We start from the raw sequence: 57671 nt of genomic DNA, 5'->3' as shown, positions 1-57671 counted from the left end.
TGAAAAAGTCTGTCCAAATGGTTTGGAAACAGAAATAACCACAGAACACGCGCCCTGCAATGTTGGTGATGAAAAATAGCAAGAATGCAAAAATCATCAGTACGCCGGCAAGCCACATGATGTTTTGAATGTCCACATCTAACCCTAAAACATAAAATCGTCTTTGGGCAATGTCAAACAAAACGGCTTGATTTGGTACGCCCGCAGCACGTGGCCAAGGCAACCATGGTAATAAATAAAACACCGCTAAACCGAAGTATAAAACCGCGGATTTAAAACGGCGAAAAGTCCCCTTAACATCTCGTGTAAATATTGGAATGCGCTTTTGATAAAGCGAATCTGGTTGTTGATCTGACACAACGCCCTCCCTCTTACAAATCTAACGAATTACTCTCTATACTCCCACCCGCCATTGTACTACTCTTTCGGGGTGAATAAAAATAAAGGACTCAACATTTCGAAGAGTCCTTTACATTAATCAATTTTTTTTGACACGCCAAAAAAGTTATTGACCGCCGCCTAATTCATGAACATAGATCGCAAGCGCTCTGATTTGTTCTTTCGTTAAACGTTCTTTCCAAGTTGGCATCACGCGATCATCTTGTGGTGTCACACCAATGGTGATGCGGTGCGCCATCATGGCCACTTTTTCTTCATCATTTTTTGCTTCAAATACAGGCACCAATTCCCAGATTTGATCGGTTAAGTTTGCAGAACCCATGGTTGGCAAACCTTTACCATCTGCACCGTGACACGTAAAGCAAGTACCTTTACCTTCAAAGATTGCTTTACCGCGCTCAGTGGCTTCATCTGCAGTGTAGTTACCTGACAATGTCAATGCGTATTTTGCAACATCATTGATTTCATCTTCAGATAAACCTGTCAATTTAGCTGGCGTCATGTTACCTGTACGACCTAAAGTGATGGTTTGCTCGATTTGAGAGTAATGACCGCCCCACAACCACGCATCGTCCGTTAAGTTTGGATAAATACCAAATTTACCTTCACCGCCCGCACCGTGACAGGTTGCACAGTTATCACCGAACAATACCGCACCTGTTTGCAATGCGAACTCTTTTAAACCTTCATTCTCAGTCGCTTCGATGTCATCAATTTTACCAAGCGCTGCCAATTTACCGTAGTAATCTGCACGGTTTTTAGCTTCAGTTGAAGATTGTAATTGTTCTGCTAACAATGTACGGGTGTTCCAATGTAACTTCTCTTCTTTACCATCAACCTTAACTTCTACAGTTTTAATCCCTTTTGTCCAGCTGTTTGGTAACGGCCAAGTAGGATATAACACCCAGTAAATCAAGGCAAAAATGACTGTGCCATAAAAGGCTAATAACCACCATCTTGGCAATGGGTTGTTGAACTCTTGAAGGTTCTCATCCCATACGTGCCCCGTGGTTTCTACTTCTTGTTTTTTATTGATATTTTCACTCATAAATCAATCCTCAAAATAAAGTAATCATCAAGCTTTATGATCATTACTTACATGATTTTGTCCGCTATGAGACGCATCAGTTTGCGCCCTTTTCTCCTCAGCACGGGCTGAATTGACTTGGCCTAAATCCTCATCATCTAATAGAGGAATCATACGATAGCCATCATAGCGAGCCTTGCGGTCTTTATTAGTGAAGACATAAATAATTATTCCAACAAATACGGTGAAAAAGATCACCGCCGCAACGGTTTTACTGTTGCTCATATCCGTGAACCATGAAAAAAACTCAATCATTTATTTATGTCTCCAACGCTTAATAATTAACGGAATTTACTGTATTCGATACCATCATCATCTTTAAACTGATACATCGTACCTAATACTTGTAAATATGCGACCAAGGCATCCATTTCTGAGATATAGTCACTAGATGTGTCGAACATGCCTGTTTTCGCTTGGTCTTCCAAGTTTGCAGTTGCATTCTCAATCACAAGAAGTTTCGCAACGCTTTCACCAAAACGCTCTACGTTCGCATTGTACTCTTCCTCTGTTTTAGAGTAAGGCACACCTGTGATGCGTAAGGCTTTCATGTGAGCTTCAACATCTTTATAGTAAAGTTTGTTTTTGCTCAACCAAGGATAGCTTGGCATGATGGATTTTGGCTCAACGCTTCTTGGATCTGTCAAGTGTTCTACATGCCAACGGTTACTGAATTTACCACCGACACGCGCTAAGTCTGGACCTGTACGTTTAGAACCCCATTGGAATGGATGGTCAAACTGAGATTCAGCTGCTAATGAGTAGTAACCGTAACGCAAGTATTCATCTTGCATTGGACGGATCTGTTGTGAGTGACACGTATAACAACCTTCTCTCACATAGATATTGCGACCTAACATTTCAAGCGGCGTGTATGGACGAATGGCATCCACTTCACGCTTCACACGTACGCGCTTACCTGTATTTGGATCGACCGTGCGCTCTGTCACTTCTTTTTTCACAACTTCAATGGTGTCATTGATGAAGAACAAAGGCACAATTTCAATCAAACCACCGATGCTGATGATGACGAGTGTCAACACCAACAATAAACCGGAGTTCTTTTCAATTTGTTCATGTCTAATCATAATTTATCTCTCCCTCTATTAAGCATGAGCAACAGCCGCAGGAATCGCTGCGTGTTTATCTGCTTGCGCTCTAGTGCCTTGTTTGATTGTCATATAGAAGTTATAGATCATGATGACAGCACCTAATAAGAACATAGAACCACCTAATGCACGCAAGATGTAAGGTACATGCATGAATTGAACAGTTTCGATAAATTTGTATGTCAATGTACCGTAGTTAGGATCGAAACCACGTAACATCATACCTTGGCCGATACCTGCAACCCATAAAGCTGCCACGTACAATACGATACCGATGGTTGCTAACCAGAAGTGCGCAAACACCAATTTTTCGCTGTACAATCTGCCACCAAATACGCGTGGAATCATGTGGTATAAAGAACCAAACGTGATCATTGCAACCCAACCTAACGCACCTGAGTGAACGTGACCCACAGTCCAGTCAGTGTAGTGAGACAATGCATTCACAGACTTCAAGCTCATCAATGGACCTTCAAACGTACTCATACCGTAGAAAGATAATGCAACGATGAAGAAACGTACGATTGGGTTTGTACGAACCTGATCCCAAGCACCAGACAATGTCATGATACCGTTGATCATACCGCCCCAAGAAGGTAACAATAAGATGATGGAGAATGTTGCTGCCAATGAAGACACCCAGTCAGGTAATGACGTCCAGTGTAAATGGTGCGCACCCGCCCACATATAAAGGAATGACAATGCCCAGAAGTGGATGATGGATAAACGATAAGAGTAAACTGGACGGTTCACTTCTTTTGGTACGAAGTAGTACATCATACCTAAGAACGCAACTGTTAAGAAGAAACCAACCGCGTTATGACCATACCACCATTGAACCATAGCATCTTGAACACCGGCGAATACGTTATATGATTTAATGGTGAAACCATCAAATACTGGAATGGCGATGTTATTGAAGATGTGCAATAAAGCAGTGGCTAAAATGAACGCTAAGTAGAACCAGTTCGCAACATAGATGTGCTCTTGTTTACGGCGCAATAAAGTATTGAAGAATACCCAGAAATAACACACCCAAACAATAGCAACAGCCCAGTCAATTGGCCATTCGAATTCAGCATACTCTTTACCTTGTGTAAAGCCTAATGGGTAGCTGATCATGATTAAAAATACGCCGACAGTCCAACCCCAGAATACGAATTCTGCAAGTTTACCGTATGCTAAACGCACCTGACATGTACGTTGTACAACATAGAAAGAGGTACCAATCAAAGCGGAACCACCCATACCAAAAATCACCATGTTGGTATGCACAGGACGCAAACGACCAAAACTCAACCATGCTTGGTCAAAGTTCAACACAGGCCAAGCCAACTCTAAAGCGGCCCAAACGCCCGCGAGCATGCCGATTGCCCCCCAGACTAATGTCATGATCGCAAATTTACGAATCACACCATAGTTGTATTGGGTATCCCTAATATCTACGGTTTCTCCCATACTTCCCCCGAAAATAAAATAAAAAGTCACGTATTAACTAACTATACACACTGCAAAGATATAGCAATGCGCCATATTTTACGTCATACAGCGTTAATAACATTGACAAAAATCAATAGACTACTGCTGTAGACCGCCCTATTCTACCTGAATTATTTTTTTTTAGGTAGTTAAATGCACCCCTGTAATCATTTGATAAACGTGGACTGCATAACGATCAGTCATTCCTGAAATGAAATCGGTGATTTTTAAAATCCGTAAATATGGATCCGCATCGAGCTTGCGATTTGCCCCTAAAAACTGATCGGGCAAGAAACTCATCAACATACGAGATTTTGAAGTGGAACGCGCATAATATTCTTGATTGACTGCGCCGACAAAAGCTTTTAATAAACCTTCTATGATTTCATGGCCGGCGATGCCCACTTCTAAGACAGGTTGGGAGACATAAATATGATCATACGCATAGGTCTTAATGTTTGCCAATACATTTGCCGATGGAATGAGGCTCAATAAATCCACCGTCAATTGTCCATTGAGCATCTCTGTTTCATGCTCAATGAAGGCTTTGACCACTTCATCAATCAGCAATCCCATGGCAAAAGCACGAAGGTATTCGATTTTATCTTTATCGCGCGTGATGCGTTTAACCTTATTTGGAAAACCGCCATATGGCGCAATGATCGATTCATAAAAACCGATCACTTCCTCGCTGCTCATGAGGGATAAACGATACGCATCTTCAATGTCCACAAGCGAATAACACAGATCATCCGCCGCTTCTAATAAATAGACCAACGGATGGCGCGCCCACGCAATCGCTTCCCCACTCTTATTATATAAGAGTGGCAGCATCTCTAAACGGGACATGATACTGCTGAACAGATCCTTTTCCGCTTGAAAGTAATTGAATTTTTTGAGTGCAATGTGATCAATAGTTTTGCGCTCTAAGCTGCCACACGGATACTTAATGAAGCTTGCCAACGTCGCCAATGAGAGCTGCATGCCGCCATCATTGTCCACATTTTGTAATTTTGTCAGTAGGCGAAAGGCTTGCGCATTGCCCTCAAAATAGAGGAGATCATTTTGCTCGGCTTTCGTCATCTCTGCTAAGGCGCGCATGCCAATCTCTGAATCTGCAAAGAACTGCCCAATCCCATCTTCTCCCGCATGCCCAAACGGCGGATTGCCGATGTCATGGGCAAGTGCTGCCGCAGATAATATGGTGCCCACATCGCTTGCCGACAGATCACCTAAGCGATCATTGTCCGCCAAATGCTGCCCCACTAATGTACCAATACTGCGCGCAACGCTGCTCACCTCTAAACTGTGGGTTAAACGCGTGCGCACATAATCGGTTTGCGCCAGCGGAAAAACTTGTGTCTTATCCTGCAAGCGACGAAACGCCGCGGAGAAAATCAAGCGGTCATAATCTTTTTGAAACGCCGAGCGATACCACTGCGCGGCTTCCTGTGAACGGGCAACGCCTAAACGATCTTTCGTGAGTAGATGTTGCCAATTCATGCTAGGCATCGTGTTGCTCCACCTTTTGCGATAAATCAGAGAGTGGCCAACGGGCTTTGAGTTTGACCTCATAATTGACGGCGCCTTGATTGCGCACCAAGCGCTCATGGCCAACGTATGCCACCATGGCACCATTATCCGTACAAAAGAGTGGACGCGGATAAAAAACACGCACGCCCAGCGGATCCATTACGCGCGCCAACTCTTGACGCAACAATTGATTCGCAGCCACGCCGCCGGCAATCACAATGGATTTAACGCCGGTTTGCAACACAGCTTTTTTCGCTTTTGCCGTCAATGTATCAATGACCGCACGCTGAAAGCTTGCGGCAATGTTTGGGTAATCAGCTTCTGTGGCATCTTTAATGGTCATCGCCACTTTGGTTTTTAAACCACTGAAACTGAAACGCAAATCGCCGCTGTCTAACATTGGGCGTGGGAATGCGTACGCTTTTTCATCCCCCGCTTCTGCCAATTTAGCCAATTTAGCGCCACCAGGATACGGTAAATCCATGAGTTTTGCTGTTTTATCAAATGCTTCACCCACGGCATCATCTAACGTATCACCCAAAATTTGATACTCGCCGAATGCCTCCACTAAAACCAATTGCGAATGACCGCCCGATACCAATAGCGTTAAAAATGGATACTCCGGCTTATCCTCTTCTAAATGCACCGCTTGCAAATGAGCTTCCATGTGATTGACACCCACGAGCGGCTTATTCAACGCATATCCTAAACCTTGGGCATACAACGCGCCCACCATCAATGCACCAATGAGCCCCGGGCCTTCTGTAAAGGCAATGCCATCGATGTCTTTATAATCTTTGCCAGCCTCTTCAAGGGCAGCATTCACCAATAAAGGCAACTTACGGATGTGATCACGCGATGCCAATTCTGGCACCACGCCACCATAGAGCGCATGCAACGCAATTTGTGAATAAATTTGATGTGCCACCAAACCGTTTTCGCTGTCATACAGCGCAACGCCCGTTTCATCGCACGAACTTTCAATTCCAAGTACTAACACTTTTACCTTCTATTTCTGATTCAATTAGCGAAATACCAATACTGCAACCCATGTCACAGCCATCAAGATCATGGCCACCATCACAATGGCTGATCCTATATCCTTCGCCTGTCCAGAGAGCGGATGATGCTCAGGACCAATGCGATCCACCACAGCTTCAAGGGCAGAATTGACAAGCTCTGCCACTAAAATTAAGCCAAAACTCCCAAAGAGGAGCGCAAACTCAATGCCTGTGTTTGCAAGCCAAATCGCCAAACCGAGCACAATGGGCAATGCATATACTTCTTGTCGAAAGGCCGCTTCACTTAAAAAAGCTGCCCGTAAACCCTTAACGGAGTAACCGCACGCATGACGAATGCGCGTGAGCCCAGTTGCTCCCGGTTTATTCATCATGGCATCGGGATCTCAATGGATTCATTTTCAAATAAACCAGCACCATAATCATCCATCATCACCCAACCAATGAAGACAACGATGATGACGATGTACAACCATCCAAATGATCTCTTTTGTTTCTCTTCGCGACGACGCATATGATCTTTTATCCTATGACTTGAAAGATTAGAGCCAACATTGTAGCTTATTATTTAGTTTTCATTAAGTACATGAAAGTGTATTATCTCCACATTTTTAGTAAAACTTCGTAAAGCTTTATGACAAAATTCTAAATAACTACTAAGCTTTAACCTTTTAACATATTCAGACAACTGTAGGAAATTTTAACATTCATGAGTAAAACTCTTGTTATTGTGGAATCCCCCGCAAAGGCCAAAACGATCAATAAATACTTAGGCAAAGACTATAAAGTGCTTGCCTCTTTTGGGCACATCCGTGATTTGGTGCCTAAAACTGGTGCGGTTGATCCCGATCATGATTTCGCCATGAAGTATGAAATTGTCGAGCGCAATCAAAAGCACATCAATGAAATTGTCAAAGCCTTAAAAGATGCTGATGCGTTATTGTTAGCGACGGATCCGGATCGCGAAGGTGAAGCCATCTCTTGGCACATTAAAGAGTATTTAGATGAGAAAAATCTCCTCAAAGATAAATCGGTGGCGCGCGTGGTGTTTCATGAAATCACCAAATCCGCGATTGAAGAAGCCATCACCCATCCGCGAGACATCTCGATGGACATGGTCAATGCGCAGCAAGCCCGCCGCGCCCTTGACTATTTAGTGGGCTTTAATTTATCGCCGCTCCTTTGGAAAAAAATCAGCCCGGGATTGTCTGCAGGGCGCGTACAAACGCCTGCCCTTCGCATGATTTGTGAGCGCGAAGATGCCATCGAAGCCTTTAAACCTGAAGAGTATTGGACCATTGAGTCACAATTAAAGCACAATGATGTGGCTTTTAAAGGTCGCTTAACTGAATTTGATGGACAAAAAGTGGAGCAATTTTCCTTCACCGATGAACCAACCGCAATGGCAGCAAAAAACACCTTGATCCAGACTTTTGGTCAAATGTTGCCTGTTTATAACATCGAGAAGAAGCAGCGCCGCAGAAATCCCACCGCGCCTTTTACCACATCAACCATGCAACAGGAAGCGGCGCGTAAGCTTGGCTTTGCCACAACACGCACGATGCGCACCGCCCAATCATTGTATGAAGGGATCAACATTGGCACAGAAACCATCGGTTTGATCACGTATATGCGTACAGACTCCGTTTCCCTTGCCAAAGAAGCCGTCGAAGAGATCGCAGCCCTCGTTAAAAAACGCTATGGCGATGATTATCTACCTGAAACGCCGCGCGTTTATAAAACCAAATCCAAAAATGCACAAGAGGCGCATGAAGCCATTCGCCCAACCTCTGCATTCCGTCATCCTGATGACATGAAGCAATACTTAACCTCAGATCAATTCCGTTTATATGAATTGATCTGGAAGCGCACGGTGGCTTCCCAAATGTCCTCTGCCATTTTAGACACGGTGGCTGTGGATCTAGGGCAAGCAAAATTACACACATTTCGCGCCAATGGTTCCACCATCTTATTTCCCGGCTTCATCATCGTTTACACTGAAAGCTTTGATGATAAAAAAGAGGAAGATGATGAGAAATTATTGCCTGCGTTAAGTGTGGGCGATGCCGTTCACATTGATGAAGTGATCGCCACCCAACATTTTACTGAGCCGCCACCACGCTTCTCTGAAGCCTCACTCGTTAAAGCATTAGAAGAGCATGACATTGGCCGCCCATCCACCTATTCTGCCATCATTTCCACATTGCAAAATCGTGAATATGTCACCGTGGATCAGCGCCGTTTTTTCCCAACGGATGTTGGGCGCATTGTCTCGCGCTTTTTAACAGAGCATTTCACACAATATGTGGATTATGACTTCACGGCCAAAATGGAAGGCGAACTGGATGAGATCGCCAATGGACAATTGGCATGGATTCCTGTGATGAAAGAGTTCTGGACGCCGTTTCATGAATTATGTGTCACCAAAGATGAATCTGTATCACGCGCGGATGTGGCTCAAGCCCGCGAACTTGGCATTGATCCTAAATCTGGTAAACCTGTCTCTGTGCGCATCGGGCGCTTTGGTCCCTTTGCCCAAATTGGCGATAAAGATGATGAAGAGAAACCAAAGTTTGCCTCGCTTCGTAAAGAGCAGCGCATCAACACCATCACATTAGAGGAAGCCCTTGCCCTTTTCACCTTGCCAAGAAGCCTTGGCACGACAGAAGAAGGCGAAGCGGTGCGTGCTAACATTGGTCGCTTTGGCCCCTACATTCAATATGGTCAAAAGTTTGTCTCGTTAAAAGAAGATGATCCTTACACCATTGAATTGCCCCGCGCATTAGAACTTGTGGCAGCACATAAAGCAGCAGAAGCGGCAAAATTCATCAAAGCCTTTGAAGCGCATGACATTCAAATCTTAAATGGCCGCTGGGGACCTTATGTGACAGATGGTGAGAAAAATGCCCGCATTCCAAAAGATTGCGAAAATCCTGCCGCTTTAACGTTAGAAGAGTGCCAAGAGTTGCTCGCAAAAGCCCCCGCTAAACGCACAAAGAAAAAGGCAGTCAAAAAGGCCGCCCCGAAAAAAGCAACGACTAAAAAAGCTCCTGCGAAAAAGTCTACGAAAAAAGCAGATGACGCAGACGGCAAAGAGAAACCTAAAAAAGCGACCGCAAAAAAGGCACCGGCCAAAAAAGCCGCGCCTAAAAAAACGGCAGCGAAAAAAGTGACAAAAAAAGAGAGTGAATAATCATGAGCGATCTTAAAGATACACAAATTTTAGTGGTCGATGATGAAGAAGACATCAACGACCTCATTAAAGATATTTTGGAAGATGAAGGATTTTCCGTGCGCACGGCGTGTAATGGCCAAGAAGCGCGCGATGCCATCGATCAAAGCAAGCCTGATTTGGTACTCCTAGACATTTGGATGCCTGACATTGATGGCATTTCCCTTCTCAATGAGTGGAAACAAAGTTATCAAACCTTGCCATTTTCTGTCGTAATGATGAGCGGACATGGCACCCTTGAGCATGCCATTGAAGCCACAAAGCTTGGCGCATTTGATTTTCTTGAAAAGCCCTTAACATTGGCAAAATTGGTGGCGGTGGTCAAACGCGCTTTAAAGGAGCAAACCACGCAGCCATCGGCAAAGCCACAAAACTTTAACCCGCAGCCTGTGTTTGAACCTGTGGGCAAAAGCTCAATCATGACGGCGCTGCGCAATCAAGCGAAACAGATTGCTGAATCTGGCAATCGCACGGTGCTCCTAGAAGGCGACATTGGCGCAGGCAAGCATCTGTTTGCCCATTACATTCATTCGTTGTCAGACAGAGCGCAGCAGCCTTTAATCACCGTCAATTTAGGGCAATTGTCTGAAGAGAATATCGAAGAAACCTTGCTTGGCAAAGAAATGGGCAGCCATGTCACACAAGGCATTTTAGAGCAAGCCAGCGGCGGCTCTGTCATTTTAGACAATGTCACTCAGCTCAGTTTAGAGGCACAAAAGAAACTTGCGGACATTTTATCAAACACCGATTACTTTCGTGTCAATGGTAAAAACTTGCTGCCTAAGAATGTGCGTTTCATTGCCATTTCTCGTGATGATTTGTCCGTTTTAGTGGATGAAAAAGAGTTCAATGAGGCGCTGTACTATAAGCTCAATGTCTTACCGTTAGAGATTCCTGCCCTCTCTGCTCATCCTGAAGATGTGCCCGATTTAATTGCCTTTTACATTCATCATTTTGTGGATGAAGAGCATTTGCAATATCGTCATTTCCCGATCGCGGTGCAAAATCGCCTTCGCAATCACACTTGGCACGGCAATGTGCAAGAGCTTAAATCTGTGGTGCAGCAATTATTGGTGCTTGGTAAAAATGAGGAGGTTTCCCTAGATGAGGTCAATCAAATCCTCACGAAAAAAAGCCAAACCCATGTGATCCCTGAAGATTTATTGCCGCTTGATTTACCACTGCGTGAAGCCCGTGAGCAGTTTGAAAAAGCTTATTTACTCGCGCAATTTAAATCATGCGAAGGCAATATTGCCAAACTTGCTGAAAAAGTTGGCATGGAGCGCACAAACCTCTATCGTAAGCTTAAATCCTTAGACATTGACCCGAAAAAAATCGGATAGTGACATGACCTTAGCCAATCATTTAAATACCATTACGGAGCGCATTGAGGCGGCTTGCCAAGCAGCACAGCGTGATCCTAAAGAGATCAAACTGCTCCTTGCCACCAAAACGCAGCCCGTTGAAACCATTCAAGCCGCCATTGATTTAGGTTATGGCTTAATTGGGGAAAATCGCGCCCAAGAAGTGACAGATAAATTCCCATTGATTCACCCGGCGCCGATTGCCATCATGCCGTATGAGCAGCACTTCATTGGCCATTTGCAAACCAATAAAGTCAAAGCCATTTTCCCGTATGTGCAGTGCATTCAGTCGGTGGATCGCCCATCTTTGGCAGAAAAGCTGCATGATGAATGCATCAAACATGCCACAACCCGCGAGATTTTCATTCAAGTGAATGTCTCAAACGAAGAGAGCAAACAAGGAATTGATCCGCATCATCTTTTTGAATTTTTAGAAACTTTCACAAATTTGCCATCTTTGAAAATTCGTGGCTTAATGACCATAGGCCTCAATGCTGATGATGAAATGGCAGTGCGCGACGGTTATCGCTTATTGCGATCTCTACGTGATGAGGCCATTTTGAAAGGTTTATTGCCACCATCTGCAACAGAATTATCAATGGGCATGAGCCATGATTTAGAGTGGGCCATATTAGAAGGGGCAACGTTGATTCGCGTCGGCAGCGCGGTGTTTGGCGCCCGTCCGCCGCTGTAATTGAACAGATTTAAATAATTTTTATATTTTCTCTTGAAATCCCAAAAGTGCGCCCCATCTTTATAGCCGTTAGAGATTAAAACTGAATTTAAGCAATCTTTTTTAGGAGCAAATCATTATGAGTAAAATTATTGGTATTGACTTAGGGACCACCAACTCTTGTGTCGCTGTAATGGATGGCGATAAAGTGCGCGTGATTGAGAATGCTGAAGGCGATCGCACCACGCCTTCCATCATCGCTTATACTGAAAGCGGTGAAATCTTAGTGGGTCAGCCTGCAAAACGCCAATCTGTGACGAATCCAAAAAATACATTATTCGCCATCAAGCGTTTAATTGGTCGTCAATTCAGTGACCCTGAAGTTCAAAAAGACATCGGTTTAGTGCCTTACTCCATCATCAAAGCTGACAATGGCGATGCATGGGTGAGCGTATTAGATGGCAAAAAATTAGCGCCACCTGAAGTGTCTGCTCGTGTATTGATGAAAATGAAACAAACGGCAGAAGATTTCTTAGGCGAAAAAGTGACAGAAGCTGTGATCACAGTGCCTGCATACTTCAATGACTCACAACGTCAAGCCACAATCGACGCAGGTCGCATTGCAGGTTTAGATGTTAAGCGCATCATCAACGAACCAACAGCTGCTGCCCTTGCTTACGGCATGGACAAAGGCTCTAAAAAAGATGCTAAAGTGGCTGTATACGATTTAGGTGGTGGTACATTTGACTTATCCATCATTGAAATTGCAGATGTTGATGGCGAAAAACAATTTGAAGTGCTTGCCACAAATGGTGACACATTCTTAGGTGGTGAAGACTTTGACGCAGCTGTGATCGATTACTTAGTCAAAGAATTCGAAAAAGAGAGCGGCATTGATTTACGCAACGATCCTTTAGCGTTACAACGCTTAAAAGAAGCGGGCGAGAAAGCAAAAATCGAATTGTCTTCAGCGCAACAAACGGAAGTGAACTTGCCATACATCACGGCAGACAGCACAGGTCCTAAACACTTGAACATCAAGTTGACGCGTGCAAAATTAGAATCTTTAGTAGAAGATTTGATTGATCGCACTTTAGAACCTTGTAAAGTTGCATTGAAAGATGCAGGCTTAACAGTTTCTCAAATCGACGAAGTGATTTTGGTGGGCGGTCAAACGCGCATGCCTAAAGTGCAAGAGAAAGTGAAAGAATTCTTTGGCAAAGATCCTCGTAAAGATGTGAACCCTGATGAAGCTGTGGCTTCGGGTGCAGCTGTTCAAGGCGGCGTATTAGGTGGTCATGTTAAAGATGTGTTGTTATTAGACGTGACACCATTATCTTTAGGGATTGAAACCATGGGCGGCGTGATGACTAAACTCATCGAGAAAAATACGACGATCCCAACAAAAGCAAGCCAAGTGTTCTCAACTGCAACGGATAATCAACCTGCTGTTACGATTCATGTATTGCAAGGTGAACGCCCTCAAGCGTCTCAAAACAAAACATTGGGTCAATTTGAGTTGTCAGACATTCCACCTGCACCACGTGGCGTGCCACAAATCGAAGTGACATTTGACATCGATGCGAACGGCGTGATCAACGTATCTGCGAAAGATAAAGCGACGAATAAAGAGCAATCCATCGTGATTAAATCTGATTCTGGCTTATCTCAAGATGACATTGATAAAATGATCAAAGATGCAGAAATGCACGCAGAAGAAGATAAGAAGTTCCAAGAATTGGTGGCAGCACGCAACACAGCGGAACAAATGATCCACATGTCTGAAAAATCTTTGAAAGATTTAGGCGAACAAGTGGAATCAAGCGAACGCGCTGCGGTTGAATCAGCGATTAAAGAACTTCAAGAAGCGGTGAAAGGTGACAACCTTGAAGCCATCGAGAAGAAAACTGAAGCGTTGACAGAAGCTGCGGGCAAAATTGCTGAAAAAGCATACGCTCAGCAACAAGCAGCCGGTGAAGCTGGCGCAGCTGGGGCTCAAGATGCAGGCGCACAACCAAAAGATGATGTGGTTGATGCTGAATTCGAAGAAGTCAAAGACGACAAAAAATAATTGATGTAACATCAAACTCAAGCAATATCCCTTCGGGGATATTGCGCTATTTAAACCACTGAAACCCCTGATTTTTCCGTAATGATTGATTATTGAAAAATGATGAGTTTCTGAGCACAAGGAAGTTAAAACATTATGGCACAACGCGATTATTATGAAGTGTTAGGCGTCGCAAAAACGGCCTCTCAAGATGAGATCAAAAAAGCCTATCGTCGCATGGCGAGCAAGTATCATCCTGACAAAAACATCGGGAAGGAAGAAGAAGCGGAAAAGCAATTTAAAGAAGTGCAAGCCGCTTATGAAATTTTATCGAATGAAGAAAAACGCCGCATGTATGATCAATATGGTCATGATGCTGTCAATGGCCAAGGTGGCGCCGGTGGTTTTGGTGGCGGCTTTGGAGGGTTTGGCGGTCAAGGTGGCAATGCTGACTTTAGCGACATCTTTGGTGATATGTTTGGCGACATCTTTGGTAGCAGCGGTGGCGGCCGTAGAAGTTCAGGTCCGCGCGCGTATCGTGGCGAGGATGTGGCGTATCAATTAGACATCTCTTTAGAAGAAGCTGTCTTTGGTACCAATGCCCGCATCAAAACCAACATTCGCAGCACCTGTGATCATTGTGATGGCACAGGCGCAGAACCTGGCACGAGCGTCACAACTTGTGACACCTGTCATGGTGCAGGTCAAGTGCGCATGTCACAAGGATTTTTCTCCGTTCAGCAGCCCTGCCCAACGTGTCATGGCCGCGGTAAAATCATTAAAAATCCATGTAAAAAATGTAACGGCTCTGGCAGTGAATACAAAACGCAAACTTTGGAAGTTAAAATTCCAGCGGGCGTTGATACCGGCAACAACATTCGCTTAGAAGGTAAAGGCGAAGCAGGCGTTAATGGCGGGCCAAATGGGGATTTATACGTACAAATCAATGTGCGTCCACACCCAATCTTTAAGCGCGAAGGTCAAAACCTTCACTGCACAGTGCCGATCAGCTTTGTGACGGCATCTTTAGGCGGCGAGATTGAAGTGCCAACGCTTGATGGCCGCGTGAATCTTAAGATTCCGGCAGAAACACAAACCGGCCGTGTGTTCCGTTTACGCGGTAAAGGTGTGCGTTCTATCCGCGGTGAATATCAAGGCGATTTGCTCTGCACTGTGAACATTGAAACACCTGTGAAATTAACCACAGAACAAAAAGAGATTCTCAAACAATTTGGCGAAACCCTTGGGGAAAAACACAATCCACAAGAAAAAGGCTTCATTGACCGCGTCAAAGATTTTTTAGACAATCTTAAAAAAAAATAGTGAACCTTTTTAAAAGATGACGATAAATCCCGACTTGATCGGGATTTATTTTGTCTGTTTTATAAAAACATTGAACAAAATCTCATTAAAATTAATTCTCATCTTATGAGTGGCTCGGCAATGCACTGCCCCACCCTGTGGTGCTCTTTGCCATTCTCATTACCATGCTTTTAGTGGCATCAGCCATTGGTGATTACTTTGGGCTGAGCGTTGCGGATCCGCGCCCTGAAGGTGCAAAAGGCCGCGCGCCTGATGGCATCATTCGTGCCGTGAACTTACTCGATGCCGATGGCATCCGTAAGATTCTCTCAAATGTCGTCACAAACTTCACAAGCTTTGCGCCTCTTGGCACTGTATTGGTTGCAATGCTGGGTGTCGGGATTGCCGATCGCGCCGGTTTATTCTCCTCTGCCATGCGTTTAATCGTCTTAAAAGCGCCACCTAAATTCACAACCGCTGCCGTCGTGTTTGCAGGTGTGATGTCAAATACTGCAGGTGAATTGGGTTACGTTGTTTTAATTCCCTTAGCCGCTGTTATTTTCCATTCGCTTGGCCGCAATCCATTGGCAGGTTTAGCTGCTGCATTTGCTGGCGTATCGGGCGGTTATTCTGCCAATTTATTACTTGGCACCGTCGATCCTTTGCTCTCAGGCATCACGCAAGAAGCGGCGCGCATCATTGATCCTACCTACATTGTGGGCGCTGAAGCGAACTGGTATTTCATGGCATTCAGTACCTTTGTGGTGACTTTTTTAGGCTGGTTTGTGACAGAAAAAATCGTTGAACCACAATTAGGTCCTTACAATCACGCAGACATGAGCGATGAAGAGAACATGATTGCCTCATCGGCTGAAGTGACGCCCATTGAGAAAAAAGGGCTCTTTTGGGCAGGGATTACCTTTATGATTTTAGCCATCATCGTAGCATTCATGGTGGTGCCTGCAGATGGTATTTTACGTAATCAAACCACTGGCGCGATCGCAAACTCACCGTTTTTTCAATCCATTGTGATCTTCATTTTCTTCTTCTTTGCCATCCCCGGCATTGTGTATGGCTTTATTGTGAAAAGCTTTAAGAATGATCGTGACATCGTCAATGCCATGAGTGGCTCGATGAGCACTCTTGGGCTCTATTTGGTGATCGTATTTTTTGCCGCACAATTCATCGCCTTCTTTAACTGGACGAATCTTGGGCAAATCATCGTGGTGCATGGTGCAAACTTCATCACAAGCATTGAAATCAATAGTATGGTGCTATTCATCTGCTTTATTTTGATCTGTGGTTTCATCAATTTAATGATGAGCTCTGCCTCCGCACAATGGGCAGTGACAGCACCAATCTTTGTGCCAATGTTGATGCTGGCAGGTTATGCCCCTGAAACCATTCAAGCGGCCTATCGCATTGGGGATTCTGCCACGAACATCATCACGCCGATGATGAGCTACTTTGGTTTAATTGTTGCGCTCGCGATTAAATATAAGAAAGATGCCGGCATTGGCACAATCTTAGCCATGATGGTGCCATATTCTGTGGTGTTTTTAACTGCATGGATCGTTGTGTTCTGTATTTGGGTGTTTGTGTTTGGTATTCCTGTGGGCCCTGGTTCTGCCATTTACTTCTCCCCATCGGCAGGCTAACGAAATCAACCAATAAAAAAGCCATCAATAGGATGGCTTTTTTAATGCGTCAATGGTTACAACAGATCCGTATCATAATCAAAGGCAAAAAATGACTCACTGCCTTGAGGATCTAACATGCTGCGAAGTTCTGTCCCAACTTTCACATGCTCAGGGTGCACTAAATATTCATCACGTTCTTGAGCATTGTTAAACGTCATATAAAACGCATAATCAAAACCTTTATAACGTGCCTCTGCCCCATTATATAAACCATAATCAAATGATTGCATGGTGGGCAATACAGACTCTAAGGCACGGATTTTCTCAAAAATGGCACGAATCGCCGCTTGAGATGTCTCTTTTTTAAAACGAACCAACACAATGTGCTTAACCATGATCTCTCCTTATTGATTGAGCCTTGATTATGGCACAAACTGAGGCCATAAAAAAACCCCGGTTGCCCGAGGTTATGCATCAGCTTAAGAATTTCAAACCGCAGACACCTGCGATGATGAAAGCTAAACTGATGATGCGTTTAATGTCTTTAGATTCATTAAAAAACATGATGTTGATCACAACAGCTGCTGCCGTCCCGATCCCTGTCAATACCGTGTAAGCAATGCTCACCGGCAAATAATGAAACGAGTAATAGAGCGCCACAAATGATGCCGCTAAACCCCCAAAATACAATAAACGATTGATGAGATTTTTTTTGCGAGTGTATAAGCTTAAGCCAAAAATACCCACCATCTCTGCAGCCACGGCTAAAGTCACCAAACCCCAGCCGATCCAAGTGCCGTAATTAGCCATGATTTTCCTCCTCTTCATCTACTGAAGGATCAGATAAATTCAAGCCAAGCACGCCGAGCAAAATGAGACCCATGCACACCATCATAGCGGTGGAGATGGTTTGTTCTAATAAGAAGGTGTCCATTAAAATGGTACCGATGGTGCCGACTGCAGCAAATACAGCATACACGGTTCCGGCGGCTAAATATTGACACGCTTTGGCTAAAAAGTTTAAGTCCATAAAGATGAACAGCACAACCAGTGCCCATTCCCACGGAGCATCCGCGCGATTAAATCCATAAAGCCAAATCAGCTCAAAAACGCTTGTGAGCCCGACATAAAACCAAGCTTTATTGTTCATAAGAATTCCTCTATCTAAAATGTGTAATTAAAAAATTGACAACGCTGAGTAGATAGAGACGCTAATAAAGTAGCAGTAAAAAATGAGATGTTAAGAAATGTGAGGTGTTATCTATATGATATATGACAGGCATAAAAATTTTGGTAGTGGAACACATAGATATGTTAGCGTTGCACTACCCTTTGGTCAAGTGATATCCACTATTTTCCGCGCGCCGTTAAAGTCGCCCCAAGCGATGCACAAATGATGGCACTGAGGGCAATCCATTGAATGGGCAACAGATACTCACTTAAAAAGACAATGCCAAAAATTGCGCCAACGGCAGGCTCCATACTGCTGAGGGTTCCGTAAGTTTTTGCAGGAATGTGCGTCATCGCAATGAGTTCTAACGCAAAAGGAATGGCAGAGGATAACAACGCCACCAATAATCCTAAACCTAAAATGGTGGGGTTGAGTAAATTCGCACCTTCTGTGATGATGCCAATCGGCGCAAAAATCAACGCACCCACAATCATCCCGGCCGATACAATCGGAATGCCATACGCTTTACCCACTTTGCGGCCATAAATAATATAAACCGCCCACCAAAAACCTGCGATCAATGCATAAATCACACCTTTAAAGTTCACATTGTGCACCTCTTGACCAATCGGTAAGAGCAATAATAACCCCACAACCGCCAATAAAATCCAGATAAAATCTATCGGGCGGCGCGAGTAAATCAGCGCCACAGACAATGGCCCCACAAATTCAATGGCAACGGCAATGCCGATCGGAATCTCTTTTAAGGCACGATAGAAAAAGAAGTTCATCGCCCCAAGTGCCACGCCATAGACTAAAAAGTGTTTTAAATTGCCTTTTTTAAAATTGATGCGCCAAGGACGAAACACCACCAAAAGCATCAAAGCTGCAAAGCCTAAACGCATGGAGGTTGCACCTTCTGGCCCCACCAATTCAAATAATTTTTTGGCCAATACAGCGCCAGATTGCACCGTCAGCACTGCCAATAAAAACACGCCAATGGCCCACGGCGCGAATGTCTCTTTATTTTCCATAGATTAATCTTTCATAAAAGTGGCGAACATTCTACATCAGTTGCCTAAACAGTGCGCAGATTTAAAATCCTTATAATGCCAATCAATTCAATTAATTGATGAAATCTGCACAAAAAATTGAACAAACATTATACATGTAATCCCACCATTTTTCCTGCCCTTACTATGAAAAGGTTAAATATCATGTAAAATACAATCATTATCATTCGAGCATTAATTGCATTTATGAAGGGCTATTACTAACCATGAGAAAACGCCATCTTTTTCTCATTTTAATCATCCTCTCTGTGATCTCACTGTTTGTGGGCGTCTTGAACATCTCTGTGCGTGATGTTCTCACACTGAACCTCACAGAGATTCAATTGCAAACCATTTTTGTGAGCCGTGTGCCGCGCTTGGTGACCATTTTAATCGCGGGGGCAAGTCTAAGCATTGCAGGTTTGATCATGCAAAAGCTGAGTCAAAATGCCTTTGTTTCTCCAACCACCGCAGGCACGTTAGAATCCGCAAAATTGGGGATTTTAGTGGCACTTTTACTCTTTGCCAGCTCAAGCCCGATTGTCAAAATGCTCCTTGCCTTTGCCTTTTCCTTAGCGGGCACCTTTATTTTCATGAAAATTTTAAACCACATCCGCTATAAGGATGCGGTGTTTGTCCCCTTAGTGGGCTTAATGTTTGGCGGGATCATCAGCTCAATCTCAACTTTCATCGCCTATAAATATGACCTCATTCAAAACATCTCCTCATGGCTGCTTGGCGATTTTTCCATGGTGATGAGTGGGCGCTATGAGCTCATGTATGTTTCCATTCCCTTAATGATTGTGGCGTATCTTTATGCCAATCAATTTGCCATCGCAGGCTTAGGGGAAGATTTTGCCAAAAATTTAGGGCTCAAATACCATCAAGTGGTGAACATTGGATTGGCGATTGTGGCGATGATCACTGCATGCGTCATTCTCACAGTGGGCATGATTCCCTTCATTGGGCTCATTGTGCCAAACATTGTGTCGCTCTATAAAGGTGACAATGTGCGCATCACGCTGCCCTACACAGCACTTGTGGGCGCCATCATTGTGCTTGTGTGTGACATTGTTGGGCGCATCATCATTCATCCATACGAAATTCCCATCAGCGTCACCATTGGTATTTTGGGCAGCACCCTATTTGTCTGGTTACTCTTTAAAAAGGCTGCAAACACATGAGTCATCGCACCAAAATATTCATTCTGCTCGGTCTGACGCTGCTGAGCATTCTGCTCTTCCTCTTTTATAAGCTCGGTGCTAACTGGAGCTATTCACTGCCTAAACGCGGTTTTAAAATCGCGGCAATGGTGGTTGCTGGCAGTGCGATTGCCATCTCCACTGTGATTTTCCAAACGGTGACCCACAATCGAATTCTGACCCCAAGCATCATTGGGCTCGATTGGCTCTATCTTTTGGTGCAAACCTTGCTCATCTTTTTACTGGGCAGTAAAAACTACACGCTCCTTGGCAATCAATGGCTCTTTTTCATCTCGATTGCCATTTTAGTGGGCTTTGCTGTTTTGCTCTTTAGAGTGATGCTGAAAAATGGTAAATCCGTCTACTTTTTATTATTGGTGGGCATCATTTTAGGTGCGCTGTTCCAAAGCTTATCCACCTTCATGCAGGTGCTGATTGATCCCAATGAATTTTTAATCGTGCAAGACAAGATGTTTGCAAGCTTTAATAACGTTCAAGTCAAACTGTTGTGGTGGTCTGTGGGCATCATTGGCGTGGTGATGGCAGGTTATTTCCCCATCATCAAATACCTTGATGTATTGAGCCTTGGGCGTGATCAAGCCGTGAATCTTGGCATTGATTATGCAAAAGTTGTGCGTACTAGCTTAATTGTAGTGGCAATCCTCACGGCGGTTTCCACCGCGCTCATTGGTCCCATCACATTTTTGGGATTATTGGTGGCAAACCTCACCTATGAGATTTTTAAAACCTATAAACACTCAGTCCTCTTGATCGGTTCAGTGCTTGTGAGCATCTGTGCCCTAGCCTTTGGCCAGCTTTTGGTGGAACGCTTTTTCACCTTCTCCACCACTTTAAGTGTGATCATCAACTTCATCGGCGGCCTTTACTTCATGTATTTATTACTGCGGGAGAATCAAAAATGGTAGTGGTCAATAATGTTTCTAAATCCTTTGGGCAACGCAAAGTGGTGGACAATGTCTCCATCACGATTCCTGAAGGCAAAGTCACCTCCCTCATTGGCCCAAATGGTGCCGGTAAAAGTACATTGCTTGGCATGATGAGCCGCTTATTTAAGCCGGATCAAGGTGAAATCTATATCGATGGCCGCGAAATCCACACATGGCAGCCCGATCAATTGGCACAAAAAATCTCCATTTTAAAGCAAGCCAACCACATCAACCTTCGCATTACAGTGCGTGAATTGGTGGCATTTGGGCGCTTTCCCTACAGCAAAGGGCGCTTGACGGCAGAGGATCAGCATTATATTGATCAAGCCATTGAATATATGGGGCTTGCCCATTTACAGGATAAACACATCGCGGAACTCAGTGGCGGACAGCGCCAATGCGCTTTCATCGCGATGGTGGTGGCACAAAATACGGACATCATCTTTTTAGATGAACCCTTAAACAACTTAGACATGAAGCACTCTGTGGAGATCATGCAGGTGCTACAAAAATTAGTGCGCGAGAAGAATAAAACGATTGTGGTGGTGATTCATGACATCAACTTCGCATCGTGTTATTCCGATCACATTATAGCCCTCAAAAACGGCGCACTCGTGCATGAGGGAGAAACAGGGAGAATCATCGATTCCCATGTCCTTAAAGACATCTACGACATGGAAATTCCGATACAGTTAATCAACGATCAACGCATTTGCGTCTATTTTACTTAAAACTAGCTTTGTAAGGAGTTATGAATGAAGTCATATAAAAAAGCTGCGTTAGCTTCCGCGTTTGCCTTAATGCTTGCCGCTTGTGGTAACGAACAGCCTAAAACAGAAACCGTTGTCATCGAAACTCAAACAGAAACCACAACGAATGCACCGGCTGCATCTGCTGAGAAAGCACCAGAAGCTGCTAAAACCATGACCATCAAACATCTATCTGGTGAAACTGTGGTGCCCATGAATCCTCAGCGCACTGTGGTGTTTGACTTTGGTTCATTAGACACATTAGAAGCCCTTGGCGTTAATGTTTTAGGCATTCCAAAAGCCAACATCCCTGCTTACTTAAGCGAATATAAAGATCCAAAATATTTAGACTTTGGTGCGTTAAAAGAGCCAGATTTTGAAGCCATTCACGCAGCAAAACCTGACTTTATGATCATCGCCATTCGTCAAGCGCCGCTTTATGAGCAATTTGCAGAGATCGCGCCGACCATCAATTACAACATTGATGATCAAAACTACATGACATCTTTAACCGAAAATGCCACCACATTGGGCAAACTCTTTGGTAAAGAAGATGTGGCGAAAGCACAATTGGCTGAACTCAATCAAGAGATCGAAAAAGTGAAGGCTAAAACTGAAAACATGCCAGAAAAAGCCCTCATCATTTTAGCGAATGATGGCAAAATCAGCGCTTATGGCCCAGGCTCTCGCTTTGGCTTCATTCATGATGTCTTAGGCTTTAAACCTGCCGATGAAACCATTGAAGTCTCTCGTCATGGTCAAAGCGTTTCCTTTGAATATGTGATGAACTTAGATCCTGATTACATCTTTGTGGTGGATCGCACTGCCGTCATCAACGAAGGTGGCACCACAGCAAAACAAACGGTGGAAAACGATTTAGTGAAAAACACCAAAGCCTTTAAAAATGGCAAAATCATCTATTTAGATCCAAACGTTTGGTATTTATCAGGTGGCGGATTGAAATCCACTAAAGTAATGATTGAAGATGCCAGCAAAGCACTGATGCAGTAATCATCATTGAATGAAAAAACCTCGGTCACCCGAGGTTTTTTTATTAGAAGCGATTGTTTGGCATGTCACTTCTGATCTCACCATGACAGATCAAGCCAAACAAAATTGTGCCCCCAAAGATATTGCCAATCAAAGTTGGAATGGCAAAGGGATAAAAATAGTGACTCCAGTGCTCATGCCCTGTAAACACTAAATATAACACCTCGCTTGAACCGGCAATGATGTGAGTGAACTCCCCAAGGGCAATGATGTAGGTGATGAAAATGATCCCCCAAATCTTATTGTCCCCAAGGTTTGGCAACATCCATACCAATGCCGCCATCAACCAACCGGCAAACACACCTTTGACCAGCATTTGATATGGACTGTTCTCCATAATGTGGTGCCCAAGCGCCGGCAAATGAGCACGCACATCCACAGAGAAATCCGGCAGATAAATCAATGACAGCGTAAACGCCACAACGCCCAATAAGTTGCCACATAAGACAATCACCCATAAGCGCATGATCCGATACAACGTGCGCTTTGAAGGATGGCTCATAAAGGGCAACACTGCCGTCAGCGTGTTTTCTGTAAAAAGCATTTGATTCGATAAAATGATGATCACATAGCCTAATGTGTACCCAAAACCACTGAGTAAAAAGCTTAAATTCGGATCCTCAATGTGCATGGCAATGACGGATTTGGCAATGAACCCTGCCCCCATCGCAAAGCCTGCTGCCAATGCTGAGAGCAGCAATGCATAACCATCGCGCTCTAAGACACGAATGCCCTCATAGCGCACTGTTTCATGCAGCACGGCCGCTTCTGATGGCAATAATTCACCATCTTTTTCGATGGCTTCTAACTGTTCTTCAACCTCTTTTGGTAACTGTGTTTTCATGCGTGCCCCCATCAAAAAAATCCCCAAGCATGCTTGGGGATTTGATTCATAAGCCTAAACTTTTTAAAGAAAAACCGCTGCTGATTTTTGGTAAAGGATAATCAGCATTCATCAAACGCAGCGTCACCGGTGTTGTGGCGACATTGTCAAACTGCCAGGTCACCTTCACGGCAGCTTTTGCGGGCACAATGATTTTATTGTTGTGCTGTAAAGAAGCATCGGTGGCAAAGTAGGCAATGCTGTCTTGGTCTAACACAATCACATCGACTTTGTTTTTCAGATCTTTAAACTTCACCGGTTTATCTTGATTATTTTTTAAGAGCACTGTCACCGTCAAGTGTTCATCTTCAAGGGAAACCGCAGGAATGTCCACCACTAAATATTTTTGTAATGTCGCGGCATCTGTCACAGCATAACTATTCTTAAAATCATCAAAACTGCTTTTGATGGATTCGCCGGCTTTATCTAACTGCACTTTGGCATCATCTGAGAAGTCACTGAGGGCATCTTTTGATTTGTCCCACCCTTTTTTCACAGACTTTGACACATCATCCGTGAGTTTAGAAAAGTCCTCTGTAAAAGAGCTCTCTTGTGCGTGGGCAACTGACAATGCGAACATTAAACTGCTTAGGCATAATAATTTTTTCATACGTTTCTCCTAACAATCACATCAATGCGGATGCTTTCATTATAACGGATCACTGCCTTAGAAGTAATGTTTACGCCAGAATAATCCGGCAACGCCAAGACTGATGAGCACCATCACGGCAATCAATACATAAAATGCATTGTCCGCCTCTTGAAAAGGCAGTGGCACATTCATGCCATAGATGCTTGCAATCAGGGTCGGAATGGACAAAACAATCGTCACGGCTGTTAAAAGCTTCACCACATGACTCACGTGATTTTGGATGATGTTGCCATATGCATCCATCACGTTATTGGCATTGAGCTGATTGATTTCCGTAATGGCATAGGCTTGATCTAATTCAACCGAAGCATCCATAAAAATGGCATGATCCTCTTTGTGCAACAACCACAATCCCTTTTCCAATTTACGCATCATACAACGCATCTGTTTGAGTGCCGTTGCCATGTAGAGCAAACTCTCATTGAGATACAACAAGCGATACAACTCAGGATTGCGATAAGAGCGCGACAATTCATCTTCCGCCGCTGTGATCTCCGCCTCAATCTGCTGCGTCAATTGAATGTAATCCACTGCTGTTTGATGCAAAATGCCCAAAATATTGGCGATATGGGTGCGATGATCAAAGCTCAAAGCCGTCTTTTCACTGCACACAGTGATTAACGTATCGCCCGTAAGAATCATGCTAAAAGGCAGAGTGCGATATTTCACATCCATTGAGCTGTCTGTCACCTGTTGATCCACATAAGGCAGATGAATCACCAACAATTGATGTCCGCCCTCTTGCTCAAGTTTAGGGCGTGCATTGATGTCTGTGGCTTCATGCATAAAATATGCTGGTAAATTAAAACGTTCTGTCATCTCGTGTTGCTCTGCGATGGTTGGCGCCACCAAGGAAAAATGGTTCATAAATGTCATGATGTCCCCTTACATGCGTAAATATTTTTTTCGATAAAAGACAATGAGCAGCATCACACTGATCAATACCATGCTAGAGGCAATGATGACGGTAGATACAGGATCTTCTTCCCCTGGCAATGCGACGTTCATGGAGAAAATGCTGCCAATCATGGTGGGAATGATCATCACGATCGCAAGCGTCGTCAGCATTTTTAAAACAGCGTTTAAGTTATTGTGAATGATGGTGGCATATGCATCCATCAAGTTACTTAAACTCTCGCGGCGCATTTCTATCACTTCAGCTGATTGCTCTAAATCCACCAAAATTGACTCTAAGCGCTGCTTTTCATCCTCATGGATTTTAAATGTATCGCCGAGGGTCAGGCGCTGATACAAAATGGTCATTGCACTCAACGCCGTTGAGAAAAACACCAAACTTTTATTGAGATTAATCAGGGCAAACAACTCGGTATTTTTATACGAGGCTCTGAGTTTCTTTTGCAACTGACTCACTTGTGTATTGATCAATGCCAAATGATCTTCATACGATTCAGACACCGCTTTAAACAATAACAATGAAATGCGCGTTTTCATGTGGCTATAAAAATCGCCATATTGCCCCGTTAACACTTCATCCACCACGGTTAATGGCTCGCGGCTCACAATGATGAGATGATCCCGCCCATGAATGATGCCAAGGGGCACCGTATGATAAGGCGGTGCCGTTAAATTTTCAGCGTTCGCAGCCGTTACAGGTACATTTAAAATGATCAAAGTGCCATTGTCGTCCCGCTCAATGCGTGGGCGCTCATGACGGTCAAGCACGCTATGAAAAAAATCCAATGGCAAATGAAGTTCATTGACCAACACATTGATCTCTTCTTCTGTGGGATTCACCAAGTGAATGAGGCTATTGTGCGCTAAGGTTTCACTTGGCAATAACTGCCCATTCGCATGGGTTTGATAAATGGATAACATCATCTCTCCTATAAATAACGGCGGGCTTTAAAAAAGCCCATGACAACGGCAGCAACCACCGCAGCAATGCCAGCTAATGCCACAAATGCATAAGGCTCATCTTGAAAGGGTAAAGGCGTATTCATGCCATAAATGCCGGCAATTGCCATCGGAATCGCAGCAATCGTCACAAAAATGGTTAAATACTGCACCGCTAGGCTTAAATTATTCTCAATCGCCGCAGAATAGGCATCCATTAAATTTCGAAGATTCGCGTTGTAAATCTCCACTTTTTTCTGGGTTTGCAGTGTTGCAAGTATCACATCTTGCAGCATCGCATCGGTTTTATGATCACTGAGCAATAAACGCTTGGCAGCTAAATCCTTAAACACGCGACCATTGTGTTTCAATGCGCGAATGAATGCACCATAGCTTTTATTGTGATTGAGTAGATCAAAAATGTGCTGATTGCTGATGGCTTTTTCGATCTGCTGCTCCACCGTCAATACGGTGCGATTGATCTCATCGATGGCCAATAAATAGCGGCCAATGGTGTGTTCAAATAAATGCAGCAACAGATGCGTGGCATTGCCCTCAGTGCTGAGGGCTGTCAAGGATTGCTCAAGCTGCGTTAAAATCGGATGCTCACATTCACTGATGGTGATCACGACATTGCCCATCACAATGACGGAAACATTCATCACGGTAAATGGCATCACCTCATCAAAGCGACTGCGCATCGGCAATTGCAACATAAAGGCAAACAGCTCTGCATGGCGCTCAATCATGCGGCTTTTTGCGCCATTTTGATGTAAGTTGAGCATGGAAAAAGGAATGAAAAAGTCATGGCTGATGCGCTCAAGCTCTTGTGGCGTTGGCGCTGTGAGTTGAATCCAGACATGTTGAGCACGATTCAATGTTTTAATCATGGGTGCCTCCCGAAAAACAGTCAAAAAATTTCGCATAAAAAAAGCGCCTCTAACGAATAGAGGCGCATGCGATCTTAAAAAAACCGTAACGCGGGCAACCATACACGCAAAGGCGCATACGGTGCTCTCTCCCCCCAAATCGTTGAGTTTTAGCACTGTACGGCATAAGACGTGAAGCATGCTTCACTGCTAGCTACGTTATAAACCACCTTAATTCGATGGTTTCTGTTCAAACCCGTTGGCGTCTTTGGACGTTTCTGGGCAGTAGCATGTCTCCGTACAGGAGCCTCACCTAACGAGGTTAGATTTGCAATTTGTGTGCATTATAAGCAGAATAAATCTTTTAGCAACCTAAATGTCGATAAATTCTTTTAATTTATCCGATCTTACCAAATCGTCCTTGTGCGTAATCAAGTGATGCCTGCATAATTTCTTCACGCGTGTTCATGACAAAAGGACCGTGTCCTACAATAGGTTCATCAATTGGCTCACCACTTAAATACAACACAATGGCATCGTCATCGCTTGATAAAATAAACGAATCACCTGCTTTGTCTAATAATGCTAAGTCAGATGGATTCAGCACTGCATCATGATTAAGACGCACATGCCCTTTAATCACCACCAACCCCACATAGCGATCATGATGAGCTGCAATGGTCACCTCATGATTGCCCTTCAAATAGATGTCCCAAACATCCACAGGCGTAAAAGTGCGGGCAGCGCCCTTTGTGCCAAGATAGTCACCCGCGATGATGCGCGCATAACTGCCATATTGATCAAGCTGAATCACCGGAAGATGCTCTTCAGTCAACAATTGATAGCCCGGTGCACTCATTTTATATTGCGCAGGCAAATTCACCCACAGCTGCACCACATCAAACACGCCACCTGACTGTGTGAACGCATCTGAATGATACTCTTGATGCAAAATGCCTGATGCCGCCGTCATCCACTGCACATCACCTTGACCGATGACACCGCCATTGCCAGTAGAATCATGGTGTGCCACTTCCCCTTCATACACAATTGTCACTGTTTCAAAGCCGCGATGCGGATGCTCACCCACGCCACGCGGTACAATGGCCGGCTCAAAATGAGTGGGTTCGCCGCGATCAAGCAGTAAAAATGGATTTAAATGGCGTCCATGATTGTGATAAGTGAAGAGCGAACGGACATAAAAGCCATCGCCCACCCAATGGGGCGCTGGCGCATGATGGATCTGACATAATGATTTCATAGTGTGCTCCTAAAAATGAAAACGGTTTGTTTTGTTCATTTTTAGAACAATATCATATACATTATTCTATTATCAGAATAAGCTTTTCTAAACCATAAGGAATGAACATGACCAAAACATTGCTCACACTCGGCGCACTCTTATCCCTCACGCCAAGCTTAGCCGCACATTATCAATTAGAACCAGAACACACCAATGCGCGCTTTTACATAGATCACTTTCAAACCTCCACCAATCATGGCGGCTTTTATGGTTTAACGGGCGATGTCACATATGATCCACAAAATGAGATCGGCAGTGTTTCCCTCATCATCCCCATTCAAAACTTAAAAAGTGGCTCTGATGCCTTTGATCAGCACCTGAAAAATAGCGATCTGTTTAATGAAGCAAAATATCCTGACATGCGCTTTACATCCACGCAATGGCAATGGGCAAACCATCAACCCACACGCATTACAGGGGATTTAACGCTGCTTGGGCAGACGCATCCTGTCACTTTAACGGTAGAACGTTTTAATTGTTATCACAGCCCGATTTGGCAAACGGAAGTGTGTGGCGGTGATTTCAGTGCAGAGATTGATCGCACACAATGGGGCATGGACTTTTTTGTGGACAAAGGGATGAGCAAAACTGTAAACCTTCAGATTCAAGCAGAAGCCGTCAAACAATGAATCAGCGGTTATTTCGATGATGCATGATGATGCCAATCAACACCATGATGAGCAGCAAAAGCCCGCTGGCTAAGGCAAATGTCCCCACAATGCCAGCCGTGGTGCTTGGGGCGAGCCAATAAAATAAGGCAACATATGGCGATGCCATGACAGCTGCCACAAGTACCATTAAAATCAGAAAAATCGGCATGATTATGGATGATCAAACAGCCATGAATTCAACAGCGCAAACGGCTCGCGAATATAGGCGGTAAAAATGGCACGTGAATCTGTGGGCGTGGGTGCTGCTAAACCTGAGACATGCTTCAATCCTGAGCGCTCTGCTAACATCAACGAGCGCGGCAGATGAAAATCATTGGTCACCACCACAACATTGCCTAAATCCATTAACTGCATGGCATTGACAAATTGATGTGCGGTGCGTGTTGAGATCTCCTCCATCACAATCACATCGCTTGGGACGCCGTGCTGAATCAAATAATCACGCATCACTTCTGCTTCACTTTTGGCCAACCCCTGAGTTTTACCACCGGAGACCACAATCCGTGTATCGGGGGATTCTAACCAATATTGGCGCGCCATCTCTAAACGATTGGCCAAAGCATTTGTGGGGGCAAGGGGCTCACCTTCCACTTTATAGCCTAGCACCAATAATGTGTCCGCATTGTCTTCAGCGTGCAGGTGTTTAATTTCGGATTGAATCCATACATTGCCCACCACAACCACCATCAAACAGATGATCAACGAGCTCACCAACCAACCCCGTAAATTACGCGCACAAAAAAGGACAAATGCTTGTAATGGATCTTGTTTACCTGTCATTTGCCCTTCCTTTACCTCTGTTAAAATTAATTAGCCATCAATGGCAGCCATTAAGTTTAACATTTCAATCACCGTAATGGCAGCATCTGCACCTTTATTCCCTGCTTTTGTGCCAGCGCGTTCGAGTGCTTGCTCGATGCTGTCTGTCGTTAAGACGCCAAAAGCAATGGGTTTCGCATTCTCTAAACTCACACTTGCGATGCCTTTTGACACTTCATTGGCCACAAAATCAAAGTGTGGCGTTGAGCCACGAATCACAGCACCTAAACAGATCACCGCATCCACATCCGCTTTTTTGGCAAATTGCTGCGCGATCAATGGAATTTCAAATGCGCCTGGCACCCATGCCAATTGAATGTTCTCTTCATTCAAACCGTGGCGTTTAAGTGCATCAACTGCACCATCAATCAATTGCTTAGTGATTAAGCTGTTGAAACGACCTGCCACAATGGCGATTTTTTTGTTGGAAATGGATAAATTGCCTTCGATAACTTGCATGATATGTCTCCTAAAAACTTATAGATAGTGACCCATTTCGGTCGCTTTGGTGGTTAAATAATCTTGGTTCTCTTTTGTCACAAATCTTGGGGTGGGCACGCGCTCAACCACTTCAATGCCATTGGCTTCAAGGGCGGCGACTTTCTCCGGATTATTGGTGATGATGCGCACGCGCTTTTGATCAAAATATTTCAAAATCTGCGCTGCCACTGTAAAATCTCTAGCATCCACCGGATGACCTAATGACACATTCGCCACAATGGTATTTTGCCCCTGATCTTGCAATGCATACGCACGAATCTTCTCTGCAAGCCCAATGCCGCGCCCTTCTTGGCGCAAATAGATCATCATGCCATTGGCATCATCAGCGATGGTTTTGAGCCCAAAGTCGAGCTGCGCTTGGCAATCACATTTGACCGAGTGGAAAATATCCCCCGTTAAACATTCAGAGTGAATGCGCATGGTTAATGGCGACTTGTCATCATATTGAGCATTGCGAAGCACCACATGCGGCTCCTCGCCTTCACTGTTTGGAAACGTATAAATCTCAAAATTGCCATAAGCTGTGGGCAAATGCGCATGGCTTAATGGCTCAATGCTCGCAGCTTGATTTGCTAAATGGTGGCGATAATTGACGATGTCCTCGATCGTGATAAAAGGCATATTTTCAGCCTGGCTCACCTTTAATAGATCATCATGGCGCGCCATTGTGCCATCTTCTTTTAAAATCTCACAAATCACGGCAGCTTCCGTTAAGCCTGCAAGCTTCATCAAATCCACAGAGGCTTCTGTGTGCCCACGGCGCACTAAAACGCCACCATCTTTGGCAATCAATGGAAAAATGTGCCCTGGGCGTTTAAAGTCCGCAGCCACCGTCTCTTTTGCCGCCAATTTACGGCAGGTTAAAGCGCGTTCGGCGGCGGAAATGCCGGTATGCGTTGCGATAAAATCCACAGTGACCGTAAATGCCGTTTGATATTCATCTTCATTTTTCACCACCATCGGCGTTAAATCTAAGCGCTTGGCAATCTCAGTTGAGATCGGTGCGCACACTAAACCGCCGGCTTTACGAATCATGGTGTTCATGTCCTGATCATCACAAAACTCAGCCGCCATGATCATATCGCCTTCATTTTCACGGGATTCATCGTCCATTACGATGATGATTTCACCACGTTTAAGGGCGGCCAATGCTGCCTCCATGCGTTGAACCATTGCATTCATCTTAATATCCCCATTGTGCTAATTTGTCGTAAGTTAAGGTCGAAGCCTGCTCTTTCAAAATGTATTTGCCGAGCTGATCAAATTCGATATTGACACGGCTGCCCTCTTTGAGATTATGTAAATTCGTAATCTCAAACGTGTGCGGAATGACGCTCACACTAAAACCATTCATCGTAACATTCGTCACCGTCAAACTGATGCCATTGATGGCAATTGAGCCCTTTTCCACCACCAGTTTTTGATGGGCTTTGTCCAATCGAAAGCTCAATACATAACTGTTTTGCAACTTTTGTAAACGCGTCAATTGCGTGATGGTGTCCACATGACCAGAAACCAAATGCCCATCTAAACGGCTGTTTGCCAGTAATGCACGCTCTAAATTAATCGGGCTGCCCATTGGTAAAGATGCAAACGTGCTGCGCTTTAAACTTTCCGGCGTTAAATCCGCTTCAAAGCTTTGTGCATCGAACTTTGTCACCGTCAAACACACGCCATTGCTGGCAATGCTGTCGCCAATTTTGACATCCGTTAAAATGGCACGGCAACCCACTTTAATGGTGATCACATCGCCGCGCTGCTGTTTGCCTTGAAGTGTTCCCACTTCCTCAATAATGCCAGTAAACATTATTCAACCTCCTTAAAGGTTGCTTGTACATAAATCGATTGCCCTAAGCGTTCTGTGTGCGCAATGTTGAGAATCGGCGCATCGCTGAGTTGTGTAATGCCACTATGATCCCATAAACTTGGTGCATCATCACCGATCAAACGCGGGCCATAAAAAAGCGCCAATTCATCCACTTTGCCGGCGGATAAAAAGGCGTTATAAATGCTGCTGCCACCTTCTAAGAGCACACTCATGATGCCTTGTTCATATAGGTAAGATAATAAAGTTACCGGATCAATTGCAGGCAATGCATGAATCATCACGCCTTTTGCTGTTAAATCAGCTTTAAGAGCATCATCCATCACAGCTGTATTTGGGTGAATGATTAGCGTTTTTGCTGCAGTTGTCTCAAAAATTTGGTAATTAGCATGTGTGATGCCGTCAAAATTTCTCAATAGCACAATGCGCACAGGATTGCGATAATCGCCTTCTAAACGTACGGTTAAGGCAGGATCATCGTTCAGTAACGTGCGTTTGCCAATCAAAATGGCATCATGCATGGCTCTGAGTTCATGGGCTTTTCTGCGCGCAGCTTGGCACGTGATCCATTGTGAATCACCCGTTTTAGAGGCAATTTTGCCATCTAAACTTAAGCCTGCTTTTAATGTCACAAAGGTCGATTGCGTCAATTGATTATGAAAAAAGATGCGGTTGATGGCGCGGGCGGTGGGATCATCTGCACAGATAACTTCAATGCCATGAGCTTGTAAAAATGCTTTGCCGCGCCCTGCGACATTTGGATTCGGATCTTCTGTGGCATACACAACGCGTGCAATGCCTGCATTTAAAATGGCTTCGGTGCATGGCCCTGTTTTACCATGATGACAACACGGCTCTAATGAGACATAAATGGTGGCGCCTTCTGTGGATTCTGTCGCGTTTGCAATGGCAACGACTTCTGCATGTGCAGTGCCAGCTTTGGCATGAAAGCCTTCACCGATGATTTTGCCGGATTTGACAATGACTGCGCCCACATAAGGATTTGGCGACACAGCACCGATTGGCACGGTTGCCAATGCAATGGCGCGCTCTAAAAACCTTAAATCTGATTCCGTTAGCTTGTTCATATGCCCTCTTTATTCATTTATTTTCGGGGCATAACAGACAGCCACGACCCGCCTGATGGCATGCCGCTTCTATCCCATTCATCTTTTACCATCCAGACTTTACTGTCGGTCTTGGAATTACACCAAGTCAGCTTGCGCTCGCGGACTGTCACCGCCGGTCAGGAATTGAAGTTACCTTCTCACCTTGCCCCAAAGATCAATGTTCAACGAGAAAAACTCTATCACATTTGCCAGATGATATCAAATCTCAATTGCACCGGCGCGGCGCATGAGCAAAGAGATGATCAATAAACACCCGCACCTTCGCCGGTAAATAACCACTGAGATAGACGATATTCACCGATAAAGGCGGTGGGCGATGGTCACTGAAAAGCTCAACGAGTGTGCCATTATTCAGCCCCTCTTTGACAGAAAAATCCAGCAATTGAATGATGCCAAAACCCTCAATGACTGAGGTTAAAGCCCCTAAAGGATCGCTGTATTGCACGGTGTGCGTTAAGGGTAAAGCGCGCCCTTCATCCACTCGCCACGGTAATACCGTTGGCATGCCCGGAAATTTTAATCCCACACAATGATGATGTGATAAATCTGCGAGCGTCTTTGGCGTGCCATATTTCGCCAAATAACGAGGTGATGTCACGATCTTTTGTTCAAGCTGATCAAACGGGCGCGCGATCAATTGATCATTGCCCACATCGCCGATGCGTAGGGCTAAATCAATGTCTTCGCGCATAAAATCCACATACGAAGTGCTGAGCACAATCTCCACCTTCAATTGCCCTAAGTGCGCCTCAATAAAATCATTGATCACAGGAATGAGGTGAAAAATCGCCAAGCTGTCTGGCAAGCTGATGCGCAGCGTGCCTTGTGGCTGTGCATGATGAATGAGCTGCTGCTCGATCGCTTCAATGCGCCCTAGAGAATCTCGGCACACATCATAATAACGTTGCCCTGCTTCAGTCAGGCGCATCACACGCGTTGAACGATGAAAGAGTTTAACTTTCAATCGCTGCTCTAAACGTTTAATCGCTTTACTGACTGCCGATGGCGTTACGCCAAGGCTGATGGAAGCTGCTGTGAAATGGTCACTCTCAACGGCGCGACAAAAAATCTGAATGTCATCAATGGCAATGGGTGAAAGGGGCTTCATATGTTCTCCATTAATGCCTCATGGGCACAAATGATTTTCTAAAGTGCAATGGTAACAAAAAAATAATCCCATTAATATGCCGCCTTTATCACTACTCTTCATCAGGAACACTCATGAACCCCAACCGTTTACTTGAACAATTCACTACAAAACCTGCATTACAAGCGGCCATTTTGCTCATCGCACGCGCACTATTGGCGTATCTCTTCATTGTTGCCGGCTGGGCAAAAATTGGCGGCTATGCAGGCACGGCAGCATTCATGGCATCAAAAGGCATCCCTGAGTTCATGTTAAGCCTTGTGATTGCTTTAGAGCTTGGCGGCGGATTGGCGATTTTAATCGGCTTTCAAACCCGCATCATTGCGCTGATCATTGCCATTTTTTGTGTCATGTCTGCCATCATTTTCCATGGTACGCCAGAAGATGCCACAAACTTTATGAAAAATCTATCCATTGCTGGCGGATTTTTAGCCCTCATCCCACAAGGTGCGGGTTTATGGAGCCTTGATCACTGGCTTGAAAAATAATTGCCCGCCCACTGCCCGAGCCCTAAAAAGTGGACTATAATCTCACAATCTCCCTAACTCCGAGGTCTTTGTGAGTCAAAAAACACTGCGCTTATTATTCATAAGCTACGTGATTCCAACGTTAGGTGCCATGCTCATCAGCGGCACTTATCAATTAATCGATGGCTTTTTCATTGGCCATTTCATCGGTCCTGAGGGCTTAGCTGGCGTCAATATTGGCTGGTCCTACATCACTGTTTTACTGGGTTTTGGGCTCTTAGTGGGCGTCGGTACCGGCAGCCTTTATTCAATTGCTAAAGGCGCTGAAGATGATGAAACCGCTAGAGCCATCATTGGCCAATCCATCCCATTAATCCTCATTCCCGGCCTCATTTTTGGCATCATTTTATACGTTGCTGCGCCAAGCTTGGTCTATATGCTGGGTGATCCGCAATATCAAGTGAGCAAAACCTTCCAAACCGCTGCCCTCATGGCGGTGGATTTCATCCGTGTCTTTGCGGTGAGCTCGCCCTTGGTGATTGGTAGCCTTGCCTTGCCATTTTTGGTGCGCAATATGGGCAATCCTTACCGCGCCACGCTATATATGGCCATTGGCGTCACCATTAACATCATTTGTTCATATTTTATGATTGTGGTGTGGGAATGGTCGATCTTCGGGGCAGCGCTAGCAAGCATCATTGGCGAATCCTGCGCCATGTTTTTAGGGCTCTATTACATTTTGTATCAAAGCGGTGAAAACCTTCAATGGCGCCATTTTAAACCGCGCCCGAAATTACTCAAAGAGATCATCATCAATGGTGCTTCCACCTTTTTCATGTACATTTATGTGGGCTTTATCATGATGCTTCATCACATGATGCTGGTGAAATATGGCGGCACCATCGCGGTTTCTGCCTACACCATTACAGGCTACATCGTGACGATCTATTATTTGGGCATGGAAGGGATCGCCAATGGCGTGCAACCCATCATCAGCCGCTTATATGGGCGGGAGAATTTCTTATCCACGCGTGCCATCATCCGTATGATGGTGATTGTGGGCATGACTTATGGCATCGGTTTAACGATTTTACTGCAAATATTTCCGGGATTTTTTACGCGATTATTTACAAGTGATCAAGAGCTCTCTAAAGTCACCATTCATGCCATCAACATCCATTTATCTTTACTCTTTTTAGAGGGCGTATTTGTGATGGTCACCGTTTTTTTCCAAGCCATTGGCGAAGGCTCAAAAGCATTGGTGATTTCCATTGGTAATCTACTCATTCAAGTGCCTTTCTTACTCATTGTGCCCAAATACTTTGGGCTCGATGGCGTTTGGATCAGCATGCCGCTGAGCTCATTTTTACTGGCCATTCCTGTCGTATATTGGGCATACATTCGTTACCGCCACATCGTATAAATCACCCATAAAAAAAGCTTGTGTCGCCACAAGCTTTTTTTCATTGCGAGAAACAATGATTATTTTTTATTAACAGCGTGAATCGCTTCTTTATGCACCGCTAACGCTGCTTCTTTCACAGATTCTGCCAATGTTGGGTGTGCATGCATGATGCGTGCAATGTCTTCTGCAGATGCATCAAAGCTCATGCCCACCACTGCTTCATGAATCAATTCAGAAGCATTTGGCCCAAAGATGTGTACGCCCAAGATTTTGTCTGATTTAGCATCGGCAATGATTTTCACTTGACCTTCAGCGGCATCCATCGCGCGGGCGCGGCCTGATGCTGCAAATGGGAAGCTGCCCACTTTAATGTCTAAACCTTCTTGTTTACAAGCTTGTTCAGTTTTACCCACCCAAGCAATTTCTGGCGCTGTGTAGATCACAAATGGCACTAAATCATAGTCCACAAATGAATATTTACCAGCAATGCGCTCAGCCACTGCCACACCTTCTTCAGAACCTTTATGCGCAAGCATTGGGCCACGCACTAAGTCACCGATTGCCCAAACGCCCGGAATGTTTGTGGCACAGTTGCCATCCACATGTACGCGCGGACCATCCATCACCAAATCAACACTTGGATCCACCAAGTTTGTGGTGTATGGCGTACGGCCAACGGCTACCAATAAGTAATCAAAGGTTTCAGCGTGTTCGCCTTCAGTGTTTGAGTATGTCACTTTCACATCTTTTTTAGATGTCACTGTGGACAATACACGCGCACCTAAACGCACATCTAAGCCTTGTTTTGTGAATGAACGAAGGGCATCACGGGCAATGCCTGCATCTGCGCCGGCTAAGAAACTGTCCATCGCTTCAAAAATCACAACTTCAGAGCCTAAACGAGACCAAACGCTCGCCATCTCTAAACCGATCACACCGCCGCCAATCACGCCTAAACGTTTTGGCACTTCAGTCAAGGCTAAAGCACCTGCTGAATCGATCACGCGTTTACCATCAATCGGTGCTGCACCAATATCAATCGGTGTTGAACCGGCCGCTAAAATGATGTTGTCTGCTTGATATTCAGACACTTCACCCATGTGATCTTTCACTTTAACAGTGCGCTCAGGGAATAATGTACCTTCGCCTTGCAACCAGTCAATTTTGTTCGCTTTGAATAATTGTGCGATGCCGCTTGTCAATTGTTTCACAATGCCATCTTTACGTGCGATCATTTGTTCAACGTCAATGCCAACGCCGCCCATTTTGATGCCGTGTGCGCTAAAGCCATCCTTGGCATATGCAAAATGATGCGAAGATTCCAACAATGCTTTAGAAGGAATACAACCCACGTTCAAGCATGTACCGCCTAAGACAGGATCACCTTCTGGTGACAACCATTTTTCCACACATGCTGTTTTCAAACCCAATTGTGCTGCACGAATCGCTGCGACATAGCCTGCAGGGCCGCCGCCAATGACGATGACGTCATATTTCTTTGCCATGATGATTTCCTTATCAAGAAGAAGCGGATTAAAGCGCTGCCCTAATCCGATTCTATTTGCGTCAATGATTGATTAGATGTCTAACAATAAACGAGTTGGATCTTCGATCGCATCTTTGATGGCCACTAAGAAGCCCACAGCTTCTTTACCATCGATGATGCGGTGATCATAAGAGTGCGCTAAGTACATCATTGGCGCGATCACAACTTGACCATTTTCCGCAATTGGGCGATCGTAAGTTTTGTGCATGCCCAAAATACCACTTTGTGGTGGGTTGATGATTGGCGTTGATAACATTGAACCGAATACACCACCGTTGGTGACAGTGAATGTACCGCCCGTCATGTCTTCTAAACCTAATTTGCCTTCTTTGGCGCGAATTGCAAAATCCATGATGGTTTTTTCAATTTCTGCCAAAGATTTTTGGTCAGCATCACGGATCACAGGCACCACTAAACCACGTGGTGAAGAAACCGCAACACCGATGTCAAAGTAACCATGATAGATCATGTCATTGCCATCAATGGATGCATTCACCGCAGGATATTTTTTCAATGCTTCAACGGCTGCTTTCACGAAGAAAGACATGAAGCCTAATTTAATGCCATGACGTTTTTCGAATTCGTCTTTGTATTTTTTACGTAAGTCGATCACGTTTTTCATGTTCACTTCATTGAATGTCGTGAGCATGGCTGTGCTGTTTTTCGCTTCTAATAAACGTTCTGCGATGGTGGCACGTAAACGTGTCATCGGTACGCGTTGTTCTGTGCGGTTACCGCTCACAACGTTTAAAGGCGCTGCAGGCGCGGCTGCTTTTGGTGCGGCAGGTGCGGCTGCTTTTGGTGCAGCTGCGCCTTTTTCTAAGAAGTTCAAAATGTCTTCTTTCGTGTGGCGACCATCTTTACCTGTGGCAGGAATCACAGAGATGTCCAATTTATTCTCTTCCACCAATACTTTAACAGCTGGGGATAATTTGTGAGCAGATTCAGCCTCAGCTTTAGGGGCTTCTGCAGGTGCAGCTTCAGCTTTTGGTGCCGCTGCGCCTTCTACCAATACGGCTAAGACTTCGCCTGCTGTTACGTTTGTGCCTTCAGCGATTTTGATGGATTGAATGGTGCCGCTAACGGTCGCTGGCACTTCAAGCATCACTTTATCTGTTTCTAAATCAACTAAGTTGTCGCCTTCTTCTACAAAGTCGCCTTCTTTTACGTGCCAAACGGCCAAGAGCGCATCAGCAACCGACTCAGGTAACACAGGAACTTTAATTTCGATACTCATGAGATTCTCCTTAAAAATCTTTGGTGGTATTTTATAAACTCATATTAAAAGTTTGTTGTAACAATTGTTGCTGCTGTTCTACGTGCACGCTGTTGTAACCCACAGCAGGTGATGCACTCGCTTCTCTTGTTACGTAACGAATGGAAATTTTCTTCGACGCATGAACATCTAAATAGTCACGAACAAAGAAGGCATAACCTTGGTTTCTTGGCTCATCTTGAACGAATACGATTTCTTTCAAGTTTGGATAAGTGGCCACGATCTCTGCCAATTGTGCTGCTGGGAATGGATAGATCTCTTCTAAACGCACCAATGCAAAGCTGTTCAATGCTTTCTCTTCGCGCATTTCGAATAAATCATAGTAGATTTTACCCACAGAAATCACGAGTGTATCCACTTTTTTATTCTCAAGCTCTTTGCTTTCAGGAATCATTGGTTGGAATGCACCATCGGTTAAATCTTCTAAGGTGTTCACAGCCAATTTATGACGCAACAAGCTCTTCGGAGAGAAGCAGATCAAAGGCTTGCGATACTCTTGCAACACTTGACGACGGAATAAATGGAATGTTTGCGCAGGCGTTGTTGGTACCACGACAGACATGTTGTTTTCCGCACACATTTGTAAGAAACGTTCAGGACGTGCTGAGGAGTGCTCAGGACCTTGACCTTCATAGCCGTGTGGCAATAACAATGTTAAGCCGCATAAACGCATCCATTTGGTTTCACCGGCTGATACGAACTGATCGATCACCACTTGTGCACCGTTGGCAAAGTCACCAAATTGACCTTCCCAAATCACAAGTGAATCAGGTTCAGTCGCTGCATAACCATATTCAAAGCCCATGACAGCGGCTTCAGATAAAATGGAGTCAATCACAGTAAAACGCGCGCCACTGTTGATGTGTTGTAATGGCACATAACTTGAGCCATCCACTTGGTTGTGGAACACAGCGTGACGATGGAAGAACGTACCACGACCTGAGTCTTGACCAGAAATGCGCACGCCATGACCTTCTTTTAATAAAGTCGCATATGCCATGTTTTCTGCAAAGCCCCAATCGATCGGTGCAGCGCCGGCTGCCATTTTGATGCGATCTTCATAGATTTTTTGAACACGTGGATGCAATGTAAAGCCTTGTGGCAATACACTCATCTCTTCTGCCAATGTTTTGATTTCAGAGGCTGGCACAGCTGTTTTTGGCACCACTTGTTCAGGTGTACCAAATTTAGGGGAATCTTTTAAGAATTTCGCCCATTTTTTCGTGTATGTATCGTTGATGGCAGGAATCGTTGGATAGCCCACAGATTTACCTTCTTCTAAACGATCACGATACGCTTTAGTCATCGCTTTGTATTCAGCTTGTGTGATGGTACCTTCAGCGATCAAGCGCTCTGCATAAACGGCGGCAGGTGTTTGATGTGCTTTGATTTTTTTGTACATCATTGGCTGCGTTGCGCTTGGCTCATCGGCTTCATTGTGACCTAAACGACGATAAGAAACCAAATCAATCACAACGTCTTTGTTGAATTTTTGACGATAATTGATGGCCAATTCTGCAATGAATTTCACAGCTTCAGGATCATCACCATTGACGTGGAAAATTGGCGCTTGAATCAACTTAGCAACGTCAGAGCTGTAAGCAGATGAACGCACGTCTAACGGGTTAGACGTCGTAAAACCGATTTGGTTATTAACGATGATGTGAACCGTACCGCCACAACGATAACCACGCACTTCTGACAATTGTAATGTTTCCATCACAACGCCTTGGCCCGCAAACGCCGCATCCCCGTGAATCAACACAGGCAATACTTTGTTAAAGGGTAATGGTGATAAGTTTTCTGCACGGCGCTCTAAACGGGCACGCACAGAACCTTCAGTCACAGGATCTACGATTTCTAAATGCGATGGGTTAAACATCAACGCTAAGTGTAAATCGCCATGTTTGGTTTGGATGCTTGATGAGAAGCCCATGTGATATTTTACGTCACCTGCGCCGCGTTCAACGGTGCGTTTGCCTTCAAACTCATCAAACAAATCTTTTGGTGCTTTACCTAAGATGTTCACCAACATATTCAAACGACCACGGTGCGCCATACCGATGATGACTTCTTCTGCACCTTCTTCGCTTGATTCATCGATCAACTCATGCATGAGTGGAATTAAAGCATCACTGCCTTCAAGTGAGAAGCGTTTTTGACCCACATAACGCGTGTGCAAATAACGCTCTAAACCTTCAGCGGAGATCAACTCTTTTAAAGTGTCGATCTTTTGTTCTTTAGAGAACTTGATATTATTATTAACGCTTTCTAGCTGATTTTGAATCCATGTGCGCTCTTCGGTTTTTGTGATGTGCATGTATTCTGCACCGATCGATTGCGTATAGGTTCTGCTTAAAATTTTGATGATGTCTTTTAATTTCATCTGTGCAACATTGGTCAATGTGCCAGTGTTGAATTCAGATTCGAAATCTTGGCTGCTTAAACCATGATATTCAGGCGACAACTCAGGAATGATTTGGCGATCACGAATGTGCACAGGACACAATTCAGCCGCTTGATGACCACGCATGCGATACGCTTCGATTAAACGTAATACTGCCGCTTGTTTTTCAGACGCCACAGGGTCAATGGTGTATTGAGCAGCCGATTGGTTTTTGATTCTTGCCAATTCTTTAAAGGATTCTTTCACCGCTGCATGTGATACATTGATGGTTTCGTCGTTTTTGAAGTCCTTAAAAAATGCGGCCCACTCTTCTGAGACAGAATGTGGGTCGGATAAATAGGATTCATACATTTCTTCTACATAGATCGCATTCGAGCCATACAATGCTGACCACTGTTTAAATCTATCAATTTGTTTCATCTTTATCCTCTTTGGTTTAGAGCTTGAAGGCTGCCTAAATTTTATCGTCTTTTGAGTAATAGTCCAATCTTTTTCTTAAAAAATGCACCCCCCTCTCGTTTTTTGAGTCATTATAAATTTTTTAAATCATAAAAAACGTAAATTTTCATCACCCCCTGATTTTTTATCGGATATTCATGAATAATTTAAATGTGCCAACGAAGTGAAAAATTGAGTGATTCTGATCAAAATTGGAAAGATTGATCTTAGGGTCTGAAGCCTGTACCCTAACTTTTTTATGCGCAATGGTGTTATCATTGATAAAATAATGAAATGATTATAACAATGCAACTTTGAGTGGTTTACTTTATAGGAGTCTGACTGATGAAATTGAACGAACTTAGGTATTTCCTAGCAGTGGCCGAAGAGAAACACTTTGGTCGCGCGGCTCAGAAATGTTTTATCTCACAACCTGCCCTCTCGATCGGCATCAAAAACTTAGAATACTCTTTAGGTGTGACGCTGTTTGAGCGTTCTGCCAGTGAAGTATTCTTAACGCCCGAAGGATTAGAGGCCTTACCTAAGGTTAAACAGATTTTTGCCATTGTGCAACAACTCAAAGAGTTACGTGTTTCTATTAACTCTGCACAAGGCGAGTTGAAGCTTGGCATCATCTTTACGATCGCCCCATATTTACTGCCGCGCGTGATTCCTGTGTTAAAAGAAGCCGCGCCAGAATTGACGCTCAACATCTTTGAAAACACAACCGACAACATCATTCCTATGCTCAAAAGTGGCGAGATTGATGCAGCGATTGTGGCTCTACCAATTTATGAGCCCTCTTTAGCCGTCGATGAATTGTATGATGAAGAGTTCTATGTGATCACGCCAAAACATCATCCGCTCTCTGGCGAGTCTTCCATTGATGCTGCGGTGATTCATGAATATGATCCATTATTGCTAAACATTGGTCACTGTTTCCGTGATCAAGTGGTGGAGCAATGCCCAGAAATCAGCTCAAATAATGCCCATCATTATTCATTAGAAACCATTCGCAACATCGTGGCATCTGGCCAAGGCATCTCGGTTTTACCGAAGTATGCATTGATCAATGACCATGTTCAAGAGCTCATTGCTTGTATCCCTTTCAAAGCGCCTGTGCCAAAAAGAAAAATTGGTTTGGTGTATAGAAAAGAGTATACTCAGCTCAAGAAGTTAGAGTTACTTTCTGAATGCATTAAGTCACTCCACTTATAAGTTGTGTGAGGTAAGTTATGTTAGTTGATCAGTTTGGCCGTACAATCGATTATGTGCGAATTTCCGTCACCGATAAGTGCGATTTACGTTGCACTTACTGTATTCCTGAGGGATTTCGCGATTTTGAGGTGCCGCAAAACTGGTTGACCTTCGATGAGCTCACGCGCATCATTCGTAACTTTACAGAGCTTGGGGTTAAACGCTTTCGCTTAACAGGCGGCGAGCCATTATTGCGTAAAGATCTCCCTGAGCTTGTGGCCTCCATCAAAGCCATTGACGGCGTTGAAGATCTCTCCATGACCACCAACGCCACCCAATTAGAAAAACATGCTGTGGCTTTAAAAGAAGCAGGGCTTGACCGTTTGAACATCAGTTTAGATGGATTGACCACATCGGTGATCAAAGAGATCACAGGGCTCAACTGCTTTAACAAAGTCTACAACGGCATTATGGCTGCAAAAAATGCAGGCTTTAAACAGATCAAAATCAATATGGTGCCCATGCTCAATCTCAATGATAATCAGATTGAGCCAATGATCGCCTTTTGTATCGAGCATGGTTTCATTTTACGCATGATTGAAGTGATGCCGATGGGCGACACAGGACGCAACACACAAGGCAAGAATCTCTCTGATTTTCTTAAAGAGATTTATCATAAATATGATCTCGTCGAATCCATGCAAGTGCGTGGCGGCGGTCCTGCGCGTTATTGGCAATCTAAAGATGGCAAATTCACCTTAGGCTTAATCACGCCGATTTCGCAGCATTTTTGTGAAACGTGTAACCGCGTGCGTTTATCCGTTGATGGCACTTTATATATGTGCCTTGGGCAAAATGAGCAATATGCACTGCGTGACTTGGTGCGCTCACCTGATTGCACAGATGAATCGATCAAACAAGCGATTCGTCAAGCCATTGATCTAAAACCTGAAAAACATGAATTTGTCGAAGATAAAGGCAAAATCGCGCGTTTTATGTCCATGACGGGCGGTTAATTAATCATTAAAGAGGAGTTTTGTATGAGTCAAAAATATGGCGTTCGCATGACGCTGCCAGAAAACAATCCATTAAACGCCGAGCACTTATTAGGTGCCGATTTTAACGCAGAGCGTTGGTTTGACACAGAAGCTGAGCGCACCGCCTTTTTAGAATCGTATCAAACCCCTTTCATCTTTTATCGTAAAAGCGATACCGCAACCCTTCATTATGAATTACTTGAAAAATAATGCAGTTTGTTTTTGATCTAGATGGCACGCTCTGCTTTCAGGGCATGCCATTGTCTTCTGACATTGAGATTGCCCTCAAAGCCCTCAATGAAAACCATACATTAACCATCGCTTCTGCGCGCCCGATTCGGGACATTTATCCTGTCATTCCGACATGGATACAACAACTCAATTTAATTGGCGGCAATGGTGCACTTGTCAAAACAGGTGATGTCACAACCGCCACTTACTTTGATGATTTCTCGCCTTTAGCTCAACTTCTAGAAGATTATCCCATCGATTATTTAGCGGACAGTGACTGGGATTATGCCTACACAGGCGCGAAAGATCATCACATTTTTGGCAAAGTCGATGAGCTCAAACTTGCTCGCAATCATGCGTCATATCACACATTACCAAGCATCATTAAATTGGTGATGATGACCAATCACCCTAAGATTTTAGATGCCATTGCCAATTTGCCCGTGGAAGCACACATTTATCATAATGAAGCCTTAATTGACATCAGCCCGGCTGGCATTACGAAATATCGTGGCGTGCAAGCGCTTGGCATTGATGAATTCATCGCCTTTGGCAATGATGCCAATGACATCAGCCTCTTTGAACATAGCTGTGAAAGCATTTGTGTGGGTACACACCCAAAAGCTTCCGCCTGTGCCACGCGCACCATTGACAGCGCCCACGTAGCACGCACCATTTTAGAGTATTGCTAAATTATTTTTGCCCAAGGGTGATGCGGTCATTGCCCCCAAGGTCTTTTAACGTCACCACATTATGATAACCAGCCGCCATCATTTTCTCACGCAGGCGCGCCCCTTGCTCAAAGCCATGCTCCATCATCAAATAACCTTGCGGTTTTAATCGCGGCAAAGCAGCCATCATCAAATGATCTAAATCCGCATAGCCTTCATTTTCTGCCACTAAAGCTGAGCGTGGTTCAAATTTGACGCCATCACCGTCTAAATGTGCATCAACGCCATCAATGTAAGGTGGATTTGAGACAATCAGATCAAAAGGTTCATCGGGCACTTGATCAAACCAATGGCTATGCATAAATGTCACCGCTAAATTCAGCTGCTTGCCATTATCCATCGCGACTGCTAAAGCTTCTTGAGACTGATCCACTGCCCATACAATCGCTTGTGGACGATGCTTTTTAAGGGTCAAAGCAATCGCCCCGCTCCCTGTGCCCATATCAATCACGCGGCATGGTGCATCTTCTGGCATTTTAGATAAAGCGGTCTCCACCAATAATTCTGTATCCCCACGGGGAATCAATGTAGCACGCGTCACTTTCAGCGTTAAATCATAAAACTCTTTTTCACCCGTCAAATAGGCAAAAGGCACACCTTCTGCGCGCGCATTGACCAGATCTAAAAACGCCGATGCCTCTTCAGACGTCACAGTTTTTTCAGGAAACGCAATGATGCGGCTACGATTACACTTTAAGACAAAAGCCAGCAGAGATTGCGCCTCAAATTTCGGGTGATCTAAATGCGCCAAAGCCGCCTCAGCAGCGGTGATTAGGTCTTGATAACTCTTCACAATGGTGGACCCATACAAAAGTCTTACCTTAGCATTTTTCCATGCTATGATCCATGACGAGGAGGAGTTTTCAGTATGGGGATATTTTTAATTTTTATGGGCATTGGCGCAGTTGTGGGCGTCATTGCGGGTTTATTAGGCGTGGGCGGTGGTTCAATCATCGTGCCCATCATGAGTTATTTTGCAGAACAACAACAGATGGATTCATCCATCATCATGAAAATCGCCCTTGGCACATCGTTTGCCATCATCATTGTGTCATCAGCAGCTTCAGCATGGTCGCACAATAAACGCGGTTCGATTTTATGGGACAAAGTGCCCTATTTAGGCATTGGCGCTGCCATTGGCGTTGTGCTCGGCAGCTTGGTGGTGAGCCGTCTATCCAACACATTTTTACAGATCGTTTTTTGCTTTTTCTTGGTTTACACCATCTATTCGATGCTCGCACCTAAAAAGAAAGCCGATGACAATCGCCCTGCCCCTAATCATTCCATGATTTTATTTTTAGGCTTAGGTTTATTGATCGGTTTTTTAGCGAGCTTCATTGGCATTGCAGGCGGTGCAATTGCTGTGCCACTGCTCACTTATTTAGGTTATGAGATGCGCCGCGCGATCGCAACGTCATCAACTTTAGGCGTAATATTGGCCTTTTTTGGCGCAGTGAGCTACATTTATACCGGCTGGGATCATCCACATTTACCAGAATATTCCTTAGGCTTTGTCTATTTACCCGCCTTTTTTGGAATCGCAATTGTGAGTTTACTCACAGCATCGATCGGTGTGAAATTGAGCTATAAATTGCCGGTGCCCCGCATTCGTCAAATTTTCGCGATATTTTTAGCCTTGATTCTTGTGAGAATGCTCAGCACATTTCTGTTTTAATGCCGATGGTTATCACACTCACAGATCATTGAAAATGTAATCAAAATGTAATCCATATTTTCCGCCGTTTGCCCAATCGGTCAAGATTCAGCGAAGCAGATCAGAATGCAGTTGAGGAAAAGTGGGAAGTTCATTAAAATGATCTGTGTTTTTGTTTGTTACACCGCGCTTTCGGGCGTAGAATAAGCAATTTGTTTTCATAATATTTTTACCACCAAAGTCTTACCAAGGAGTCGTATGGAAAAGCATCAACGGCCTTTATCACCTTTCATGCTAGGTTCAGGCTACAAATTTCAACAAACCTCAGTCATGAGTTTCTTGCATCGCTTAACAGGTATCGCTTCTTTAGTTGTAGTGCTTGTGATTTGTGCATGGATCATTGCCATCCCGTTTAACTTAAACTTAGCGATCGGCATTCAATCCCTATTGACACATTATGCATTCTTCCCGCTTTTAGCCATCGGTGTTGCTTCTACGGTTTACCATTTCTGTAATGGTATTCGTCACCTTTTTTGGGATGCTGGCATCGGCATCAGCAATGAAGAGGCTCAAAAATCAGGTCGTTGGGTCATCATCGCGAGCGTTATCGTAACAATTGCGATTCTTGGCGTAGGCATTTGTGCATAATAGGAGACAATCATGAATTATCGTACACCGCTTGGCCGCGTTAAAGGTTTAGGCTCAGCTCACTCTGGCTCAAAAGAGTGGTTATTGCAGAAAGTTTCCTCTGTCATTTTAGCAGTGTTATTTGTGTGGTTTGCCTTCTCTATGGCATTTCTACTCAAATCTGACATCCGTGATGTGATCATCTGGATCTCAAAACCCCTTCACACAACATTGCTCTTAACGTTTATTTCTGTGAGCATCTTTCATGCTGCCCACGGTATTCAGACCATCATTGAAGACTATGTCCATCAAACGACAAAACGCGTCTTTTATATTTATCTTGTCAAAACCCTCTTAACCCTCGTTTGGTTAGTGTTGGTGATCGCTGTATTGAAAGTGGCATTGAACATTTTCATCTAAATCGCGTTCAAGAAGATAACAAATATCGTTAATAGTTAGAGGAATCACATGAATTTGAAAAAATATAAAGACTATAACATCACCGAACATGTATATGATGTTGTAGTAGTGGGCGCAGGCGGTGCAGGTTTGCGTGCGACATTGGGTATGGCGGAAAAAGGCTTTAAAACAGCATGTGTGACTAAAGTATTCCCAACGCGTTCTCACACAGTGGCAGCACAAGGCGGCGTATCTGCAGCTTTAGGCAACATGGGTGAAGATGATTGGCGCTGGCACATGTATGACACCGTTAAAGGTTCTGACTGGTTAGGTGACCAAGATGCCATCGAATATATGTGTCGCGAAGCCATCCCATCGATTTTAGAATTAGAACATTATGGTTTGCCTTTCTCTCGTACGAAAGAAGGTAAAATCTATCAGCGTCCTTTCGGCGGCATGACCACCCATTACGGTGAAGCACAAGCACAACGTACATGTGCCGCCGCTGACCGTACTGGCCACGCTATGTTGCATACGTTGTATCAACAATCTTTGAAACATCACGCTGAATTCTACATCGAATATTTTGCCCTCGACTTAATCATGGAAAATGATGAATGTCGCGGTGTGATCGCTTGGAACTTAGCCGATGGTACCATCCACGTATTCCGTGCCCAAATGGTGGTATTGGCAACAGGTGGTTATGGTCGTGCTTACTTCTCTGCAACGTCTGCTCATACTTGTACAGGTGATGGCGGCGGTATGGCAGCGCGTGCAGGTGTACCTTTACAGGATATGGAATTTGTTCAATTCCACCCAACAGGCATCTATGGCGCAGGCTGCTTAATCACAGAAGGTGTACGCGGTGAAGGTGGTTACTTAACCAACTCAAACGGCGAACGCTTCATGGAACGCTATGCACCGAATGCAAAAGATCTTGCCTCTCGTGACGTTGTGTCCCGCTCCATCTTGTTAGAAATCCGTGAAGGTCGCGGTGTTGGTCCTAAAAAAGATCACGTGTATTTGAACTTAATGCACTTAGGTCCTGAAGTGATCAATGAACGTTTACCAAGCATTGCAGAAAGTGCAAAAATCTTCGCAAACGTAGATGTCACCAAAGAGCCCATCCCAATCATCCCAACCGTTCACTACAACATGGGTGGTATTCCAACGAACTATCATGCTGAAGTTGTGACATTGAAAGATGGCAACCCAGATCACGTGGTACCAGGTTTGATGGCGATCGGTGAGGCTGCGTGTGTGTCTGTACATGGTGCGAACCGTTTAGGTTCTAACTCATTGCTTGACTTAGTGGTCTTTGGCCGTGCAGCTGCAAACCGTGCGGCTGAAATCTTAAAGCCAAATGCAACACAAAAAGATTTGCCTGAAGATAAAATCATTGCCATTTTAGATCGCTTTGACAGCATCCGTCATGCAAATGGCTCAATTCCGACGGCACAATTGCGTGACAAAATGCAGCGCGCAATGCAAGCAGACGTGTCTGTATTCCGTATGGAAGAGACATTAAAAGACGGTGTGACTGCCATCACTGAAGCCTTCAATGACTTCAAAGAGATCAAAGTGCATGACCGCAGCTTAATTTGGAACTCTGACTTAGTGGAAACTTTAGAGTTGTCTAACCTTTTAGCGAATGCCATGACCACTGTCGCTTCTGCTTACAATCGTAAAGAATCTCGCGGTGCACATGCTCGTGAAGACTTCCCGAATCGTAACGATGAAGAGTGGATGAAGCATACTTTAGCGTGGTTAGATGATGCAACCGGCGAGATCAAAATCGATTATCGTCCTGTGCACACTTACACTCTTACTGATGATATCGAGTATATCCCACCTAAAGAAAGAACATACTAAAGGAATCGGTTATGGCTGAGTTTAAATTACCTGCAAATTCTATTGTCAAAGAAAACGGACAATATTTTAAAGCAGAAGGCGCGAAAAATAAGCGCGTCTTTAAAATCTATCGTTGGAACCCTGATACAGGTGAAAATCCACGTTTTGATAAATATGAAGTCAATATGGATGAATGTGGGCCAATGGTGCTCGATGCGTTATTGAAAATCAAAAACGAAATCGATCCAACATTGACATTGCGCCGTTCATGCCGTGAAGGCGTTTGTGGTTCATGTGCGATGAACATTGATGGCACCAATACACTTGCGTGTACAAAAGCCATTGAATCCATTGGCACAGATGAAGTGCGCATCGCGCCTTTACCGCACATGCCTGTGGTGAAAGACTTAGTGCCAGATTTAACGCACTTCTATGCACAGCACGCATCCATTCAACCTTGGTTACAAGCGGATACGCCAAATCCTCCACGCGAGCGTTTGCAATCCATTGAAGAGCGCCGCAAACTCGATGGTTCATACGAATGCATCTTGTGCGCAAGCTGCTCGACTTCTTGCCCAAGCTATTGGTGGAACTCTGATAAATACTTAGGTCCTGCGGTATTGTTGCAAGCGTATCGCTTCATTATGGATTCTCGTGATGAATACAAAGGTGAACGTTTAGCGGAATTAGAAGATCCGTTCAAATTGTACCGTTGTCACACTATTATGAACTGTACAAAAACGTGTCCTAAGGGCTTAAACCCTGCAAAAGCGATTGCGGAAATCAAAAAATTAATCGTGGCGCGCCATAATTAATCGAATGATTGCATGAATCAAAAGGCAGCTTTGCTGCCTTTTTTTGTGCGCCATGAAAAAATATGGTAAATCTACTAGAACCCTTCATTTTTGCCATAAGGAGTGCACATGAAGACACTCACCTATTTTTGGATCAACGTCTTTACCACAGAACAAGACAAAGGCAATCCATTGCCCGTATTTGTGCTTGATGATCCTTTAAGCAAAGCCGCGATGCAAAAAATCGCCGCAATGCTAAATCAATCAGAAACTGTCTTCATTGAACACGTGGACTCAACTGAACCTAAGCTCTCCATTTTTACGCCAATGCAAGCCCTACCTTTTGCAGGACATCCCATCATTGGTGCGCTGAAAATTTTAGAGAAATTGCAGCCGAATCCCACTTTCACCCATGTTAAAACTGAATCGGGCAATGTGCCGGTTGAGATTGATCGTCATAAACACATTTATTGGATCAAAGCGCCCCTTGCCCCAACAATGCGGGCAAGCACATTAACCATTGCTGGCACAGCGCAAATGCTTGGCTTAACGGAAGCCAATATTCTCTCCTGCCCCACTTGGGTCAATACGGGCAGCGAACAATTACTTGTGGAGTTAGACAGTGCTGAAGCGGTGGATGCCATTGCCATTAATTCCACATTGTTTAAAGAGCATGCCACGCTCTATGAAGGGCGCACCATGATCTATGCATGGAGCCGCACAAACAATGATGTGTATGCGCGCTATTTTTACCTTAAAAATGGCGCAATCGGCGAAGACAGCGGCACAGGATCAGCCGCTGCCAATTTAGGTGGTTTACACTGTTTAAACGGCACAACGTCTCTGGAATATCGCATTCGTCAGGGTTGCAAAATGGGGCGTGAAAACGTCTTATATTTAAAAGTTGTTGAAGGTGAGATTTGGATCGGCGGGCAAAACACCTTTATGGGACAAGGTGAATTGCTTTGGGCTGAGTGATCAACGTAGATCCACCGCTCGACCATCATTTAAAAACATCGTGCCTTTGCCCACTTTATTGTGGCGCATCTGGCCGATGAAAAATGAGCCATCACTCAACGTGAGTTTTCCGCGTCCATGAAACTCGCCCATCACATGCTCGCCCTCATAGACTGCGCCATCTGCGCTCACTGTTTTGCCAAAGCCATGGGCTTTGCCTTGCTTAATCGCCCCTGTATAAATACCTTCTGCACTCTTTAATGTGCCATAACCTTCTGGCACACCATTGACTAGATCACCCACATAAGTTGCACCATTTGGCAAGGTGATTTTGCCTAAATCATCATCAATCGGCGCGCCATGATTTGTGGCACAACCCGTTAACATCACCATCAATCCTACAATTGCCAAGCCTTTCATATCACCTCTATACACTGATAAATTGCGTGCGATGGCTGAGCCAACGCTGAATCAAACCATTGACGATCACATCATTGTCAATGAGCTTAGGCACCATTTGCTGCGCGCGATCAATGATGTCACGATGCACCAACATATTGGCCACTTTAAAGGTCACTTCTCCTGTTTGCTTGGTGCCGATGATCTCGCCTGTTCCGCGAATCTCTAAATCCTTTTCTGCGATCACAAAGCCATCTTCGGTTTGTTGTAAAATTTGCAAACGCTCTTGTGCCACAGCCGATAAAGGCGGCTCATACATCAATAAACAAAACGATGCTTGACTGCCGCGCCCAACGCGCCCACGCAATTGATGGAGCTGAAAGAGCCCTAACCGCTCTGCATTTTCAATCACCATAATGGTGGCATTTGGCACATCAACGCCCACTTCAATCACCGTGGTGGCCACCAATACATCTAATTCATGCTGTTTGAACGCCAGCATGATCGCCTCTTTTTCCTTCGGTTTCATCTTGCCATGCAGTAAACCAATGCGCACATTCGGCATCATCATGGATAATGTTTGATGCGTCTCTTCAGCGGCTTGAGCGGATAAGGTTTCATTGGCCTCAATCAACGTGCATACCCAATAAGCTTGCACGCCCTTTGCACATTGTAAGGCTAAGCGTGCAATCAACTGATCACGCTTTTGATGGTTCACAAGCGTTGTGGTGATCGGCACGCGATTGGCGGGCTTTTCATCAATGATGGAATGCTTTAAATCCGCATAAGCGATCATGGCCAATGTGCGCGGAATGGGCGTTGCTGTCATCATCAAAAAGTGCGGTTGATGATGTGGATTTTTCTCTTGCAAGGCAAGGCGCTGCGCCACGCCAAAGCGATGCTGTTCATCGACAATCACAAGGGCAAGGGATGCATATTCAACGCTCTCTTGAAACGTCGCATGCGTGCCTACAATGATCTCAATCTCGCCGTTAGCAATCGCTTCAGAGCGGATGCGTTTCTCTTTCGCCGTCAAACCGCCCGATAAAAACGTGACACGAATGCCCAGCGGCGATAACAATTTATCAATGGTTAAATAGTGCTGCTCTGCCAATAATTCTGTGGGTGCAATCATGATGGCTTGCTGCTTCATCATCGCCACATGTAAAAGCGCCACGGTCGCCACGATGGTTTTCCCTGCCCCCACATCGCCCTGCACCAAGCGCATCATCGGGCTGTGTTGCATCATGTCTTCTTTGATCTCTGCAATCACGCGGTGCTGTGCATTCGTCAATTGATACGGCAAACTTTGTAGGAGTGCTTTCTCAGCCGGTAAAGCGAGCGCAATGGCAATGGCGGTTTTATGGGTATCCGAAACACGCGCGCGCCCAAGCGCCAATTGATACGCGAGCACCTCTTCTAATGCCAATGCCTTTTGCCACGGATGCGAACCTTCAGAGAGTTGCTGCAAGTTCGCATCTGGCGGTGGATTGTGTAGATAATGAAGTGCATCTGACAAGGAATATTTGCTCGAAATAAAGCTTGGGAAAGATTCTGGCGTGGTTAATGTGAGCGCTGCTGTGATCATGGTACGCATCTGCTTTTGATTGATGCCCGCCGTTAAGGGATAAATCGGTGTCAATCGCTCTTCGACAGCAATTGATTCATGCAATGCCCGAAACTCAGGGTGCACCATTTCTAAATAAGGATAACCCTTTTTCACCTCGCCAAAGGCACGAATCAGTAAGTTTTCATCCAATACTTTCAATAAGCCATGATTAAAATTAAAGAACTTAAATTGCATGATGCCTGTGTCATCTTTCACCCAAACTGTCAGATACTTTTTGCGCCCTTGTGAGACTTCTTTTTTCACCACGCTCACTTCCACAACTGCTGTATCACCAACGTGCAATGCCGCAATCGGCAATAGGCGCGTGCGGTCTTGATAACGATGGGGCAGATGAAAAATCATGTCCTGAATCGTATGGATGTGGAGCTTCTCTAAGGTCTTTGCCATCTTCGGCCCAACACCGGGAAGCTTTGTCACAGATTGCTGAAGAATCACAAATTATCTCTTATATGAATACTTTTTATTGAACAGGCCTTATAATACCTTAATTCATAGTCAAAAGAGAAACAGGGGCGAGAATGTCTATCAAAAATATTCAAGCGTTGATTGCCGACGATTTTAACCAAGTCAATGAAGCCATCATGACGGCGTTATCCTCTGATGTGGCATTGATCAACGAACTTGGTGCATACATCATTTTATCTGGCGGTAAGCGCTTACGCCCGATGATTACTGTATTGTGTGCCAAAGCGGCACAATACACCGGTGATAAACACATTTCAGCGGCGGCGTTGATTGAGTTTATCCATACGGCAACCTTATTGCATGATGATGTGGTGGATCACTCCGACATGCGCCGCGGCAAAGAGACCGCCAATGCCATTTGGGGCAATGAAGCGAGCGTTTTAGTGGGCGACTTCTTATACACGCGCGCTTTCCAAATGATGGTGAATTTAGATTCCATGCGTGTGATGCGCATTTTAGCCGAAGCCACCAACCGCATTGCAGAAGGCGAAGTGTTGCAGCTGTTAAACATCAAAGAGCCAAACATCACAGAAGCAAATTACTTTAATGTCATCTATTCAAAAACAGCTAAATTGTTTGAAGCGGCGGCGGAAATCGCAGGTGTAATGGCCTATGAAACCTCAGGACAACCTGAATCACAAGTGGAAGCGTTCCGTGAATATGGTAAATATGTTGGTACAGCATTCCAGCTCATCGATGACATTTTAGATTACACGGCCACCGCCGAAGAGATGGGTAAAAATACAGGCGATGACTTAGCAGAAGGCAAACCCACATTGCCACTCATTCGTGCCATTGAAGTTGGTACACCAGAAGAGGCCGAACTGGTCCGCAATGCCCTACTCAATGCTGATGTGAGCCAATTGTCCACCATTTTACAGATCATTGAACGCACAGAATCCCTCACCTACACTTATCAAAAAGCGTGCGAGCAAGTGGACCAAGCAATTACTGCCATTGCCCCGATTGCTGATTCGCCCTATAAAGAGGCATTGATTGGCCTTGCAAAATACGCCATTGAACGTAAATTCTAAATGCAATGAAGCCCTTCCATGAAGGGCTTTGCTTTATTCATGAGAGTTGCCCATGTTAAATTATTGGTTACAGTTTGAAGAACGTCACCCACAGCTCTATCACACCGTGGAAACGCATCCTGATTTTTTAGCCCTCAATCGTTTGCTTGAGTCTTCGCCGTGGGCAGGTCGCCTAATTCTCAATCGCCCTGAGCGCTATTTGACTGATTTTTTAACCCAACAATGGGATGCGCCGCTTGATCTCTCATCGCTCATCATTACGGCAAATTCAGAAGCTGAAGCCCTGCCAAAGCTTCGCACCCTTCGCAATCAATTGCTATTAAAAATGGCATACCGTGACATCAATCAAATCGATGATGTGCTCACCATCAATCGCGACATTACGCGCATTGCCGATTTCTTTTGTCAGCAAGCCCTCAATTTAGCCTATCAATTCACCACAAAAAATACTGAAGCACCAAAGGATCAGCATGGGCAACCCATCGTCCCATACGTCATTGGCATGGGAAAAATGGGCGGCTTTGAGCTCAATTTCTCCTCGGACATTGATCTCATCTTTGGCTATTCTGGGGATGATGCGCATTTCTTCCATAAAGTGGCACGCCGCTTCATTCATCTCCTGCATACAACCACAGAAGATGGCTTTGTCTATCGCGTGGATTTGCGCCTTCGCCCATTTGGCAGCAGCGGCCCCATTGCCTTATCCACTGTAGCGATGGTGAGTTATTATTTTCAATATGGTCGCGATTGGGAGCGTTATGCACTCATTAAAGCGCGCGTGGTCGCGGGTAACACGACAGAAGGTGAACACTTTTTAAAAGAGATTCATCCCTTCATTTACCGAAAAACCATTGATTATGAATTGGTGGATGCCCTTAAAAACATCAAAGACATGATCCAAAAAGAGGTGATTTTAAAAGACAATCACCACAACATTAAACTTGGCGATGGCGGCATCCGCGAAATCGAGTTCATCGCCCAAGTTTTTCAGCTCATTCATGGCGGTAAACAAACGCAGCTGCAAACCACAGAGATCATGCAAGCATTAGATGTAATCAGCACGCGTTATCTTTCCCCTGAAACTGTGAGCGCCCTAAAAAATGCCTATATTTTCTATCGCTTGATCGAAAATCGCTTACAAATGGTGCACGATGAACAAACCCACACATTGCCAAGTACACCCGCTGAGCAAGCGCGCCTCATTCATGGGCTCAACATCACCTCATGGGAGAACTTCACTAAAACTTTGATGTATCACCAAAGCATCGTACATGAAGAGTTTGAGAACATTTTTGGCGCCGTGACGGTGCAAGAGAGTGACAATCACTTCACTTCCCTGTTAAAACTGCTGCGTGAACCACAAGAAGCGATTGATTTTAAAAAGTGGTTTGATCTACAAAATTCCCGCGAGAGCGAGCAAAAATCTTATCTGTTGTGGGCGTTTCAAAAAGAGACCTTTTTAAAGGCAGATTTAGAGACGCAAAAATCCATCACCTTCATTTTGCTCCATGCCTTTCATTATCTAGAAACTAAGCAGCAACACAGCGCCCATACGCTCAATCTATTTTTAGACATTTTAGCAAGCATTGCGCAAGAATCCCGCTTCATTGAGTGGTTGCATGAGTACAATTCAGCCTTGATTCATGTGCTTGATCTATGTTGCCACAGCACTTTTTTAAGCCGTTATCTTGCCCGTTTTCCAAAGCTCTTTGATGAATTGATGGCAAGCATGGAGGATGCTAAACCCTTCAATCATCGTAAACTCAGTAAAGCCCTCAATACTGCCCTAGAACAGCCAAAAGCCACTGAAGAGCAACGCCTCAACCTTCTGCGTGATTTCTTGCATAAAACCGTGCTTAAAATCGCCATGGCGGACTTTTCTGGCAAGATGCCGCTCATGATCGTCAGTGATTATCTCTCTGAGCTTGCCGATACGCTTCTCAATAAGATTTTGCGTTTAGCATGGAGCGAGCTCAGCCAAAAACATGGGCAACCCACTTCCCTTCGCCATAAAAATGGTCGCCCTGATTTCATCATTGTGGCATATGGAAAATTAGGCGGCTTAGAGCTCGGTTATCAATCGGATTTGGACATCATCTTTTTGCACGACGCGGTGGAAGATCAAATGACCGATGGCGCGCATCCCATTTTTAACAGTGACTTTTTCGTGAAATTGGCACAAAAGATCATCCATTATTTAACCGCGCAAACGGCATCCGGGCGCTTATATGAAGTGGACATGCGCCTTCGTCCTTGTGGCGATTCTGGGTTACTCGTGTCAAGTTTTGAGCGCTTTAAAAACTATCAAGCCAATGATGCATGGATTTGGGAACATCAAGCCCTCATTCGTGCGCGCCCCATCACAGGTAGCCAAACGTTAAGCAATGCCTTTAACCAATTTCGCAAAGAGATTT

General features: G+C 44.6%; 56 protein-coding genes, 1 pseudogene and 2 riboswitches (2 of these 59 cut by a window edge). Of the genes and pseudogenes, 25 read left to right on the top strand and 32 right to left on the bottom strand.

Annotated features, from left to right (window positions below; translation table 11 throughout):
• From ccoG to B143_RS09975, 9 genes are all read right to left on the bottom strand, one after another.
• On the bottom strand, nucleotides 1–358 hold the start of the coding sequence (gene ccoG, locus B143_RS0105970) for a cytochrome c oxidase accessory protein CcoG (protein ID WP_018122578.1). 1052 nt of this gene lie to the left of the window's left edge; the window shows 358 of its 1410 coding nt (coding positions 1–358); the start codon lies at nucleotides 356–358; its stop codon lies beyond the left edge, outside the window.
• A gap of 147 nt (nucleotides 359–505) precedes the next feature.
• On the bottom strand, nucleotides 506–1447 hold the full coding sequence (ccoP, locus tag B143_RS0105965) for a cytochrome-c oxidase, cbb3-type subunit III (RefSeq protein ID WP_008315778.1): 942 nt from the start codon (nucleotides 1445–1447) through the stop codon (nucleotides 506–508).
• A gap of 27 nt (nucleotides 1448–1474) precedes the next feature.
• A complete protein-coding gene (locus B143_RS0105960; RefSeq protein WP_008315779.1) occupies nucleotides 1475–1741 on the bottom strand; it encodes a cbb3-type cytochrome oxidase subunit 3 in 267 nt (88 codons plus the stop codon).
• 26 nt (nucleotides 1742–1767) lie between these two features.
• The gene (ccoO, locus tag B143_RS0105955; protein WP_026165734.1) at nucleotides 1768–2571 is read right to left on the bottom strand and encodes a cytochrome-c oxidase, cbb3-type subunit II; all 804 of its coding nucleotides are present in this window, start codon (nucleotides 2569–2571) and stop codon (nucleotides 1768–1770) included.
• 21 nt (nucleotides 2572–2592) lie between these two features.
• Nucleotides 2593–4053, bottom strand: a complete 1461-nt coding sequence (gene ccoN / locus B143_RS0105950; RefSeq protein ID WP_018122577.1) for a cytochrome-c oxidase, cbb3-type subunit I — start codon at nucleotides 4051–4053, stop codon at nucleotides 2593–2595.
• A gap of 162 nt (nucleotides 4054–4215) precedes the next feature.
• Entirely contained in the window at nucleotides 4216–5586 is a 1371-nt protein-coding gene (locus B143_RS0105945) for a deoxyguanosinetriphosphate triphosphohydrolase (RefSeq protein WP_018122576.1), read from the bottom strand.
• On the bottom strand, nucleotides 5579–6607 hold the full coding sequence (tsaD, locus tag B143_RS0105940) for a tRNA (adenosine(37)-N6)-threonylcarbamoyltransferase complex transferase subunit TsaD (protein WP_018122575.1): 1029 nt from the start codon (nucleotides 6605–6607) through the stop codon (nucleotides 5579–5581). The genes B143_RS0105945 and tsaD overlap by 8 nt, the downstream gene beginning before the upstream one ends.
• A 24-nt stretch (nucleotides 6608–6631) precedes the next feature.
• Entirely contained in the window at nucleotides 6632–7000 is a 369-nt protein-coding gene (locus B143_RS0105935) for a diacylglycerol kinase (RefSeq protein ID WP_018122574.1), read from the bottom strand.
• Complete coding sequence (locus tag B143_RS09975) at nucleotides 6997–7140, bottom strand: hypothetical protein (protein WP_008315786.1); 144 nt, start codon at nucleotides 7138–7140, stop codon at nucleotides 6997–6999. The genes B143_RS0105935 and B143_RS09975 overlap by 4 nt, the downstream gene beginning before the upstream one ends.
• Nucleotides 7141–7335: 195 nt before the next feature.
• Here B143_RS09975 and B143_RS0105925 point away from each other — a divergent pair, with 195 nt between their 5' ends.
• The 6 genes and pseudogenes from B143_RS0105925 to B143_RS09735 all read left to right on the top strand — a co-directional run.
• On the top strand, nucleotides 7336–9819 hold the full coding sequence (locus B143_RS0105925; RefSeq protein WP_018122573.1) for a DNA topoisomerase I: 2484 nt from the start codon (nucleotides 7336–7338) through the stop codon (nucleotides 9817–9819).
• Nucleotides 9820–9821: 2 nt separating this feature from the next.
• A complete protein-coding gene (locus B143_RS0105920; protein ID WP_008315791.1) occupies nucleotides 9822–11201 on the top strand; it encodes a sigma-54-dependent transcriptional regulator in 1380 nt (459 codons plus the stop codon).
• A gap of 4 nt (nucleotides 11202–11205) precedes the next feature.
• Nucleotides 11206–11916, top strand: coding sequence for a YggS family pyridoxal phosphate-dependent enzyme (locus tag B143_RS0105915; protein WP_018122572.1), 711 nt, complete (start codon nucleotides 11206–11208; stop codon nucleotides 11914–11916).
• Between the two features lie 118 nt (nucleotides 11917–12034).
• The gene (gene dnaK, locus B143_RS0105910; RefSeq protein ID WP_018122571.1) at nucleotides 12035–13966 is read left to right on the top strand and encodes a molecular chaperone DnaK; all 1932 of its coding nucleotides are present in this window, start codon (nucleotides 12035–12037) and stop codon (nucleotides 13964–13966) included.
• Between the two features lie 135 nt (nucleotides 13967–14101).
• Nucleotides 14102–15268, top strand: a complete 1167-nt coding sequence (gene dnaJ, locus B143_RS0105905; protein ID WP_018122570.1) for a molecular chaperone DnaJ — start codon at nucleotides 14102–14104, stop codon at nucleotides 15266–15268.
• Between the two features lie 107 nt (nucleotides 15269–15375).
• Nucleotides 15376–16905, top strand: a pseudogene (locus tag B143_RS09735) (AbgT family transporter); the annotation flags it as partial.
• Between the two features lie 56 nt (nucleotides 16906–16961).
• Here the strand turns inward: B143_RS09735 and B143_RS0105895 are convergent.
• From B143_RS0105895 to B143_RS0105880, 4 genes are all read right to left on the bottom strand, one after another.
• On the bottom strand, nucleotides 16962–17282 hold the full coding sequence (locus B143_RS0105895; RefSeq protein ID WP_018122568.1) for a Dabb family protein: 321 nt from the start codon (nucleotides 17280–17282) through the stop codon (nucleotides 16962–16964).
• 79 nt (nucleotides 17283–17361) lie between these two features.
• Entirely contained in the window at nucleotides 17362–17697 is a 336-nt protein-coding gene (locus B143_RS0105890; RefSeq protein WP_008315798.1) for a DMT family transporter, read from the bottom strand.
• A complete protein-coding gene (locus B143_RS0105885; protein ID WP_018122567.1) occupies nucleotides 17690–18037 on the bottom strand; it encodes a DMT family transporter in 348 nt (115 codons plus the stop codon). Before B143_RS0105885 ends, B143_RS0105890 begins: the two co-directional genes overlap by 8 nt.
• Nucleotides 18038–18237: 200 nt before the next feature.
• Nucleotides 18238–19092, bottom strand: a complete 855-nt coding sequence (locus tag B143_RS0105880) for an EamA family transporter (protein WP_018122566.1) — start codon at nucleotides 19090–19092, stop codon at nucleotides 18238–18240.
• Between the two features lie 245 nt (nucleotides 19093–19337).
• Between B143_RS0105880 and B143_RS0105875 the strand changes: the two genes are divergently transcribed.
• The 4 genes from B143_RS0105875 to B143_RS0105860 are packed head-to-tail and all read left to right on the top strand — an operon-like array spanning nucleotide 19338 to nucleotide 23019.
• Nucleotides 19338–20294 carry an ABC transporter permease gene (locus B143_RS0105875; RefSeq protein ID WP_018122565.1) on the top strand — a complete coding sequence of 319 codons (957 nt, stop codon included), beginning with the start codon at nucleotides 19338–19340 and terminating at the stop codon, nucleotides 20292–20294.
• Nucleotides 20291–21238 (top strand): iron chelate uptake ABC transporter family permease subunit, encoded by a 948-nt coding sequence (locus tag B143_RS0105870; protein ID WP_018122564.1) that lies wholly within the window; start codon nucleotides 20291–20293, stop codon nucleotides 21236–21238. Before B143_RS0105875 ends, B143_RS0105870 begins: the two co-directional genes overlap by 4 nt.
• Nucleotides 21232–21990, top strand: coding sequence for an iron ABC transporter ATP-binding protein (locus tag B143_RS0105865; protein WP_008315805.1), 759 nt, complete (start codon nucleotides 21232–21234; stop codon nucleotides 21988–21990). Before B143_RS0105870 ends, B143_RS0105865 begins: the two co-directional genes overlap by 7 nt.
• 24 nt (nucleotides 21991–22014) lie before the next feature.
• Nucleotides 22015–23019 carry a siderophore ABC transporter substrate-binding protein gene (locus B143_RS0105860; protein ID WP_018122563.1) on the top strand — a complete coding sequence of 335 codons (1005 nt, stop codon included), beginning with the start codon at nucleotides 22015–22017 and terminating at the stop codon, nucleotides 23017–23019.
• Nucleotides 23020–23062: 43 nt separating this feature from the next.
• Here the strand turns inward: B143_RS0105860 and B143_RS0105855 are convergent, their stop codons facing one another.
• From B143_RS0105855 to B143_RS0105830, 6 genes are all read right to left on the bottom strand, one after another.
• Nucleotides 23063–23902: a formate/nitrite transporter family protein gene (locus B143_RS0105855; protein ID WP_246781912.1), complete on the bottom strand. Its 840-nt coding sequence runs from the start codon at nucleotides 23900–23902 to the stop codon at nucleotides 23063–23065.
• A 46-nt stretch (nucleotides 23903–23948) separates the two neighbouring features.
• Nucleotides 23949–24551, bottom strand: coding sequence for a hypothetical protein (locus tag B143_RS0105850; protein ID WP_018122561.1), 603 nt, complete (start codon nucleotides 24549–24551; stop codon nucleotides 23949–23951).
• Nucleotides 24552–24608: 57 nt separating this feature from the next.
• Nucleotides 24609–25469, bottom strand: coding sequence for a magnesium transporter CorA family protein (locus B143_RS0105845; RefSeq protein ID WP_018122560.1), 861 nt, complete (start codon nucleotides 25467–25469; stop codon nucleotides 24609–24611).
• Between the two features lie 9 nt (nucleotides 25470–25478).
• A complete protein-coding gene (locus B143_RS0105840; protein ID WP_018122559.1) occupies nucleotides 25479–26429 on the bottom strand; it encodes a magnesium transporter CorA family protein in 951 nt (316 codons plus the stop codon).
• Between the two features lie 8 nt (nucleotides 26430–26437).
• Nucleotides 26438–27337: a magnesium transporter CorA family protein gene (locus B143_RS0105835; RefSeq protein ID WP_018122558.1), complete on the bottom strand. Its 900-nt coding sequence runs from the start codon at nucleotides 27335–27337 to the stop codon at nucleotides 26438–26440.
• A gap of 126 nt (nucleotides 27338–27463) precedes the next feature.
• Nucleotides 27464–27644: riboswitch (M-box (ykoK) riboswitch) on the bottom strand.
• A 69-nt stretch (nucleotides 27645–27713) separates the two neighbouring features.
• Nucleotides 27714–28577: a pirin family protein gene (locus tag B143_RS0105830; RefSeq protein ID WP_018122557.1), complete on the bottom strand. Its 864-nt coding sequence runs from the start codon at nucleotides 28575–28577 to the stop codon at nucleotides 27714–27716.
• Nucleotides 28578–28684: 107 nt separating this feature from the next.
• On the opposite strand from B143_RS0105830, the gene B143_RS0105825 reads away from it, so the two are divergent.
• On the top strand, nucleotides 28685–29248 hold the full coding sequence (locus B143_RS0105825; protein ID WP_018122556.1) for a YceI family protein: 564 nt from the start codon (nucleotides 28685–28687) through the stop codon (nucleotides 29246–29248).
• Between the two features lies 1 nt (nucleotide 29249).
• Here the strand turns inward: B143_RS0105825 and B143_RS0105820 are convergent, their stop codons facing one another.
• The 7 genes from B143_RS0105820 to B143_RS0105790 form a co-directional block, all read right to left on the bottom strand.
• Nucleotides 29250–29396, bottom strand: coding sequence for a hypothetical protein (locus B143_RS0105820; RefSeq protein WP_211205510.1), 147 nt, complete (start codon nucleotides 29394–29396; stop codon nucleotides 29250–29252).
• 44 nt (nucleotides 29397–29440) lie between these two features.
• A complete protein-coding gene (locus B143_RS0105815) occupies nucleotides 29441–30070 on the bottom strand; it encodes a YdcF family protein (RefSeq protein ID WP_018122554.1) in 630 nt (209 codons plus the stop codon).
• 30 nt (nucleotides 30071–30100) lie between these two features.
• Nucleotides 30101–30568, bottom strand: a complete 468-nt coding sequence (gene ribH / locus B143_RS0105810) for a 6,7-dimethyl-8-ribityllumazine synthase (protein ID WP_008315819.1) — start codon at nucleotides 30566–30568, stop codon at nucleotides 30101–30103.
• Between the two features lie 18 nt (nucleotides 30569–30586).
• Nucleotides 30587–31792 carry a bifunctional 3,4-dihydroxy-2-butanone-4-phosphate synthase/GTP cyclohydrolase II gene (locus B143_RS0105805; protein ID WP_018122553.1) on the bottom strand — a complete coding sequence of 402 codons (1206 nt, stop codon included), beginning with the start codon at nucleotides 31790–31792 and terminating at the stop codon, nucleotides 30587–30589.
• A gap of 1 nt (nucleotide 31793) precedes the next feature.
• On the bottom strand, nucleotides 31794–32417 hold the full coding sequence (locus B143_RS0105800; RefSeq protein ID WP_018122552.1) for a riboflavin synthase: 624 nt from the start codon (nucleotides 32415–32417) through the stop codon (nucleotides 31794–31796).
• A complete protein-coding gene (ribD, locus tag B143_RS0105795) occupies nucleotides 32417–33523 on the bottom strand; it encodes a bifunctional diaminohydroxyphosphoribosylaminopyrimidine deaminase/5-amino-6-(5-phosphoribosylamino)uracil reductase RibD (RefSeq protein WP_018122551.1) in 1107 nt (368 codons plus the stop codon). The genes B143_RS0105800 and ribD overlap by 1 nt, the downstream gene beginning before the upstream one ends.
• Nucleotides 33524–33599: 76 nt before the next feature.
• A riboswitch (FMN riboswitch) is annotated at nucleotides 33600–33724 on the bottom strand.
• Nucleotides 33725–33770: 46 nt separating this feature from the next.
• Nucleotides 33771–34673: a LysR family transcriptional regulator gene (locus B143_RS0105790; protein WP_018122550.1), complete on the bottom strand. Its 903-nt coding sequence runs from the start codon at nucleotides 34671–34673 to the stop codon at nucleotides 33771–33773.
• A gap of 113 nt (nucleotides 34674–34786) precedes the next feature.
• On the opposite strand from B143_RS0105790, the gene B143_RS0105785 reads away from it, so the two are divergent.
• Together B143_RS0105785 and B143_RS0105780 are read left to right on the top strand one after the other, a co-directional pair.
• Nucleotides 34787–35200 carry a DoxX family protein gene (locus tag B143_RS0105785; protein ID WP_018122549.1) on the top strand — a complete coding sequence of 138 codons (414 nt, stop codon included), beginning with the start codon at nucleotides 34787–34789 and terminating at the stop codon, nucleotides 35198–35200.
• A 70-nt stretch (nucleotides 35201–35270) separates the two neighbouring features.
• Nucleotides 35271–36602 carry an MATE family efflux transporter gene (locus B143_RS0105780; RefSeq protein ID WP_018122548.1) on the top strand — a complete coding sequence of 444 codons (1332 nt, stop codon included), beginning with the start codon at nucleotides 35271–35273 and terminating at the stop codon, nucleotides 36600–36602.
• A 59-nt stretch (nucleotides 36603–36661) separates the two neighbouring features.
• Here the strand turns inward: B143_RS0105780 and lpdA are convergent, their stop codons facing one another.
• From lpdA to B143_RS0105765, 3 genes are all read right to left on the bottom strand, one after another.
• The gene (gene lpdA / locus B143_RS0105775; protein WP_018122547.1) at nucleotides 36662–38089 is read right to left on the bottom strand and encodes a dihydrolipoyl dehydrogenase; all 1428 of its coding nucleotides are present in this window, start codon (nucleotides 38087–38089) and stop codon (nucleotides 36662–36664) included.
• A 72-nt stretch (nucleotides 38090–38161) separates the two neighbouring features.
• Entirely contained in the window at nucleotides 38162–39367 is a 1206-nt protein-coding gene (odhB, locus tag B143_RS0105770) for a 2-oxoglutarate dehydrogenase complex dihydrolipoyllysine-residue succinyltransferase (RefSeq protein WP_018122546.1), read from the bottom strand.
• A 31-nt stretch (nucleotides 39368–39398) separates the two neighbouring features.
• Nucleotides 39399–42233, bottom strand: coding sequence for a 2-oxoglutarate dehydrogenase E1 component (locus B143_RS0105765; RefSeq protein WP_018122545.1), 2835 nt, complete (start codon nucleotides 42231–42233; stop codon nucleotides 39399–39401).
• A gap of 363 nt (nucleotides 42234–42596) precedes the next feature.
• Here B143_RS0105765 and B143_RS0105760 point away from each other — a divergent pair, with 363 nt between their 5' ends.
• From B143_RS0105760 to B143_RS0105745, 4 genes are read left to right on the top strand one after another with little or no spacing between them, the layout of a single operon-like run.
• A complete protein-coding gene (locus B143_RS0105760; protein WP_008315834.1) occupies nucleotides 42597–43469 on the top strand; it encodes a hydrogen peroxide-inducible genes activator in 873 nt (290 codons plus the stop codon).
• A gap of 17 nt (nucleotides 43470–43486) precedes the next feature.
• Nucleotides 43487–44464 carry a GTP 3',8-cyclase MoaA gene (moaA, locus tag B143_RS0105755; protein WP_018122544.1) on the top strand — a complete coding sequence of 326 codons (978 nt, stop codon included), beginning with the start codon at nucleotides 43487–43489 and terminating at the stop codon, nucleotides 44462–44464.
• A 24-nt stretch (nucleotides 44465–44488) separates the two neighbouring features.
• Nucleotides 44489–44695 carry a hypothetical protein gene (locus B143_RS0105750; protein WP_018122543.1) on the top strand — a complete coding sequence of 69 codons (207 nt, stop codon included), beginning with the start codon at nucleotides 44489–44491 and terminating at the stop codon, nucleotides 44693–44695.
• Nucleotides 44695–45408 (top strand): HAD-IIB family hydrolase, encoded by a 714-nt coding sequence (locus tag B143_RS0105745; RefSeq protein WP_018122542.1) that lies wholly within the window; start codon nucleotides 44695–44697, stop codon nucleotides 45406–45408. The genes B143_RS0105750 and B143_RS0105745 overlap by 1 nt, the downstream gene beginning before the upstream one ends.
• Nucleotide 45409: 1 nt before the next feature.
• Here B143_RS0105745 and prmC read toward each other — a convergent pair whose 3' ends face one another.
• Nucleotides 45410–46240 carry a peptide chain release factor N(5)-glutamine methyltransferase gene (prmC, locus tag B143_RS0105740; RefSeq protein WP_248647509.1) on the bottom strand — a complete coding sequence of 277 codons (831 nt, stop codon included), beginning with the start codon at nucleotides 46238–46240 and terminating at the stop codon, nucleotides 45410–45412.
• Between the two features lie 75 nt (nucleotides 46241–46315).
• Here prmC and B143_RS0105735 point away from each other — a divergent pair, with 75 nt between their 5' ends.
• The 6 genes from B143_RS0105735 to B143_RS0105710 all read left to right on the top strand — a co-directional run bounded on the left by B143_RS0105735 (nucleotide 46316) and on the right by B143_RS0105710 (nucleotide 51750).
• Complete coding sequence (locus B143_RS0105735) at nucleotides 46316–47122, top strand: sulfite exporter TauE/SafE family protein (RefSeq protein WP_026165730.1); 807 nt, start codon at nucleotides 46316–46318, stop codon at nucleotides 47120–47122.
• Nucleotides 47123–47359: 237 nt separating this feature from the next.
• The gene (sdhC, locus tag B143_RS0105730; RefSeq protein WP_008315866.1) at nucleotides 47360–47749 is read left to right on the top strand and encodes a succinate dehydrogenase, cytochrome b556 subunit; all 390 of its coding nucleotides are present in this window, start codon (nucleotides 47360–47362) and stop codon (nucleotides 47747–47749) included.
• A 12-nt stretch (nucleotides 47750–47761) separates the two neighbouring features.
• Nucleotides 47762–48148 (top strand): succinate dehydrogenase, hydrophobic membrane anchor protein, encoded by a 387-nt coding sequence (gene sdhD, locus B143_RS0105725; RefSeq protein WP_008315867.1) that lies wholly within the window; start codon nucleotides 47762–47764, stop codon nucleotides 48146–48148.
• 48 nt (nucleotides 48149–48196) lie between these two features.
• On the top strand, nucleotides 48197–49999 hold the full coding sequence (sdhA, locus tag B143_RS0105720; RefSeq protein ID WP_008315868.1) for a succinate dehydrogenase flavoprotein subunit: 1803 nt from the start codon (nucleotides 48197–48199) through the stop codon (nucleotides 49997–49999).
• An 11-nt stretch (nucleotides 50000–50010) separates the two neighbouring features.
• A complete protein-coding gene (locus B143_RS0105715) occupies nucleotides 50011–50793 on the top strand; it encodes a succinate dehydrogenase iron-sulfur subunit (RefSeq protein WP_018122539.1) in 783 nt (260 codons plus the stop codon).
• A gap of 108 nt (nucleotides 50794–50901) precedes the next feature.
• A complete protein-coding gene (locus B143_RS0105710; RefSeq protein ID WP_018122538.1) occupies nucleotides 50902–51750 on the top strand; it encodes a PhzF family phenazine biosynthesis protein in 849 nt (282 codons plus the stop codon).
• Here B143_RS0105710 and B143_RS0105705 read toward each other — a convergent pair whose 3' ends face one another.
• Both B143_RS0105705 and recG read right to left on the bottom strand, forming a co-directional pair.
• Nucleotides 51751–52149, bottom strand: coding sequence for an MORN repeat-containing protein (locus B143_RS0105705; protein WP_018122537.1), 399 nt, complete (start codon nucleotides 52147–52149; stop codon nucleotides 51751–51753).
• Between the two features lie 7 nt (nucleotides 52150–52156).
• Nucleotides 52157–54193 (bottom strand): ATP-dependent DNA helicase RecG, encoded by a 2037-nt coding sequence (recG, locus tag B143_RS0105700; RefSeq protein ID WP_018122536.1) that lies wholly within the window; start codon nucleotides 54191–54193, stop codon nucleotides 52157–52159.
• Nucleotides 54194–54276: 83 nt separating this feature from the next.
• Here recG and ispB point away from each other — a divergent pair, with 83 nt between their 5' ends.
• Together ispB and glnE are read left to right on the top strand one after the other, a co-directional pair.
• Nucleotides 54277–55257: an octaprenyl diphosphate synthase gene (gene ispB / locus B143_RS0105695; RefSeq protein WP_018122535.1), complete on the top strand. Its 981-nt coding sequence runs from the start codon at nucleotides 54277–54279 to the stop codon at nucleotides 55255–55257.
• A gap of 52 nt (nucleotides 55258–55309) precedes the next feature.
• Nucleotides 55310–57671, top strand: the 5' portion of a protein-coding gene (glnE, locus tag B143_RS0105690) for a bifunctional [glutamate--ammonia ligase]-adenylyl-L-tyrosine phosphorylase/[glutamate--ammonia-ligase] adenylyltransferase (RefSeq protein ID WP_018122534.1). It continues 431 nt past the right edge of the window; the window shows 2362 of its 2793 coding nt (coding positions 1–2362); it begins with the start codon at nucleotides 55310–55312; its stop codon lies off the right edge, out of view.

This window comes from Wohlfahrtiimonas chitiniclastica DSM 18708, from assembly GCF_000375345.1.
Classification (GTDB): Bacteria; Pseudomonadota; Gammaproteobacteria; order Cardiobacteriales; family Wohlfahrtiimonadaceae; genus Wohlfahrtiimonas; species Wohlfahrtiimonas chitiniclastica.
Note: the sequence above shows the minus strand (reverse complement) of the source record. Positions and strands in the feature narration are given on the sequence as shown.

Coding starts and splice junctions, on each gene's coding strand:
- B143_RS0105915 (WP_018122572.1), top strand. CDS start 11,206: ATGACCTTAGCCAATCATTTAAATACCATTACGGAGCGCATTGAGGCG.
- B143_RS0105735 (WP_026165730.1), top strand. CDS start 46,316: ATGGGGATATTTTTAATTTTTATGGGCATTGGCGCAGTTGTGGGCGTC.
- B143_RS0105890 (WP_008315798.1), bottom strand. CDS start 17,697: ATGGCTAATTACGGCACTTGGATCGGCTGGGGTTTGGTGACTTTAGCC.
- dnaK (WP_018122571.1), top strand. CDS start 12,035: ATGAGTAAAATTATTGGTATTGACTTAGGGACCACCAACTCTTGTGTC.
- B143_RS0105860 (WP_018122563.1), top strand. CDS start 22,015: ATGAAGTCATATAAAAAAGCTGCGTTAGCTTCCGCGTTTGCCTTAATG.
- B143_RS0105960 (WP_008315779.1), bottom strand. CDS start 1,741: ATGATTGAGTTTTTTTCATGGTTCACGGATATGAGCAACAGTAAAACC.
- B143_RS0105840 (WP_018122559.1), bottom strand. CDS start 26,429: ATGTTATCCATTTATCAAACCCATGCGAATGGGCAGTTATTGCCAAGT.
- moaA (WP_018122544.1), top strand. CDS start 43,487: ATGTTAGTTGATCAGTTTGGCCGTACAATCGATTATGTGCGAATTTCC.
- B143_RS0105815 (WP_018122554.1), bottom strand. CDS start 30,070: ATGACAGGTAAACAAGATCCATTACAAGCATTTGTCCTTTTTTGTGCG.
- B143_RS0105765 (WP_018122545.1), bottom strand. CDS start 42,233: ATGAAACAAATTGATAGATTTAAACAGTGGTCAGCATTGTATGGCTCG.
- B143_RS0105935 (WP_018122574.1), bottom strand. CDS start 7,000: ATGATGAATAAACCGGGAGCAACTGGGCTCACGCGCATTCGTCATGCG.
- B143_RS0105895 (WP_018122568.1), bottom strand. CDS start 17,282: ATGGTTAAGCACATTGTGTTGGTTCGTTTTAAAAAAGAGACATCTCAA.
- ccoN (WP_018122577.1), bottom strand. CDS start 4,053: ATGGGAGAAACCGTAGATATTAGGGATACCCAATACAACTATGGTGTG.
- sdhD (WP_008315867.1), top strand. CDS start 47,762: ATGAATTATCGTACACCGCTTGGCCGCGTTAAAGGTTTAGGCTCAGCT.
- B143_RS09975 (WP_008315786.1), bottom strand. CDS start 7,140: ATGCGTCGTCGCGAAGAGAAACAAAAGAGATCATTTGGATGGTTGTAC.
- B143_RS0105875 (WP_018122565.1), top strand. CDS start 19,338: ATGAGAAAACGCCATCTTTTTCTCATTTTAATCATCCTCTCTGTGATC.
- B143_RS0105835 (WP_018122558.1), bottom strand. CDS start 27,337: ATGATTAAAACATTGAATCGTGCTCAACATGTCTGGATTCAACTCACA.
- ispB (WP_018122535.1), top strand. CDS start 54,277: ATGTCTATCAAAAATATTCAAGCGTTGATTGCCGACGATTTTAACCAA.
- lpdA (WP_018122547.1), bottom strand. CDS start 38,089: ATGGCAAAGAAATATGACGTCATCGTCATTGGCGGCGGCCCTGCAGGC.
- B143_RS0105880 (WP_018122566.1), bottom strand. CDS start 19,092: ATGGAAAATAAAGAGACATTCGCGCCGTGGGCCATTGGCGTGTTTTTA.
- sdhA (WP_008315868.1), top strand. CDS start 48,197: ATGAATTTGAAAAAATATAAAGACTATAACATCACCGAACATGTATAT.
- ccoP (WP_008315778.1), bottom strand. CDS start 1,447: ATGAGTGAAAATATCAATAAAAAACAAGAAGTAGAAACCACGGGGCAC.
- B143_RS0105820 (WP_211205510.1), bottom strand. CDS start 29,396: ATGGCATCGCCATATGTTGCCTTATTTTATTGGCTCGCCCCAAGCACC.
- B143_RS0105865 (WP_008315805.1), top strand. CDS start 21,232: ATGGTAGTGGTCAATAATGTTTCTAAATCCTTTGGGCAACGCAAAGTG.
- sdhC (WP_008315866.1), top strand. CDS start 47,360: ATGGAAAAGCATCAACGGCCTTTATCACCTTTCATGCTAGGTTCAGGC.
- ribD (WP_018122551.1), bottom strand. CDS start 33,523: ATGAACAAGCTAACGGAATCAGATTTAAGGTTTTTAGAGCGCGCCATT.
- B143_RS0105830 (WP_018122557.1), bottom strand. CDS start 28,577: ATGAAATCATTATGTCAGATCCATCATGCGCCAGCGCCCCATTGGGTG.
- B143_RS0105925 (WP_018122573.1), top strand. CDS start 7,336: ATGAGTAAAACTCTTGTTATTGTGGAATCCCCCGCAAAGGCCAAAACG.
- B143_RS0105750 (WP_018122543.1), top strand. CDS start 44,489: ATGAGTCAAAAATATGGCGTTCGCATGACGCTGCCAGAAAACAATCCA.
- B143_RS0105705 (WP_018122537.1), bottom strand. CDS start 52,149: ATGAAAGGCTTGGCAATTGTAGGATTGATGGTGATGTTAACGGGTTGT.
- B143_RS0105785 (WP_018122549.1), top strand. CDS start 34,787: ATGAACCCCAACCGTTTACTTGAACAATTCACTACAAAACCTGCATTA.
- dnaJ (WP_018122570.1), top strand. CDS start 14,102: ATGGCACAACGCGATTATTATGAAGTGTTAGGCGTCGCAAAAACGGCC.
- B143_RS0105790 (WP_018122550.1), bottom strand. CDS start 34,673: ATGAAGCCCCTTTCACCCATTGCCATTGATGACATTCAGATTTTTTGT.
- B143_RS0105760 (WP_008315834.1), top strand. CDS start 42,597: ATGAAATTGAACGAACTTAGGTATTTCCTAGCAGTGGCCGAAGAGAAA.
- B143_RS0105825 (WP_018122556.1), top strand. CDS start 28,685: ATGACCAAAACATTGCTCACACTCGGCGCACTCTTATCCCTCACGCCA.
- B143_RS0105850 (WP_018122561.1), bottom strand. CDS start 24,551: ATGAAAAAATTATTATGCCTAAGCAGTTTAATGTTCGCATTGTCAGTT.
- B143_RS0105710 (WP_018122538.1), top strand. CDS start 50,902: ATGAAGACACTCACCTATTTTTGGATCAACGTCTTTACCACAGAACAA.
- B143_RS0105805 (WP_018122553.1), bottom strand. CDS start 31,792: ATGAATGCAATGGTTCAACGCATGGAGGCAGCATTGGCCGCCCTTAAA.
- ribH (WP_008315819.1), bottom strand. CDS start 30,568: ATGCAAGTTATCGAAGGCAATTTATCCATTTCCAACAAAAAAATCGCC.
- B143_RS0105855 (WP_246781912.1), bottom strand. CDS start 23,902: ATGAAAACACAGTTACCAAAAGAGGTTGAAGAACAGTTAGAAGCCATC.
- B143_RS0105945 (WP_018122576.1), bottom strand. CDS start 5,586: ATGCCTAGCATGAATTGGCAACATCTACTCACGAAAGATCGTTTAGGC.
- B143_RS0105845 (WP_018122560.1), bottom strand. CDS start 25,469: ATGACATTTATGAACCATTTTTCCTTGGTGGCGCCAACCATCGCAGAG.
- B143_RS0105885 (WP_018122567.1), bottom strand. CDS start 18,037: ATGAACAATAAAGCTTGGTTTTATGTCGGGCTCACAAGCGTTTTTGAG.
- B143_RS0105870 (WP_018122564.1), top strand. CDS start 20,291: ATGAGTCATCGCACCAAAATATTCATTCTGCTCGGTCTGACGCTGCTG.
- odhB (WP_018122546.1), bottom strand. CDS start 39,367: ATGAGTATCGAAATTAAAGTTCCTGTGTTACCTGAGTCGGTTGCTGAT.
- B143_RS0105745 (WP_018122542.1), top strand. CDS start 44,695: ATGCAGTTTGTTTTTGATCTAGATGGCACGCTCTGCTTTCAGGGCATG.
- B143_RS0105800 (WP_018122552.1), bottom strand. CDS start 32,417: ATGTTTACTGGCATTATTGAGGAAGTGGGAACACTTCAAGGCAAACAG.
- B143_RS0105920 (WP_008315791.1), top strand. CDS start 9,822: ATGAGCGATCTTAAAGATACACAAATTTTAGTGGTCGATGATGAAGAA.
- B143_RS0105715 (WP_018122539.1), top strand. CDS start 50,011: ATGGCTGAGTTTAAATTACCTGCAAATTCTATTGTCAAAGAAAACGGA.